Origin of the sequence: Rhizobium sp. RSm-3 (assembly GCF_001854685.1) — a bacterium.
Lineage (GTDB): Bacteria > Pseudomonadota > Alphaproteobacteria > Rhizobiales > Rhizobiaceae > Rhizobium > Rhizobium ecuadorense.
Genome location: NZ_MAWZ01000035.1, coordinates 339,622 through 394,006, shown reverse-complemented (window position 1 = coordinate 394,006; position 54,385 = coordinate 339,622). Strand labels below are relative to the sequence as shown.

At 60.2% G+C, this 54,385-nt stretch carries 63 protein-coding genes and 3 tRNA genes (2 of these 66 running past the window's edge); 14 read left to right on the top strand and 52 right to left on the bottom strand.

Annotated features, from left to right (window positions below; translation table 11 throughout):
* A protein-coding gene (locus BBJ66_RS24825) for a LacI family DNA-binding transcriptional regulator (protein WP_071090543.1) crosses the window boundary here: on the bottom strand, positions 1-475 show its 5' portion. Its footprint begins 599 nt before the window's first position; 475 of the gene's 1,074 nt are visible here — the first part of the coding sequence; the start codon lies at positions 473-475; the stop codon falls past the left edge of the window.
* A gap of 426 nt (positions 476-901) precedes the next feature.
* Here BBJ66_RS24825 and lepB point away from each other — a divergent pair, with 426 nt between their 5' ends.
* The 3 genes from lepB (at position 902) to BBJ66_RS24810 (ending at position 4,224) form a co-directional block, all read left to right on the top strand.
* Positions 902-1,762: a signal peptidase I gene (gene lepB / locus BBJ66_RS24820; RefSeq protein WP_083335615.1), complete on the top strand. Its 861-nt coding sequence runs from the start codon at positions 902-904 to the stop codon at positions 1,760-1,762.
* Positions 1,763-2,001: 239 nt separating this feature from the next.
* Positions 2,002-3,537: a sensor histidine kinase gene (locus tag BBJ66_RS24815; RefSeq protein ID WP_071090536.1), complete on the top strand. Its 1,536-nt coding sequence runs from the start codon at positions 2,002-2,004 to the stop codon at positions 3,535-3,537.
* 63 nt (positions 3,538-3,600) lie between these two features.
* A complete protein-coding gene (locus BBJ66_RS24810; protein WP_049734114.1) occupies positions 3,601-4,224 on the top strand; it encodes a carboxymuconolactone decarboxylase family protein in 624 nt (207 codons plus the stop codon).
* 25 nt (positions 4,225-4,249) lie between these two features.
* On the opposite strand, the gene BBJ66_RS24805 is transcribed toward BBJ66_RS24810, so the two are convergent.
* Positions 4,250-5,224 (bottom strand): alpha/beta hydrolase, encoded by a 975-nt coding sequence (locus BBJ66_RS24805; protein ID WP_190238014.1) that lies wholly within the window; start codon positions 5,222-5,224, stop codon positions 4,250-4,252.
* Positions 5,225-5,394: 170 nt separating this feature from the next.
* Positions 5,395-6,282, bottom strand: coding sequence for a LysR family transcriptional regulator (locus BBJ66_RS24800; RefSeq protein ID WP_049734112.1), 888 nt, complete (start codon positions 6,280-6,282; stop codon positions 5,395-5,397).
* Positions 6,283-6,415: 133 nt separating this feature from the next.
* Here BBJ66_RS24800 and BBJ66_RS24795 point away from each other — a divergent pair, with 133 nt between their 5' ends.
* The 3 genes from BBJ66_RS24795 to BBJ66_RS24785 all read left to right on the top strand — a co-directional run bounded on the left by BBJ66_RS24795 (position 6,416) and on the right by BBJ66_RS24785 (position 8,761).
* Positions 6,416-7,267: an oxidoreductase gene (locus BBJ66_RS24795; protein ID WP_071090530.1), complete on the top strand. Its 852-nt coding sequence runs from the start codon at positions 6,416-6,418 to the stop codon at positions 7,265-7,267.
* 274 nt (positions 7,268-7,541) lie between these two features.
* A complete protein-coding gene (locus tag BBJ66_RS24790; RefSeq protein ID WP_049734110.1) occupies positions 7,542-7,853 on the top strand; it encodes a DUF1883 domain-containing protein in 312 nt (103 codons plus the stop codon).
* Positions 7,854-8,086: 233 nt separating this feature from the next.
* Positions 8,087-8,761, top strand: a complete 675-nt coding sequence (locus tag BBJ66_RS24785) for a VIT1/CCC1 transporter family protein (RefSeq protein ID WP_049734109.1) — start codon at positions 8,087-8,089, stop codon at positions 8,759-8,761.
* 32 nt (positions 8,762-8,793) lie between these two features.
* On the opposite strand, the gene BBJ66_RS24780 is transcribed toward BBJ66_RS24785, so the two are convergent.
* Positions 8,794-10,110, bottom strand: coding sequence for a replication-associated recombination protein A (locus tag BBJ66_RS24780; RefSeq protein WP_049734108.1), 1,317 nt, complete (start codon positions 10,108-10,110; stop codon positions 8,794-8,796).
* Positions 10,107-11,510 (bottom strand): DegQ family serine endoprotease, encoded by a 1,404-nt coding sequence (locus tag BBJ66_RS24775; RefSeq protein WP_071090527.1) that lies wholly within the window; start codon positions 11,508-11,510, stop codon positions 10,107-10,109. Before BBJ66_RS24775 ends, BBJ66_RS24780 begins: the two co-directional genes overlap by 4 nt.
* 259 nt (positions 11,511-11,769) lie before the next feature.
* On the opposite strand from BBJ66_RS24775, the gene BBJ66_RS24770 reads away from it, so the two are divergent.
* Positions 11,770-12,150, top strand: coding sequence for a YkvA family protein (locus BBJ66_RS24770; protein WP_049734106.1), 381 nt, complete (start codon positions 11,770-11,772; stop codon positions 12,148-12,150).
* A gap of 23 nt (positions 12,151-12,173) precedes the next feature.
* A complete protein-coding gene (locus BBJ66_RS24765; protein WP_049734154.1) occupies positions 12,174-12,527 on the top strand; it encodes a lysozyme inhibitor LprI family protein in 354 nt (117 codons plus the stop codon).
* A gap of 55 nt (positions 12,528-12,582) precedes the next feature.
* Here BBJ66_RS24765 and ilvD read toward each other — a convergent pair whose 3' ends face one another.
* On the bottom strand, positions 12,583-14,421 hold the full coding sequence (gene ilvD, locus BBJ66_RS24760) for a dihydroxy-acid dehydratase (RefSeq protein WP_071090608.1): 1,839 nt from the start codon (positions 14,419-14,421) through the stop codon (positions 12,583-12,585).
* 440 nt (positions 14,422-14,861) lie between these two features.
* Between ilvD and msrP the strand changes: the two genes are divergently transcribed.
* Both msrP and msrQ read left to right on the top strand, forming a co-directional pair.
* Positions 14,862-15,809, top strand: coding sequence for a protein-methionine-sulfoxide reductase catalytic subunit MsrP (gene msrP / locus BBJ66_RS24755; protein ID WP_071090524.1), 948 nt, complete (start codon positions 14,862-14,864; stop codon positions 15,807-15,809).
* On the top strand, positions 15,809-16,465 hold the full coding sequence (gene msrQ / locus BBJ66_RS24750) for a protein-methionine-sulfoxide reductase heme-binding subunit MsrQ (protein WP_049734104.1): 657 nt from the start codon (positions 15,809-15,811) through the stop codon (positions 16,463-16,465). Before msrP ends, msrQ begins: the two co-directional genes overlap by 1 nt.
* Before the next feature lie 138 nt (positions 16,466-16,603).
* Here msrQ and BBJ66_RS24745 read toward each other — a convergent pair whose 3' ends face one another.
* The 32 genes from BBJ66_RS24745 to rpsL form a co-directional block, all read right to left on the bottom strand.
* Positions 16,604-17,026, bottom strand: a complete 423-nt coding sequence (locus BBJ66_RS24745) for a ribosomal maturation YjgA family protein (protein ID WP_049734103.1) — start codon at positions 17,024-17,026, stop codon at positions 16,604-16,606.
* Positions 17,027-17,197: 171 nt separating this feature from the next.
* Positions 17,198-17,620: a 50S ribosomal protein L17 gene (gene rplQ, locus BBJ66_RS24740; protein ID WP_003573769.1), complete on the bottom strand. Its 423-nt coding sequence runs from the start codon at positions 17,618-17,620 to the stop codon at positions 17,198-17,200.
* Between the two features lie 124 nt (positions 17,621-17,744).
* Positions 17,745-18,755: a DNA-directed RNA polymerase subunit alpha gene (locus BBJ66_RS24735; protein WP_003547579.1), complete on the bottom strand. Its 1,011-nt coding sequence runs from the start codon at positions 18,753-18,755 to the stop codon at positions 17,745-17,747.
* Positions 18,756-18,852: 97 nt separating this feature from the next.
* Positions 18,853-19,242, bottom strand: a complete 390-nt coding sequence (gene rpsK, locus BBJ66_RS24730) for a 30S ribosomal protein S11 (protein WP_003547577.1) — start codon at positions 19,240-19,242, stop codon at positions 18,853-18,855.
* Positions 19,243-19,375: 133 nt separating this feature from the next.
* Positions 19,376-19,744, bottom strand: coding sequence for a 30S ribosomal protein S13 (rpsM, locus tag BBJ66_RS24725; protein WP_003573772.1), 369 nt, complete (start codon positions 19,742-19,744; stop codon positions 19,376-19,378).
* A gap of 221 nt (positions 19,745-19,965) precedes the next feature.
* Complete coding sequence (locus BBJ66_RS24720; protein ID WP_071090521.1) at positions 19,966-20,616, bottom strand: adenylate kinase; 651 nt, start codon at positions 20,614-20,616, stop codon at positions 19,966-19,968.
* Positions 20,613-21,953, bottom strand: coding sequence for a preprotein translocase subunit SecY (secY, locus tag BBJ66_RS24715; RefSeq protein WP_049734101.1), 1,341 nt, complete (start codon positions 21,951-21,953; stop codon positions 20,613-20,615). Before secY ends, BBJ66_RS24720 begins: the two co-directional genes overlap by 4 nt.
* A gap of 232 nt (positions 21,954-22,185) precedes the next feature.
* Positions 22,186-22,662 (bottom strand): 50S ribosomal protein L15, encoded by a 477-nt coding sequence (gene rplO, locus BBJ66_RS24710; RefSeq protein WP_049734100.1) that lies wholly within the window; start codon positions 22,660-22,662, stop codon positions 22,186-22,188.
* Positions 22,663-22,678: 16 nt separating this feature from the next.
* Positions 22,679-22,888: a 50S ribosomal protein L30 gene (gene rpmD / locus BBJ66_RS24705; protein WP_003547566.1), complete on the bottom strand. Its 210-nt coding sequence runs from the start codon at positions 22,886-22,888 to the stop codon at positions 22,679-22,681.
* Between the two features lie 14 nt (positions 22,889-22,902).
* Positions 22,903-23,472: a 30S ribosomal protein S5 gene (gene rpsE / locus BBJ66_RS24700; RefSeq protein WP_003573784.1), complete on the bottom strand. Its 570-nt coding sequence runs from the start codon at positions 23,470-23,472 to the stop codon at positions 22,903-22,905.
* A gap of 131 nt (positions 23,473-23,603) precedes the next feature.
* Positions 23,604-23,966, bottom strand: coding sequence for a 50S ribosomal protein L18 (gene rplR / locus BBJ66_RS24695; RefSeq protein WP_003573785.1), 363 nt, complete (start codon positions 23,964-23,966; stop codon positions 23,604-23,606).
* Between the two features lie 12 nt (positions 23,967-23,978).
* Positions 23,979-24,512, bottom strand: a complete 534-nt coding sequence (gene rplF, locus BBJ66_RS24690; protein WP_003578670.1) for a 50S ribosomal protein L6 — start codon at positions 24,510-24,512, stop codon at positions 23,979-23,981.
* A gap of 42 nt (positions 24,513-24,554) precedes the next feature.
* Entirely contained in the window at positions 24,555-24,953 is a 399-nt protein-coding gene (rpsH, locus tag BBJ66_RS24685) for a 30S ribosomal protein S8 (protein ID WP_003547562.1), read from the bottom strand.
* 12 nt (positions 24,954-24,965) lie between these two features.
* Entirely contained in the window at positions 24,966-25,271 is a 306-nt protein-coding gene (rpsN, locus tag BBJ66_RS24680; RefSeq protein WP_003573787.1) for a 30S ribosomal protein S14, read from the bottom strand.
* Positions 25,272-25,303: 32 nt separating this feature from the next.
* Positions 25,304-25,861: a 50S ribosomal protein L5 gene (gene rplE, locus BBJ66_RS24675; protein ID WP_003573788.1), complete on the bottom strand. Its 558-nt coding sequence runs from the start codon at positions 25,859-25,861 to the stop codon at positions 25,304-25,306.
* The gene (rplX, locus tag BBJ66_RS24670; RefSeq protein ID WP_003547559.1) at positions 25,854-26,162 is read right to left on the bottom strand and encodes a 50S ribosomal protein L24; all 309 of its coding nucleotides are present in this window, start codon (positions 26,160-26,162) and stop codon (positions 25,854-25,856) included. The genes rplE and rplX overlap by 8 nt, the downstream gene beginning before the upstream one ends.
* A gap of 12 nt (positions 26,163-26,174) precedes the next feature.
* Complete coding sequence (gene rplN / locus BBJ66_RS24665; protein ID WP_003573790.1) at positions 26,175-26,543, bottom strand: 50S ribosomal protein L14; 369 nt, start codon at positions 26,541-26,543, stop codon at positions 26,175-26,177.
* 258 nt (positions 26,544-26,801) lie between these two features.
* Positions 26,802-27,041, bottom strand: a complete 240-nt coding sequence (gene rpsQ / locus BBJ66_RS24660; RefSeq protein WP_003573791.1) for a 30S ribosomal protein S17 — start codon at positions 27,039-27,041, stop codon at positions 26,802-26,804.
* A gap of 12 nt (positions 27,042-27,053) precedes the next feature.
* The gene (gene rpmC / locus BBJ66_RS24655) at positions 27,054-27,254 is read right to left on the bottom strand and encodes a 50S ribosomal protein L29 (RefSeq protein WP_003547556.1); all 201 of its coding nucleotides are present in this window, start codon (positions 27,252-27,254) and stop codon (positions 27,054-27,056) included.
* A 12-nt stretch (positions 27,255-27,266) separates the two neighbouring features.
* Complete coding sequence (gene rplP, locus BBJ66_RS24650; RefSeq protein ID WP_003573792.1) at positions 27,267-27,680, bottom strand: 50S ribosomal protein L16; 414 nt, start codon at positions 27,678-27,680, stop codon at positions 27,267-27,269.
* 36 nt (positions 27,681-27,716) lie between these two features.
* Positions 27,717-28,448: a 30S ribosomal protein S3 gene (gene rpsC / locus BBJ66_RS24645; RefSeq protein WP_003587196.1), complete on the bottom strand. Its 732-nt coding sequence runs from the start codon at positions 28,446-28,448 to the stop codon at positions 27,717-27,719.
* Positions 28,448-28,837 (bottom strand): 50S ribosomal protein L22, encoded by a 390-nt coding sequence (gene rplV, locus BBJ66_RS24640; RefSeq protein ID WP_003573794.1) that lies wholly within the window; start codon positions 28,835-28,837, stop codon positions 28,448-28,450. The genes rpsC and rplV overlap by 1 nt, the downstream gene beginning before the upstream one ends.
* Before the next feature lie 2 nt (positions 28,838-28,839).
* Positions 28,840-29,118 carry a 30S ribosomal protein S19 gene (gene rpsS, locus BBJ66_RS24635; protein ID WP_003573797.1) on the bottom strand — a complete coding sequence of 93 codons (279 nt, stop codon included), beginning with the start codon at positions 29,116-29,118 and terminating at the stop codon, positions 28,840-28,842.
* A gap of 15 nt (positions 29,119-29,133) precedes the next feature.
* Positions 29,134-29,970, bottom strand: a complete 837-nt coding sequence (rplB, locus tag BBJ66_RS24630) for a 50S ribosomal protein L2 (RefSeq protein WP_049734099.1) — start codon at positions 29,968-29,970, stop codon at positions 29,134-29,136.
* Positions 29,971-29,981: 11 nt separating this feature from the next.
* Positions 29,982-30,275: a 50S ribosomal protein L23 gene (locus BBJ66_RS24625; protein WP_003547550.1), complete on the bottom strand. Its 294-nt coding sequence runs from the start codon at positions 30,273-30,275 to the stop codon at positions 29,982-29,984.
* A complete protein-coding gene (gene rplD / locus BBJ66_RS24620; protein WP_003578669.1) occupies positions 30,272-30,892 on the bottom strand; it encodes a 50S ribosomal protein L4 in 621 nt (206 codons plus the stop codon). The genes BBJ66_RS24625 and rplD overlap by 4 nt, the downstream gene beginning before the upstream one ends.
* A 13-nt stretch (positions 30,893-30,905) precedes the next feature.
* The gene (rplC, locus tag BBJ66_RS24615; RefSeq protein ID WP_003587198.1) at positions 30,906-31,547 is read right to left on the bottom strand and encodes a 50S ribosomal protein L3; all 642 of its coding nucleotides are present in this window, start codon (positions 31,545-31,547) and stop codon (positions 30,906-30,908) included.
* A gap of 39 nt (positions 31,548-31,586) precedes the next feature.
* Complete coding sequence (gene rpsJ / locus BBJ66_RS24610) at positions 31,587-31,895, bottom strand: 30S ribosomal protein S10 (protein WP_003547547.1); 309 nt, start codon at positions 31,893-31,895, stop codon at positions 31,587-31,589.
* A 154-nt stretch (positions 31,896-32,049) separates the two neighbouring features.
* A complete protein-coding gene (tuf, locus tag BBJ66_RS24605; protein ID WP_003573803.1) occupies positions 32,050-33,225 on the bottom strand; it encodes an elongation factor Tu in 1,176 nt (391 codons plus the stop codon).
* A 68-nt stretch (positions 33,226-33,293) separates the two neighbouring features.
* The gene (fusA, locus tag BBJ66_RS24600; protein ID WP_049734098.1) at positions 33,294-35,393 is read right to left on the bottom strand and encodes an elongation factor G; all 2,100 of its coding nucleotides are present in this window, start codon (positions 35,391-35,393) and stop codon (positions 33,294-33,296) included.
* Positions 35,394-35,422: 29 nt separating this feature from the next.
* On the bottom strand, positions 35,423-35,893 hold the full coding sequence (gene rpsG / locus BBJ66_RS24595) for a 30S ribosomal protein S7 (RefSeq protein WP_003573807.1): 471 nt from the start codon (positions 35,891-35,893) through the stop codon (positions 35,423-35,425).
* A gap of 77 nt (positions 35,894-35,970) precedes the next feature.
* Positions 35,971-36,342, bottom strand: coding sequence for a 30S ribosomal protein S12 (gene rpsL / locus BBJ66_RS24590; protein ID WP_003547537.1), 372 nt, complete (start codon positions 36,340-36,342; stop codon positions 35,971-35,973).
* A 498-nt stretch (positions 36,343-36,840) separates the two neighbouring features.
* Between rpsL and BBJ66_RS24585 the strand changes: the two genes are divergently transcribed.
* Positions 36,841-37,134, top strand: coding sequence for a hypothetical protein (locus tag BBJ66_RS24585; RefSeq protein WP_049734097.1), 294 nt, complete (start codon positions 36,841-36,843; stop codon positions 37,132-37,134).
* 176 nt (positions 37,135-37,310) lie between these two features.
* Here BBJ66_RS24585 and rpoC read toward each other — a convergent pair whose 3' ends face one another.
* From rpoC to BBJ66_RS24520, 14 genes are all read right to left on the bottom strand, one after another.
* The gene (rpoC, locus tag BBJ66_RS24580) at positions 37,311-41,519 is read right to left on the bottom strand and encodes a DNA-directed RNA polymerase subunit beta' (RefSeq protein WP_049734096.1); all 4,209 of its coding nucleotides are present in this window, start codon (positions 41,517-41,519) and stop codon (positions 37,311-37,313) included.
* A gap of 190 nt (positions 41,520-41,709) precedes the next feature.
* Positions 41,710-45,849, bottom strand: a complete 4,140-nt coding sequence (gene rpoB, locus BBJ66_RS24575; RefSeq protein ID WP_049734095.1) for a DNA-directed RNA polymerase subunit beta — start codon at positions 45,847-45,849, stop codon at positions 41,710-41,712.
* 261 nt (positions 45,850-46,110) lie between these two features.
* Positions 46,111-46,488 (bottom strand): 50S ribosomal protein L7/L12, encoded by a 378-nt coding sequence (rplL, locus tag BBJ66_RS24570; protein ID WP_049734094.1) that lies wholly within the window; start codon positions 46,486-46,488, stop codon positions 46,111-46,113.
* A gap of 58 nt (positions 46,489-46,546) precedes the next feature.
* Positions 46,547-47,065, bottom strand: coding sequence for a 50S ribosomal protein L10 (gene rplJ / locus BBJ66_RS24565; protein WP_003587203.1), 519 nt, complete (start codon positions 47,063-47,065; stop codon positions 46,547-46,549).
* Positions 47,066-47,394: 329 nt separating this feature from the next.
* Positions 47,395-48,096: a 50S ribosomal protein L1 gene (rplA, locus tag BBJ66_RS24560; protein WP_049734093.1), complete on the bottom strand. Its 702-nt coding sequence runs from the start codon at positions 48,094-48,096 to the stop codon at positions 47,395-47,397.
* A gap of 4 nt (positions 48,097-48,100) precedes the next feature.
* Positions 48,101-48,532, bottom strand: a complete 432-nt coding sequence (gene rplK / locus BBJ66_RS24555) for a 50S ribosomal protein L11 (RefSeq protein WP_003547518.1) — start codon at positions 48,530-48,532, stop codon at positions 48,101-48,103.
* Between the two features lie 176 nt (positions 48,533-48,708).
* Entirely contained in the window at positions 48,709-49,239 is a 531-nt protein-coding gene (gene nusG, locus BBJ66_RS24550; RefSeq protein WP_003547516.1) for a transcription termination/antitermination protein NusG, read from the bottom strand.
* A 17-nt stretch (positions 49,240-49,256) separates the two neighbouring features.
* A complete protein-coding gene (secE, locus tag BBJ66_RS24545; protein ID WP_003573826.1) occupies positions 49,257-49,457 on the bottom strand; it encodes a preprotein translocase subunit SecE in 201 nt (66 codons plus the stop codon).
* Positions 49,458-49,650: 193 nt separating this feature from the next.
* Positions 49,651-49,726: transfer RNA gene (locus BBJ66_RS24540), tRNA-Trp, on the bottom strand.
* Between the two features lie 168 nt (positions 49,727-49,894).
* The gene (locus BBJ66_RS24535) at positions 49,895-50,788 is read right to left on the bottom strand and encodes an NAD-dependent epimerase/dehydratase family protein (protein ID WP_071090518.1); all 894 of its coding nucleotides are present in this window, start codon (positions 50,786-50,788) and stop codon (positions 49,895-49,897) included.
* Between the two features lie 168 nt (positions 50,789-50,956).
* Positions 50,957-51,091, bottom strand: coding sequence for a hypothetical protein (locus tag BBJ66_RS35690; RefSeq protein WP_003573829.1), 135 nt, complete (start codon positions 51,089-51,091; stop codon positions 50,957-50,959).
* Between the two features lie 204 nt (positions 51,092-51,295).
* Positions 51,296-52,471, bottom strand: a complete 1,176-nt coding sequence (gene tuf / locus BBJ66_RS24530; protein WP_003573803.1) for an elongation factor Tu — start codon at positions 52,469-52,471, stop codon at positions 51,296-51,298.
* A 346-nt stretch (positions 52,472-52,817) separates the two neighbouring features.
* A tRNA-Gly gene (locus BBJ66_RS24525) sits at positions 52,818-52,891 on the bottom strand.
* Between the two features lie 24 nt (positions 52,892-52,915).
* A tRNA-Tyr gene (locus BBJ66_RS24520) sits at positions 52,916-53,000 on the bottom strand.
* Between the two features lie 30 nt (positions 53,001-53,030).
* On the opposite strand from BBJ66_RS24520, the gene BBJ66_RS34795 reads away from it, so the two are divergent.
* The 3 genes in view from BBJ66_RS34795 to BBJ66_RS24510 are tightly spaced (at most 38 nt apart) and all read left to right on the top strand, a layout consistent with a single transcriptional unit that may run on beyond the window.
* Complete coding sequence (locus BBJ66_RS34795; RefSeq protein WP_010069471.1) at positions 53,031-53,207, top strand: hypothetical protein; 177 nt, start codon at positions 53,031-53,033, stop codon at positions 53,205-53,207.
* Positions 53,204-54,094: a 23S rRNA (guanosine(2251)-2'-O)-methyltransferase RlmB gene (gene rlmB / locus BBJ66_RS24515; RefSeq protein WP_071090515.1), complete on the top strand. Its 891-nt coding sequence runs from the start codon at positions 53,204-53,206 to the stop codon at positions 54,092-54,094. Before BBJ66_RS34795 ends, rlmB begins: the two co-directional genes overlap by 4 nt.
* Positions 54,095-54,132: 38 nt before the next feature.
* Positions 54,133-54,385, top strand: partial view of an AprI/Inh family metalloprotease inhibitor gene (locus tag BBJ66_RS24510; protein ID WP_071090512.1) — the 5' portion only. 440 nt of this gene lie beyond the right edge of the window; the window shows 253 of its 693 coding nt (coding positions 1-253); it begins with the start codon at positions 54,133-54,135; its stop codon lies beyond the right edge, outside the window.

Here is a 54,385-nt window from a genome sequence, read left to right as displayed (position 1 = left end):
TGGCGCCGGGCAGGTTTCGAACGACGACCACGACGGGAATCCCGGCGGCGACGAGCGGCTTGAAATCCGCGGCATCGGTGGCGCGGGCCGGCGAGACGATGAGGCCGGAAATGCCATGCTCACGCATCGATGCGACAACCTCACGCTGCCGGTCGATGCTCTCGCCGGTGTTCGACAGGAATTGCACGAAGCCGGCCGACTGGACGACCATATCGACGCCGACCGCCAACTCAGCAAAGAAGCTGTTGGTCAGGTCGTTGACGACAACTCCGACGATCCGCGATTTGGCGCCGGCTTGGCGAAGATTGGCTGCGCCGCGATTATAGACGTAACCGAGTTCGCGCATCACCGCATTGACCTTGGAGCGTGTGCCCTCATTGACCAGGGAGGAGCCCTGCAACACCAGCGACACCGTCGACTTGGAGACGCCGGCGGCCTTCGCGATATCAATGACGGTTACCCGCGCCTTTGTCATTTCCCTCTCCGACCATCACGTCGACTGCTGGATAAATATTTGGAACGTTCCAATTATGTCAAGGGAAATTTGCATAGACACCATTCTCTCTCACGGTTTTCGCGAATTTATTGGCCGCCCATGTGGCAATGAAGCGTTTACAAAATTGGAACGTTCTAAATTTTGGCCGAGACCAAGGGCCATCCGGTGATATTCTCGGGCACAAGAGAGCTACATTTTTCTACGATAGAACGCTGCCAATCTGGGGCTGGTATTTTTCAGGACATCGACTACAAGTCGAAATGAGGCGTCGGCCAAAGAACGATCGTGAGCTGAGTATATTCGCCAAACCTATTGAGATTTTTTATGCAAATTTTTAGAGCTTTTCGCGCTCGTCGTCCCATTTGCGCAGCGACGTTGGGACTTCTATTCGGTCCGGATGTGGTTATGGCCTACCTCGGACGTGGCTGGAATGCCATCGCCTACTTTATCGGCGGCATCATCATCTCGATCGCGCAACTCTGGTTGTTTGGCGTTCCTTCGGCTGCTGTTTTTGGGTATTTGCTGATCTTTGCCTGGCATCTGATCGGTCTGTTGCATGGCTATCGCACGGCAAAGAAGATGCCGGCAGAGACCATGTTTCCTTGGTACTCGCGGTGGTATAGTCTCTTTCTGATCTTTTTGATTGCAGCACTGGCCTTGGCGATGCTGGTTCGCAGTCTGCTCTTCCAGCCATTCACAATGCCGGCGAGTTCCATGCTGCCTAACTTGCAGAGCGGCGACTACATGTTCGCGCAAAAATATGTCTACGGATACAGCCGCTATTCGTTCCCGTACGGGCTTGGACCGCGGCATCGTATATTTGGATATGGGCCGGAGCGAGGAGACGTCGTCATATTCCGCCAGCCGATGGACCCGAGGATCGATTTCGTGAAACGCGTCGTCGGCCTGCCGGGTGACCGCATTCAGATGAAATCGGGTATTCTCTACTTGAACGGTACCGCAGTTGAGCGCGAACCGGCGGGTGATTTGACCTATCAATCAGAGACAGTGCATGCCTTTAAAGAGACGCTGCCATCTGGCCGCAGCTATATGATTGTTGAGCAAGTGGACAACTCTCGCGGCGACAACACCCGGGAATTCACTGTCCCCGACGGGCATTATTTCGTGCTGGGCGACAATCGCGACAACAGCCTGGATAGCCGCTTCGATATGGGCTTCGTCCCCGATGACAACATCTATGCGAAGGCAGCGATCGTGCTGTTCAATTCCGAGGATAAATCGCGGCAGACATCGTGGATCCAATAGGCTTGAGGCCGTCCATCCTCTGGCGTCAGCGCCATCGCTCGACATTCTCGATCGACAGAAAAGCGATCAAGATCCTCTGGAGAAAGGTGTCCTTGCCATCGGTGGTGGTTGCTTTGAACGATGTGACAGTGCCCTCTCTTCACGTCAGGAAGCCCGAATCGATAGCCATTAGCGAAACTTTATCGTTTCTCACCAATGCTACAGATACGTGCAACGTGCCAGATCTGAAGCAGGGCCGGATGATGCCACACTCGTTTGAATCCATTCTAGAGAACCTGCCGCAGGGCATCGTTCTCCTTGATCCTGCCGATAGGGTGACGGCTTTCAACTCCCGCATGCTGGATATTCTCGGCCTGCCCGATGGCGCCATCGGCAGAGGAATGACTATCGACGGATTGCCGGGCACCGCCGATTGCCGTGCAGCCGCATGCCGGCAGTCGACGACCGGCAGGCCGCATACGTCTCAGTTTGCGCTGTCCGACGGACGGATGGTCTCATTGACCTGCGCCCCCTCGAAGGAGGGAGGCTGGATCCTCAGCTATGAAGACATCTCTACCCTGATCCGCGTCGAAGACAGTCTCACCGAACAACATCGCCGCTTCGACGCGGCGCTCCGCAACATGCCGCATGGGCTGTGCATGTTCGATTCGACGAAGAAGCTGATCCTGTGCAACCCCTCCTACGCGCGGATGTACAATCTGCCGGATTCACTGACGCAGCCAGGGACGCCGCTTGTCGATATCCTGGCCTATCGCAGCCGCGAGGGAAATGGCCCGGCCGACACCGCGACCTATTTCGATGTGGTGTTCGAAGCGACGGTGCGTGGTGCGGTGGCCAGCCAGAATATCGTGCTCTCCGACGGCCGCGTCATCAAAATCACCCACAATCCGATGCAAAACGGTGGCTATGTGGCCACCCACGAAGACGTCACCAAGACAGTGCGGCTGACGGAAGAGCTGCGCCGGCATCACGATCAGCTCGAAACGACGGTGCAGAGCCGCACGGCCGAGGTCGAGCGTCAGGCGCGGGAACTCGAGCGAATGCTTGCGCAGGAACGCAACATCAACGAATTGCAGCGGCAGTTCGTGGCCATGGCGTCCCATGAATTCCGCACACCGCTCGCCATCATCGACGCTGCCGCCCAGCGGCTGCTGCGCAAAAGAGGAGCAGTCGAGCCCGAATTCTTGAGCGACAAGGTCGATCAGATCCGCGCATCGGTGAACCGGATCGTCGACCTCATGGAAAGCATCCTATCGGCCGGGCGCCTCGACACCGGCAAGATCGATATCAGCTACGACGCCTGCGCCTTGAGATCCTTGATAAGAAGCTGTTGCGAGCGGCAGTCGACGATCGCCAAGACGCACAGCTTTGTGTTGGATATCGACAGGCTGCCCGAGTTCATCGACGGCGATCCGCGTAGCTTGGCGCAGGTCTTTACCAACCTGCTGTCCAATGCCGTCAAATACGCGCCCGGAACACTCGAAATTCGCGTCACGGCATGGCAGGAGACCGGAAACGTCAAAGTGTCGATCAGCGACGACGGGGTGGGGATCGATCCCGAAGACGTGCCGCGGTTGTTCCAGCGCTATTTTCGTGCCGGGACGTCGACCGGAATTGCCGGAACGGGCATCGGCCTCAACCTGGTGAAGCAGATCGTCGAACTGCACGACGGCTCGATAGAGGTTCGAAGCGCACGAGGATGCGGATCGACATTCACCGTAACCCTTCCGATCAAGCGAACTGGTCACGCTTCTGAGAACAATGACGCTGCCTGATTTTTCAGGATTGCTGTCCCGCATATCTACCCTATCCTTCTCGCTATAGAGGAGGACCATGCCATGGCTTTCATTCACACCCCCAATGCATCCGCCAGCGAGAAGACAACGTCGATGTATGCGTCGGCCGAGGCGAATTATGGTTACCTGCCGAACATGTACCGTGCCTTCGGACACCGGCCGGAGGTGATGGAGAACTGGGCAGCGCTGCTTTCGAGCATTCGCGGACATATGAGCCTCAGGCGCTACGAGCTGGTGACGCTGGCAGCGGCCAAGGAGTTGAAATCCTCCTATTGCATGCTGGCGCACGGCTCGGTGCTGCTGCGCGAGGGGTTTACGAGCGACGGGCTGACGGCTGTCGTCAACGAGACGGAGAAAGCGCCGATCGATGCCGGCGAACGGGCAATCATGGCCTTTGCCGCCAAGGTGGCGCGCGACGCGACGTCGGTGACCCAACAGGATATAGACGGGCTGAAGAAACATGGGCTGAGTGACGCCGAAGTCTTCGACGTCACGGCCGCGGCAGCGGCTCGCTGTTTCTTCTCGAAAATGCTGGATGCGCTGGGCGCCGCACCCGATCACGCCTACATCGAGCGGCTGGAGCCGAATATCAGAAAGGCGCTCAGCGTCGGCAGGGAAGTCGAACGGCCTCTGGCGCCGTCACAGTCGCGTGGCACATCACAATGAAAGAGTAGCCCCTACCCTTGCTGGCTTATTCTTCCGGCTTGTCCTCAAAATGCCGGATCGCAAACTCGGCAATATTCTGACTCGACCGATCGGCATCGTCGAGCAGCGAGGGAAACAACTGCCACTGATGCGGCATGCCGGGCCAGATCTCGGTGGTGACGTCCACGCCCGCCTGGCGCGCCTTGTCGGCGAGCCGCAGCGTATCGTCGAGCAGGACTTCACCGGAACCGACCTGCAGCAGCAGCGGCGGAAAACCGGTCATATCGGCATAAAGCGGCGATGCCTGGGGATCGGTCGGCGAGCGGTTGCCGAGATAGGCTTTGCGCAAGGCCTCGATCGAGGCGCTTCCGACCAGCGGATCGTTGTCGGCATTTGATGTCATCGATCCGCCGGTCGCGGTGAGATCGGTGATCGGGCTGAGCGCAATCACAGCCGCCGGCAATGGCTTTGCCGCCTGCTTCTGCCGCAGCACCGTCTCGATCGCGATATTGCCGCCGGCGTCGTCGCCGGCGATGATAACGTTGTCGTTGCGATAGCCGTTGTCGAGAAGCCAGCGATAGGCCGTCAGCGCGTCGTTGATCTGGGCGGGATAGGTATATTCGGGCATAAGCCGATAATCGATCAGCAGCACGTCGCTGGATGCGGCCTTGGCGAGCGAGCCGGCAAGCAGGCTGTGCGTGCGGATGGAGCCGCCGGAGAAGCCGCCGCCATGAATATAGAGGATCACCCTGTGGCCGATCGGGTGATGCAGACGGGCCGGCCACATCAGCTCGGCATCAACGCCATCGGCATCGACCTGCCGGACCTGGATGCGGGTCGGCCCGGGCGTCGTTTCCATCAGCGTCCGGAAGGCTGTGCGCCGCTGCTGCAGGCTATCGGCATCGGCAAAATGATCCTTCCAGAGGCTGACAAGCTTTTCGACCTGCTCGCGCGAGGCCTGGCTTTGCGGTCCAATGTCCTTGCCGACCGCCGACGGGGCCAGCAGCATCAACGCGGCCAATGCCGGCAACAGACCGCCGAGCCGCTTTGATGCGCTTCGATTGACAGTTGGCAAGATCCGACCGTTCATCAGCCTCTCCCGATAATGCTGGCCATGGCGGCCATGGCAGCATCTTTGGCCAGTTCGAGCGCAGGAGTCAAAAGGCCGAGGGATGCGAATCCTCACCTTTTTTACTCGGCTCTCATCGCGTCGATGAACGCCCTGAAGCCCGCCGACATATGGCGGCGGCTCGGATAGTAGAGATAGAGCGGTTCCTCCGGCTGGCACCAGTCGTCGAGCACCTGGATCAGTTCGCCGCCGGCGATCGCCTTTTCCACGCGTGGCTCCCAGATATAGGCAAGACCGACGCCGCCGAGCGCTGCCTGCAGCATCAGTTCGTGATCGTCGAGCGACAGCGGTCCGGTCGGCTGGAAGCTCACCGTCTGGCCATCCTTCTCAAATTCCCAGGCATAACGTGCGCCTGACGGAAACATGTTCTGGATGCAGAGATGGCGCTTGAGCTCGTGCGGCGTCGTCGGCTTCGGCCGGACCTCGAAATAGGCTGGCGAACCGACCACGACCAGGCGGATGCGCGGTTTGATGCGCAGCGCGATCATGCCTTCGGTGACACGTTCGCCGAAGCGGATGCCGGCATCGAAGCCCTCCTCGACGATATCGACCAGCCTGTCGGTCGCGTTGATCTCCAGCTGCAGATTGGGATTGCTTTTCAGCAACGGGCCGATGATGCGACCGATGACGAAGGGGCCGATCGAATTCGGCACGTTGATCCTCACCTTGCCGAAGGGCGTGTCGCGGTAGCGGTTCAGCGCATCGAGCGCTGCCGCCATCTCCCCGAAGGCCGGGTCGAGATGCGAGATCAGCAGTTCGCCGGCCTCGGTCAGCGAGACGCTGCGCGTCGTGCGGTTGAGCAGGCGGATGCCGATCCGGTCTTCGAGGTTGAGCACGGCATGGCTGACCGCTGAGGCGGTGACACCCCTCTCCTCGCCGGCCTTGCGGAAGCTCTTATGCCGGGCAACGGCCGCAAAAGCCGCGAGTTCGGAAAGCTCGGTGGCGCGCATTACTGAATGACACTCATCGTAGTTTCAATAATAACAAATCTTATACAGCAACGGATTTTCGGTCAAATTCAACCCCGTCAGCACAGAGATGCGACGCCGAGACAGCCAAATCGACCTCGAAAGGAAAATCGTCATGAAAGTCTGGTTCATCACAGGTGCATCCCGCGGCTTCGGCGCGCTGATGACCAAGGAAGCCCTTGCATCAGGCGATGCCGTCATTGCCACCGCCCGCAACCCGAAGACCGTGGCCGAGCAGTTCGGCGATCATCCGAACCTTTTGGCCGTCGCGCTCGACGTCACCAACGAGGCGCAGGCGAAAGAAGCTGCGGCTGCCGGCATCGCCCGCTTCGGCCGCATCGACATTCTCGCCAACAATGCCGGCTACGGCCTGCTTGGCGCCGTCGAGGAAGCCACGGCCGAAGAGATCGAAAAGCTCTATGCCACGAATGTCTTCGGCCTCCTGAAGGTGACACGCGCCGTGCTGCCCTATATGCGCCGCCAGCGTTCCGGCCATGTCCTGAACTTCTCCTCGATCGGCGGTTACTTCGGCTATCCCGGCTGGGGCGTCTACGGCTCGACGAAATTCGCCGTCGAAGGCCTGTCGGAATCGATGGCCGCCGAACTCGAACCCTTCGGCATCAAGGTGACGATCGTCGAGCCCGGCTTCTTCCGCACCGACTTCCTCGCCGATACGTCACTGGCGGTCAGCCCGGCCTCCATCGCCGATTACGAAGGCACGCCGGCCGGCAACATGCGCAACTTCGCCGCCGACGCCAATCATGCCCAGCCCGGCAACCCCGCCAGGCTCGCCGCCGGCATCATGACGATGGTCAATTCGGCCAATCCGCCGCTGCGCATGCCGTTCGGCAGCGACACGGTGGCGATGATCGAAGCGCAGCATGCCAGCGTCGAAAAGGAGCTTGCCGCCTGGCGGGAACTTGCCCTCTCCACGGATTTTCCGAGCGAGGCAACAGCCTCGGCCTGAGAGCCAAGACCAGTACCGCCGCATTCCGGATTTCGGGATGCGGCGTGACAGCGAGAGGCAAAGGCAGCCGGAAGCCCCCGCTGCCGTCCCTTACTTCATCTTTGACATGTCCTTGCTCCGGTTTGAGTCGAACCGCAAGGACGGCGGCGGCCGGACTTTTCCGACACCGCGCTTCGAAATTTCTCCGATCGGGGTTTGCGACCGATTTCCAACTTTTCCTTAACCGGCATGCTGGTAAAATCTCGTCGCAGAGACTTCAGACACCACGAGACCGATGCCGAAACCGAATTTCCGCTTCACACATTACGATCTCAAGGAACAGCGCGCCGGAACGATCATCGAGGTGTCGTTGAATGCCGTGAACAATGTCCGGCTGATGACGGCGCCGAATTTCCAGCGCTTCACCGAAGTTCTCGATTTCAAATATATCGGTGGCGTGGCGCGCAAATCGCCGATCAAGATCGCCGTTCCGGAAAGCGGCCACTGGCATGTCGTCGTCGATATGGAAGGCCATCACGGGCTGGCGGACTCATCCGTCAAGGTGATCGCCGCGCCGCCAAACCAGAAAACGCCGCGCGCCTCCTGAGCTTTACAGCACCGCGCGTCTCGATGACGAAGCGTCGTGGTAGCGCCGACGCGCTCACGTCCAATCGTGCTGATCCTTGATCACGATCAATGAATCAGGCTGCTATGTCGATCACAATCCCCTTGCGAGCCGTAGCCGCCCGGAGCGCGAACCCATGCAAATCAGCTTAACTTCCATGACAGAGCGCGAGTGGAAACATCAGACCGTGGTCTTCATCACGTGGGAAGTGGTCCATGACTTCGAAACTGATCGGTCGTATCACCAATATCATTGATCCCGGCGATGCGCTCGGCGAAGTCCTTTTCGGATTGATTATGGCGCTGACGTGGACGGTCGGTTCGAGGCTGGTTTTTGAAAAGGAAGGGTTGAATGTCCACGATCTGATCGTCGCAACGATCGGCTGCAACGTCGCTTGGGGGATCATTGACGCCGTCTTGTTTTTCCTGGGTACGACGTTTAACAAAAGCAGGCGGCTGCGGCTTTTTCGACAGATCAAAACCGCCAGAAGCGAATCTGCGGCGCTGACGGTGCTTGCGAAGGAATTCCCGATAGCGGAGGCACCATTCTCTGCAAAGGGCGCTGACGCGGACGCACTCTATCGATCGCTCCTGACGCTCGCACGCCGGGCCGATCCTGTGAAGACGTCCCTCCCGAAACGGGATCTGTTGGCCGCAATCGCGGTCTTCGTTCTGGTCTCGGCCACCGCCGTTCCGGCGGTGATCCCTTTCCTTCTCATCGACAGTGCGCACCTTGCCCTGAGAACCAGCAATCTGTTTCTCATCATGCTGCTGTTTGTGACGGGCTATGCCTGGGCGAGGTTTTCAGGAGGCAGGCCTTTTTATGCCGGGATGACGATGACTTGTCTCGGCTTGCTTCTGGTTGCAATAGCGATCGCGCTTGGCGGCTGAGCCCCGTTCACCAACCGAACAGGCCAGACGCGTCAGCGCGGGTTGCGCTCCTTGCGAAGCTTGGCCCACCATTCCAGCCGCTTGCGGATGTCGCGCTCGAAACCACGCTCCGGCGGGTCATAGAAGGTCTGGCGGCCCATCTTCTCCGGGAAATAGTCCTGGCCGGAAAAGGCGTCCGGCTCGTCATGGTCGTAGCGGTAACCCTCGCCGTAACCTTCGCCCTTCATCAGCTTGGTCGGCGCATTGAGGATATGCTTCGGCGGCAGCAGCGAGCCGTTCTGCTTGGCGGCCTGGCTTGCGGCCTTGAAGGCGGTGTAGACGGCATTCGATTTCGGCGCGGTGGCGAGATAGACGCAGGCCTGGGCGAGCGCCAGTTCGCCCTCGGGGGAACCGAGATACTCATAGGCATCCTTGGCGGCGTTGCAGACCACCAGCGCCTGCGGATCGGCAAGGCCGATATCCTCCACTGCCATGCGCACCAGCCGCCGGCCGAGATAGAGCGGATCCTCGCCGGCATCGAACATGCGGGCGAGATAATAGAGGGCGGCGTCCGGGTCCGAGCCGCGCACGGATTTATGCAAGGCCGAGATCAGATTGTAGTGGCCATCCTGCGCCTTGTCATAGACCGGAGCGCGGCGCTGGACGATACGCGTCAGGCCTTCGGTATCGAAACTCTCGCCTTCGCGTGCGGCGCGCCAGACTTCTTCGGCAAGCGTCAGCACGGCGCGGCCGTCGCCGTCTGCCATGCGGATCAGACTGAGACGCGCTTCCTCCGTCAGCGGCAGCGGCTTCTGCTCGATCGCCTCGGCGCGCTTCAGCAATTCCTCCAGGCTCTCCTCATCATGCGATTTGAAGGTCAGCACGCGGGCGCGCGACAGCAGAGCGGCGTTGAGCTCGAAGGACGGGTTTTCGGTGGTGGCGCCGACGAGGATGACGGTGCCGTCCTCCATAACAGGCAGAAAGCTGTCCTGCTGGGCGCGGTTGAAACGGTGGATCTCGTCGACGAAGAGCAGCGTCTGGCGGCCGTCCATGCGGCGCAGGCGGGCAGTCTCGAACACTTTCTTCAGATCGGCGACGCCTGAGAAAATCGCCGAAATTTGCTCGAAGGCCAGCCCCGCCTCGCCCGACAGCAGCCGTGCCACCGTCGTCTTGCCGGTGCCTGGCGGGCCCCAGAAGATCATCGAGCCGAGCGAACCGCTTTCGATCATTCTTTTCAGCACGCCGTCTTCACCGGTCAGATGTTCCTGACCGGTGACATCGGCAAGCGTCTTCGGCCGCAGCCGGTCGGCAAGCGGCCGCCTGGCGGCTACCTCCTCCGGAACACGCGGCGCGAAGAGATCATTGCTCATCGGAAGAACTGCCGGATGCGCTGACCGTCGCGCTCGATCTCCACCCGCCAGAGGCCGGGGTCGCTATCGGCGATTTCGGACAGTTCGCTGGTGGTCTTCACATCGGTGCCGTTGATCGAGACGATGATATCCTTCGGCTCGAAACCGAGACGGGCGGCCGGCGAATCCTCCTTGACCTCGGAGACGACGACGCCTGCCGATTCCGGCGGCATGCGGAGTTCGTCGGCGACCCGCGGCGACAGGTTTTCGACAACGGCGCCGCTGAAGGGGGTGCGACCGCCGATCGTGCGCTGATCGCGCGGCGAGGTTTCCGGGGCACGATCGAGCGTCAGCGGCAATTGCTCCTCGCGGCCGTTCTCGACGACGGTGAGCTTGACCGACTTGCCGAGACCGGCCGTCGTCAGCCGGTAAAGCAGCGCATCCGGATGTTCGACCGAAATACCATCGACAGCGGTGACGATTTCGCCGGCCTTCAGTCCGGCCTTGGCGGCCGGGCCGCCTTCCGAAACCTTGACGACGAGCGCGCCGCGAACCTTGTTCAGCCCCAGTGCCTCAGCGACTTCAGAGGTCACGGCATCGAAGCTCGCGCCGACATAGGGCCGCTCGAAGGATTTGACGCCGGCGTCCGCCGAGGCGAGGAAGACCTTGACCAGATTGGCCGGAATGGCGAAGCCGATGCCGTTCGAGCCGCCGCCGCGCGAGAAGATCGCGGTGTTGATGCCGATCAGCTCGCCCTTCATGTTCATCAGCGCGCCGCCGGAATTGCCTGGATTGATCGAGGCATCGGTCTGGATGAAGAAACCGAACTCGTTCCTGACCACCTGGTTGCGCGCAAGTGCGGAGACGATACCGCTCGTCACCGTCTGGCCGACGCCGAAGGGGTTGCCGATCGCCAGCACGAGATCGCCGACCTCGACCGCATCGGAATTGCCGATGGGAAGCGTCGGGAAACTTTCCTTGGTGTCGATCTTCAGCACGGCAAGATCGACACGATCATCGCGCAGCACCACCTTGCAGGGGAATTCGCGTCCATCAGGCAGGGCAACCTTGATGTCGTCGGCGCCTTCGACGACGTGATTGTTGGTCACGACAGTGCCGTTCGCCTCGACGATGACGCCGGAACCGAGCGAGGACTGCTTCTCCGAGCGATTCGGCATCTGCTGGCCGAAGAACTGCTCGAAAAAGGGGTCGCCGGCAAAGGGCGACTGCCGCCGGACGGTCTTTTCCGCATAGACATTGACGACGGCGCCCGACGTCTGTTTGACGAGCGGCGCGAAGGAGAGCTGCATCTGCATCTGGCTCTCGGGCACTGTCTTTGCGGTCTGTGCGTAAGCGGCAGCCGGCAGGAGGAGCGTCAGAGCGAATAGCGAGACGGAGGCGCGCTTGAACAGGCCTTGCATGGGTATCCCTTTTGAATCTTCTTGAGCAACGTTTTAGAGCATGATGCCGAAAAGTGTGAGCGGTTTTCGGACGACATCATGCTCTAGCTATTCAATTGCAAACAGGATTCAGATTTTAGGCCGAACCGGCCTAAAATCATCCTGTTCTGCGGCCCGACGCTAGAAAGGAAAGAGGGCGGAAGCATGGAAGAATAAGGCAGAGATGACCCCACGAGACTGCGCTTGAAGCCTTTGCGAATTCGATTCAGGAAATTCGGCCATGCAACTGATATCAAAAGCCAAAAACTGGGCGAAGTCACTGAAGCGTGACATCATCGCCTTATGGCTTGCTGCCCGGGATCCACGGGTGCCCTGGCATGCGAAAGCGGTGGCGGGCGCGGTTGCGGCCTATGCGCTGTCCCCCATCGATCTCATCCCCGATTTCATTCCGGTGCTCGGCTATCTCGACGATCTCCTGATCGTGCCACTCGGCATTCTGCTGGCGACGCGGCTTATCCCGGCTGCAGTTATGAGCGCGCTGCGCGATGAAGCGGCAAAACGCATCGAGCGTCCTTCCGGCCGGGCCGGGCTGATCTTCATCCTTGCCGTCTGGCTTGCCTGCATCATCTTCCTGGCTCTGGCATTGCGCAAACTGGGCTGACCAGGAGCAAAAGGGACATGGGAATGATGACGGCAAGAGCGATGATGATGGGTTTTGGTTTTGCGATTTCCATCTTCGCATCGGATATGGCGCAGGCGGCAAGCTTCGACTGCGATGCGAAGGAATTGAAGCCTGATGAAAAGGCGATCTGCGACAACCGCGCGCTCAACGATGCCGACGTGAAGATGGTGACGACCTTCGAGCTGCTCTCCGGCCTGCTGGCGATGGGCTCGCGCGGGACATTGCAGGACGAGCAGACCGCCTGGCTGAAGAAACGACAGGAATGCGCTGCGGATACCGCCTGTATCAAGGCTGCCTATGACGAGCGCCTGAAGCAACTCGGCGAGACCTATAAAAACATCAACCGGCCGCTTTGAAAGCGGCCGGTCTTGAGCAGCTGACTCTCAATCAGCGGGTAATAGGTTCGACCAGTTAGCGGGCGTTCAGATCCCGCACGGCGCCGCGGTCGGCGCTGGTGGCGAAGGCGGCGTAAGCCTTCAGCGCCGTCGTGACGTTGCGCTTGCGCACTTCTGTGGGATGCCAGCCCTTGGCGTCCTGATCGGCGCGGCGGGCGGCAAGTTCGGCCTCGTCGACGCGCAGGCTGATCGTGCGGTTCGGGATGTCGATGTCTATCATGTCGCCTTCGCGCACCAGGCCGATCGTGCCGCCATTTGCCGCTTCCGGCGAGGCGTGGCCGATCGACAGACCCGAGGTGCCGCCGGAGAAGCGGCCGTCGGTGATGAGCGCACAGGCCTTGCCGAGGCCCTTCGACTTCAGATAGCTCGTCGGATAGAGCATTTCCTGCATGCCGGGGCCGCCCTTCGGACCTTCATAGCGGATGACGACGACATCGCCGGCCTTGACTTCATTGGCGAGGATCGCCTTGACCGATGCATCCTGGCTTTCAAAGACGCGGGCCGGGCCGGAGAATTTCAGGATCGATTCATCGACGCCTGCCGTCTTGACGATGCAGCCATCGACCGCGAGATTGCCCTTGAGCACGGCCAAGCCGCCGTCCTTGGAGAAAGGATGTTCGACCGAGCGGATGACGCCGTTCTGGCGGTCGGTGTCGAGTTCGTCCCAGCGGGCCTCCTGGCTGAAGGCGACCTGGGTCGGGATGCCGCCAGGGGCGGCGCGATAGAAGTTGCGGACAGTGTCGCTGTTGGTGCGGGTGATGTCCCAGCGGTCGATCGCATCGCCCAGCGTCTCGGCATGCACGGTCGGGCAATCGCGGTTCAGCAGACCGCCCTTGTCGAGCTCGCCGAGGATCGACATGATGCCGCCGGCGCGGTGCACGTCTTCCATATGAACATCGCTCTTGGCGGGTGCGACCTTCGACAGGCACGGCACCCGGCGCGACAGCGCGTCGATATCGGCCATGGTGAAATCGATCTCGCCTTCATGGGCGGCAGCAAGGATGTGGAGGACCGTGTTGGTCGAACCGCCCATGGCGATGTCGAGCGCCATGGCATTCTCGAAGGCCTGCTTGGAGGCGATGGTGCGCGGCAGCGCCTTGACGTCGTCCTGCTCGTAGTAGCGGCGGGCGAGATCGACGATCAGATGGCCGGCCTCGACGAAGAGGCGCTTGCGGTCGGCGTGGGTGGCGAGCGTCGAGCCGTTGCCGGGCAGCGACAGGCCGAGCGCCTCCGTCAGGCAGTTCATCGAATTGGCGGTGAACATGCCGGAGCAGGAGCCGCAGGTCGGACAGGCCGAGCGCTCGATGGTCTGCACATCCTCGTCGCTGATCTTTTCATCGGCTGCGGCGACCATGGCATCGACGAGGTCGAGTGCATGGGTCTTGCCGTGCAGCACGACCTTGCCCGCTTCCATCGGACCACCGGAGACGAAGACGGTCGGGATGTTGAGGCGCAACGACGCCATCAGCATGCCGGGCGTGATCTTGTCGCAGTTGGAGATGCAGACCATGGCATCGGCGCAATGGGCATTGACCATGTATTCGACGCTGTCGGCAATGAGTTCGCGCGAGGGCAGCGAATAAAGCATGCCGTCATGACCCATGGCGATGCCGTCGTCGACGGCGATCGTGTTGAACTCCTTGGCGACACCGCCGGCTGCCTCGATTTCACGGGCGACGAGCTGGCCGAGATCCTTCAGATGCACGTGGCCGGGCACGAACTGGGTGAAGGAATTCACCACCGCGATGATCGGCTTGCCGAAATCCGAATCCTTCATGCCCGTGGCGCGCCAAAGGCCGCGCGCGCCTGCCATGTTGCGGCCGTGGGTCGTGGTTCTGGAGCGGTAGGCTGGCATCGGTGTCTTCCTCGACGTGTCGGAGATCATCAGGCGAAGCGGGGCGGCATTGAGCCTGCGGCCGGGCAACGCTGCTTTTTGGAATTGTCCTAATCCAATCGGCGGGAGCTGTCACTACCGGCAAGGCCAAATCCGGTACGCTGCCGGGAGAAGCGCCTTGAGCGCCATTGGTGATATACGGTTCGGCGCGGGGTTTGGTTACAGCCTATTCCATCACAGCCGAACACAAAAAATTGGCTTCCCGTCGGTGATATTCAAGGCATAGACACTAAAGCGCGTCGCGATCTTTCAGATTCGCTCCCCGCGCTTTAGGCCTTAGTTTTTGCGCATGTCGTTATCGCAAAACCGCTACACACTTTTGCGCGACATGCTTTAATCCGAACATGCGGGCGGTTCGTTTAAGAACTATAGTCAAGAAATCCGCCCTGGAGGTTTTCGACATGCCAAGCTATCGCCCCCCGAAGATCGCGTCGTCGGAAATCACGCCGCGCCAGCTCTATCTGCGCCGCCGTGAATTCCTCGGCGCTGCGGCGCTCGGCGCCATGGCGCTCTACGGCGCCGGCAAGGCGAGCGCGGCCGCGCTTTCCGCCGTCGGGAGCAAGTACAAGGTCGACGAGAAGCCGACGCCGCTCAAGGACGTCACCACCTACAATAATTTCTATGAGTTCGGCCTCGACAAGGCCGATCCCGCAGCGAATTCCGGCGATTTCAAGCCGCTGCCCTGGACGGTCAAGGTCGACGGCATGGTCAACAAACCAGGCACCTTCGACCTCGAGGCGCTGATGAAGGAATTCCCGATCGAGGAGCGCACCTATCGCATGCGCTGCGTCGAAGCGTGGTCGATGGTCATTCCCTGGGACGGCTTTCCGCTGGCATCGCTGCTCGACAGGGTGGAGCCGCTCGGCAGCGCCAAATATGTCGCCTTCGAAACTGTCGTGCGGCCGGACGAAATGCCGGGGCAGAAGGGTTTCTTCCAGTCGCTCGACTGGCCCTATGTCGAGGGCTTGCGCCTCGACGAGGCGCGCCATCCGCTGACGCTGCTTGCCGTCGGGCTTTATGGCGAGACGCTGCCGAACCAGAACGGCGCGCCGATCCGCCTCGTCGTCCCGTGGAAATACGGCTTCAAGGGCATCAAGTCGATCGTCAGAATGACGCTCACCGACCAGCAGCCGAAAAACACCTGGCAGGTGACCAATCCGCAGGAATATGGCTTCTATGCCAACGTCAATCCTGCGGTCGACCACCCTCGTTGGAGCCAGGCGAGCGAGCGGCGCATCGGCGAAAGCGGCTTCTTCGGCGCGAGCCGCCACCCCACCCTGCCCTTCAACGGCTATGCCGACGAGGTGGCGGGGCTTTATGCAGGCATGGATCTGAAGGCGAATTTCTGATGGCGGAATTGTCGCTCGCCATCCCGAAGCGCTGGCAGCCCGCTTCCGTCTGGCTGCTTTATGTCGTGGGGCTGGTACCTGCGGCCTGGACCTTCTATCTCGGCGCAACCGATCAGCTCGGCGCCGATCCGGTCAAGACCTTCGAGCTCTTCCTCGGCATCTGGACGATCCGCTTCCTGATTCTGACACTTGCCGTCTCCCCTGCCCGCGAGTTGTTCGGCTGGAACTACCTGCGCTACCGCCGTGCGCTTGGACTGCTGACCTTCTACTACGCGCTGATGCATTTCACCGTCTACATGGTGCTCGACCAGGCGATGGATATCCAAGCGGTCGTCAACGATGTGCTGAAGCGCCCTTTCATCATGTTCGGCATGGCGGCCCTGGCGATGCTTATTCCGCTGGCGGTGACGTCCAATAACTTCTCGATCCGCCGCCTGGGTGCGAACTGGAACTGGCTGCACCGCCTCGTCTACATTATTGCCGCCTGCGGGGCGCTGCATTTCGCGCTCTCGACCAAGATCCTCGATCTCGAGCAATATATCTATGTCGGGCTGATCATCGCGCTCATCCTCTACCGCTCCTGGCGGCCGATCGCCCGCAGCCGGAAAAAAGGCCAGGGTCGGACGCGCAATCGCGCCATGGCGTCGGCTTCGTGAGACCTTAAAGCGCGTCGCGATCTTTCAGATTCGCTCCTCGCGCTTTAAGTCTTTGTTTCTACGCATGTCGTTGGGGCAAAAGCGCTTCGCACTTTGCCTGGGAAAACCGCTGCACACTTTTGCGCGACATGCTTTAGACTACCGGCGAGGACCAACCGCCGCCCGACGGGCGGGATCGCAGGCGCAGGCCGCTGCGATCCCGATCGCATAAGCCAGAATGTTCCAGAGCGAAAATATCCGGCCGATCAGCAGTGCGCCTGCGGTCGTCAGTCGAAATGCGTCGAGCCAGGGCGTGTGATAGAGCCGGAACAACTCCACCGAGATCGCAATGAACAGCGCCATGGCGGCAATGATTGCCGGCCGTGACCTTGCGACAAAGAGCGCCACGAGCAGATAGACCATCGCGCCCCACAGCGCCGAACCGCCATATTTGACGACGATGAAGGGCAAATCGGCCGCATAGCCGAAACGCCTGAGCGCCAGTCCGAGGACGATCACCACAAGCAGGGCTGCGAGGCGAAGGAGCTGCGCTTGAGAGCGAGGCTGAATGATTTCGTGCAATGGAATCTGTCCTGCAGAGATCAACCGCTGGAGTGTTGGGGCGGAGATATCGAATTACCCGGCGAGATGCTGCCTGTCGTCGCAGCTTCCACGTTCGTCCACGTCCCACGCACAAACAAAAACAGCCGGGCTTTGTGAGCCCGGCTGTTTGGTTTCCGACGGAGCGGAAGATTAAGCGGCGACGGCCTGCTCTTCGGCGGCGACGCGGGCCTTGTCGGCTGCGCCCTTGGCGAAGGTGTCGCGGTCAACGAATTCGACGACGGCCATGGCGGCATTGTCGCCCTGGCGGAAGCCTGCCTTCATGATGCGCAGATAGCCGCCGTTGCGGGTGGCGTAACGCGTTGCGATCGTGTCGAACAGCTTCGAGACGACAGCGGCATCGCGGATCTGCGAGATCGCCTGACGGCGAGCATGCAGGTCGCCGCGCTTGCCGAGCGTGACGAGCTTCTCGACGATCGGACGAATTTCCTTGGCCTTCGGCAGGGTCGTGACGATCTGCTCGTGGGTAATCAGCGAAGCCGCCATGTTGGCGAACATCGCCTTGCGGTGGCTTGCAGTTCTATTCAGCTTGCGGCCGGCTTTACCATGGCGCATTGCTATTCTCCTTTAATGCAGGCGCCCTTACGTTACGTGGGCCTGCCGTTTCCTGGCACATGCAGGCGATCGGCCTGCTGTTTGACGGGGAAAGGCAGTCGTAAAGAGCCTGCCTTTTTGGTTTTTAATACTGGTCTTCGTAACGCTTGGCGAGATCTTCGATGTTCTCGGGCGGCCATGCCGGCACTTCCATGCCGAGGTGCAGGCCCATGGAAGCGAGAACTTCCTTGATTTCGTTCAGCGACTTGCGACCAAAATTCGGGGTGCGGAGCATTTCTGCTTCGGTCTTCTGAATGAGGTCGCCGATGTAGACGATGTTGTCGTTCTTCAGGCAGTTTGCCGAACGGACCGACAGTTCGAGTTCGTCCACCTTCTTCAGGAGAGCCGGGTTGAAAGCGAGTTCGGTGACTGCTTCCTCTTCGGTTTCCTTCTGCGGCTCGTCGAAGTTGACGAAGACGCCAAGCTGATCCTGGAGGATGCGCGCCGCGAAAGCGACGGCGTCTTCGCCGGTGATCGAGCCATCGGTTTCGATGGTCATGTTCAGCTTGTCGTAGTCGAGAACCTGTCCTTCGCGGGTATTTTCAACCTTGTAGGACACCTTCTTGACCGGCGAATAAAGGCTGTCGACCGGGATGAGACCGATCGGAGCATCTTCCGCACGATTGCGCTCCGCCGGAACGTAGCCCTTGCCGTTGTTGACGGTGAACTCCATGCGAATCTCGGCGCCCTCATCGAGCGTGCAGATAACATGCTCGGGGTTGAGGATTTCGATATCGCCGACCGTCTGGATGTCGCCAGCCGTGACAACGCCCGGGCCCTGCTTGCGCACGACCATGCGCTTTGCATCGTCGCCATCCATCTTGATGGCGATTTCCTTGATGTTGAGCACGATGTCCGTCACGTCTTCGCGGACGCCCGGAATCGAGGAGAATTCATGCAGCACGCCATCGATCTGCACCGCCGTGACGGCAGCGCCGCGCAGCGAGGAGAGCAGAACGCGGCGAAGCGCATTGCCGAGGGTGAGGCCGAAGCCGCGCTCCAGCGGTTCGGCAACAAGCGTCGCCCTGGTGCGCGAGCTCGAGGAGAACTCCACCTTGTTCGGCTTGATCAGTTCCTGCCAGTTCTTCTGAATCATGAGTTTGCCTTCCGTTCGTTGCCACCATCCAATCGTGGCAACCGAGCTTGAAAACCACCGGGAGCGCCAAGGCGCTCACCAGTGACGAGAGCGATGATCAGACGCGGCGCTTCTTGCGCGGACGGCAGCCATTGTGCGGGATCGGGGTCACGTCGCGGATGGACGTGATCATGAAACCTGCAGCCTGGAGCGCGCGCAGAGCCGATTCACGACCCGAACCCGGACCGCAGACTTCGACCTCAAGCGACTTCATCCCGTGCTCCTGAGCCTTCTTGGCGCAGTCTTCGGCAGCGATCTGGGCAGCGAACGGGGTCGACTTGCGCGAGCCCTTGAAGCCCTTGGCGCCAGCCGACGACCAAGCGATCGCGTTGCCCTGGGCATCGGTGATGGTGATCATCGTGTTGTTGAAGGTCGAGTTGACGTGGGCGACACCCGACGAGATGTTCTTGCGCTCACGACGGCGAACGCGGACGGCTTCCTTAGCCATGGTATTCCTTTCGTTGATCTCTTCACCGCCGTAATGCCAGCGGCTACACCGGAACGGCGCCTATATGGTCCCGCTCCAAACTCAAAAGAGGCCGGCGCAGACCGCCAGCCTCCCCACCCCGGTTTCCCGGAAATTACTTCTTCTTACCAGCGATTGCCTTTGCCGGGCCCTTGCGGGTGCGGGCATTGGTATGCGTGCGCTGACCACGGACCGGAAGGCCGCGGCGATGACGCAGGCCGCGGTAGCAGCCGAGATCCATCAGGCGCTTGATGTTCATCGCGGTATCGCGACGAAGATCGCCTTCGACCTGATAGTCGCGGTCGATGGCTTCGCGGATCTGAAGGACTTCGGCGTCCGTCAGCTGATGCACACGACGTTCAGCCGGGATACCGACCTTCTCGACGATTTCCTGTGCGAATTTCGGACCGATCCCGTGAATGTAGGTCAGCGCGATAACAACGCGCTTTGCAGTCGGGATGTTGACGCCAGCGATACGTGCCACGCCTGTTCTCCTTGCATTCCAGTTGCCATCCGGCAAGTGGGCTTCGTTATGCGGTCTTTGGAACCGCTCGTTCAGATTTACGTCCGCAACATGTCAAAACGACCGCACCCGGACTTCCCTGGGAAATCCGCGCCGATCGCATGGAATGTCGCGAGTTGGCGCGGTGTTTAGCGGAATCACTGCTGAAAAGCAACCGTTCCGCCAAGTTTATTTTCAAAGCCTTAAAGCTTGGAAAGAATGCTTTCGACCTCGGCCGTCACCTGATCGATCTCTGCCATGCCGTCCACGGACCTGAGTTTGCCCTTGGCATGGTAGTAGCCGATCAGCGGCGAGGTTTCCTTGTAGTAGACCTGCAGCCGAGCGGTCATGGTCTCCGGATTGTCGTCGGGACGGCGCTTGAAGTGCGTCGAACCGCACTTGTCGCACACGCCTTCGGCAGCCGGAATCTTATCGGTATCGTGATAGACGCTGCCGCACTGTGCGCAGGAATAGCGACCGGCGACGCGACGGACCAGTTCGTCATCGTCGACACGGAATTCGATGACGACGGAAAGGCCGAGACCCTTTGCCCTCAGCATCGCTTCGGTGGCATCAGCCTGGACGAGCGTCCTCGGGAAACCGTCGAGAATGAAGCCGTTGGCGCAATCGGGTTGATCGATTCGCTCGGAGACGATGGCGATAACGATCTCGTCCGAGACGAGTTTGCCGGCGTCCATCACCGCCTTGGCGCGCTTGCCGACATCCGTGCCGGCATTCACCGCTGCGCGCAGCATGTCCCCCGTGGAAAGCTGCGGAATGCCGTGCTTTTCCACGATCCGCTGGGCCTGGGTTCCCTTACCCGCGCCCGGCGGCCCTAAAAGGATAAGTCTCATCGCCCCCTCTTTCCTCCACGCAACTTCGATTTCTTGATCAGGCCTTCGTATTGCTGCGCGATCAGGTGACCCTGGATCTGTGCAACCGTATCAAGAGTTACGCTAACCACGATCAAAAGCGAAGTCCCACCAAGGGATAATGGAATGCCGGTTTGCGACACCAGGATCTCCGGGAGAATGCAGACGAAGACGAGATAGATTGCGCCGATCACCGTGATTCGGGTCAGCACGTAGTCGATATATTCGGCGGTGCGCTCGCCCGGGCGGATGCCGGGAATGAAGCCGCCATGCTTCTTCAGATTGTCGGCCGTGTCCTTCGGATTGAAGACTATGGCCGTATAGAAGAAAGCAAAGAAGGCGATCAGCGCTGCATAGAGCACCATGTAGAGCGGCTGGCCATGGCCCAGCGCCGCGACGATCGATGTTGCCCAGGAAGGCATTGCCGTGGTGCTGGCGAAGCCTGCGACCGTTGCCGGCAACAGCAGCAGCGACGAGGCGAAGATCGCCGGGATGACGCCCGAAGTATTGAGCTTCAGCGGCAGGTGTGAGGTATCGCCCTGGAACATCCGGTTGCCGACCTGGCGCTTCGGATACTGGATCAGCAGCCGACGCTGCGCACGCTCGACGAAGACGATGACGGCGATGACCAGGATCGCGACAAGGATGACCAGCAGGATGAGCGGGGTCGACAGCGCGCCGGTGCGGCCGAGTTCGAGCGTGCCCGCAAGAGCTGTCGGAAGACCGGCGGCGATGCCGGCGAAGATGATCAGCGAGATGCCGTTGCCGATGCCGCGTGAGGTGATCTGCTCGCCGAGCCACATCAGGAACATCGTGCCGCCGAGCAGCGTCAGGACGGTGGAAACACGGAAGAACCAGCCCGGATCGACGACCAGGCCCTGGCCGCTCTCGAGGCCGGCGGCGATGCCGTAGGCCTGAAGCGCACCGAGAATGACCGTGCCGTAGCGGGTATACTGGTTGATGATCTTACGGCCCTGCTCGCCCTCCTTCTTGAGGTTTTCGAGCGCCGGCACGACCGATGTCATGAGCTGCACGATGATCGAAGCAGAGATATAAGGCATGATGCCGAGCGCGAAGATCGCCATACGCTGCACAGCGCCGCCCGAAAACATGTTGAAAAGGCCGAGAATGCCGCCTGACTGGCCGCGGAAAGCCTGGGCATAGGCTTCGGGATTGAGGCCCGGAAGCGGAATATGAGTGCCGAGCCTGTATACGAGGAGAGCTGCCAGTGTGAACCACAGGCGCTTCTTCAAATCCTCGGCTTTGGCAAAGGTCGAAAAATTGAGGTTGGATGCCAATTGTTCCGCTGCAGAAGCCATGCGTTTCTCCGCGCTACCAATTCCGGCGTCTCTGGGGGATAGGCCGGCCCGGAATCAGTATGAAAATTATTCAAAACCGGGTTCAGTACGGATTGCAGCGCAACCCCATGCCTCACCCTTGTTTTAGTCTTACCGGCATGACGCGGGCGCGCCAGCCAACATTTTGTGAGGCCCACATATGGGAGCAAAATCGCCCGGTGTGAAGCACCCCGGGCGATATATCATCAGATTATTATTCGGCTGCAACAGGAGCCGAAAGCAGCGTCACGGTGCCGCCGGCCTTTTCGATCTTCTCGACGGCAGGCTTGGAGGCGCCTGCAACGACGATGGTGATCTTGGCCTTCAGCTCGCCGTCGGCGAGAACGCGAACGCCGTCCTTGGTGCGGCGGATGACGCCGGCAGCCTTGAGGGCAGCTGCGTCAACGGTCGCCTTGGCATCGAGTTTGCCGGCGTCGATCGCCGTCTGGATGCGAGCGAGCGACACAACAACAAAATCGGAAGCGAAAATGTTGTTGAAGCCACGCTTCGGCAGGCGACGATAGATCGGCATCTGGCCGCCTTCGAAGCCGTTGATGGCGACGCCCGAACGGGACTTCTGACCCTTCACACCGCGGCCAGCCGTCTTGCCGGAACCCGAGCCGATACCGCGGCCGAGGCGCTTGCGGCTGTGGGTCGAGCCTTCGTTGTCTTTAATTTCATTGAGTTTCATGAGCGTTTCCTCCGTCTCACTTCTCGTCGACGACGCGAACGAGATGCTGGACAGCACGGATCATGCCGCGAACCGAAGGAGTATCCTCCAGCGTGCGGCGACGGTGCATCTTGTTCAGTCCGAGACCGATCAGCGTGCGCTGCTGAACATCCGGACGGCGAATCGGGCTGCCGATCTGTTCGATCGTGACAGTCTTCGCTTCAGCCTTCTTGGTAGCCTTGGCCATCTGTCAAACTCCTCTTATTCTTCAGAGGCGTTGCCGGAGGCGCTACGACGAGCCTGCAGCGTTGCATACTTGATGCCGCGCTGAGCTGCGATGTCCTTCGGGTGAACCTGGTGCTTCAGAGCGTCGAAAGTGGCGCGAACCATGTTGTAGGGGTTCGACGAACCAGTCGACTTGGCGACGACGTCGTGCATGCCGAGCGTTTCGAATACGGCGCGCATCGGACCGCCGGCGATGATGCCGGTACCGACCTTGGCCGAGCGCAGCAGAACCTTGCCGGCGCCGTGGCGGCCATGAACGTCGTGATGCAGCGTACGGCCGTCACGCAGCGGTACGAAGATCAGTTCGCGCTTGGCGGCTTCGGTTGCCTTGCGGATGGCTTCCGGCACTTCGCGTGCCTTGCCATGGCCGAAGCCGACGCGGCCCTTCTGGTCGCCGACGACGACGAGTGCTGCGAAACCGAAACGACGGCCGCCCTTGACGACCTTGGCGACGCGGTTGATCGCGACCAGCTTGTCGACGAATTCGCTATCGCGCTCTTCACGGCTCTGGCGGTCTTCCCGCTGCGGCCTTCTTTCCTGTGCCATTGTCCTCTTCCTTTTTCTTTTCCGGGTGCAATCGGCAAATAAATGTGGACCGCGTCAGCCTCCCCTTTCGGAGAGTGCCTGCGGTCCGGCGAAAATCCGGCCGGCGCCAAAAGCGTCCGGCCGGAAACTGATCAGAAGGTGAGACCGCCTTCGCGGGCTGCATCGGCGAGAGCCTTGATGCGGCCGTGATAGATGAAGGCGCCACGGTCGAACACGACCTCGGTGACTCCAGCCTTCGAAGCGCGCTCTGCAACGAGCTTGCCGACGAGGGCAGCTGCTGCGGTGTCGGCACCGGTCTTCAGAGAACCGCGCAGATCCTTGTCGAGGGTCGATGCAGCGGCAAGCGTCTTGCCGGCAACATCGTCGATAACCTGAGCGTAGATGTTCTTCGAGGAGCGATGAACCGACAGGCGCGGACGGCCATTGGCCACCGACTTGAGATGACGGCGCACGCGGTTGGCACGACGTGCAAGTGCTTCTTTCCTGCTAGCCATTTCGCGTGATCCTTACTTCTTCTTGCCTTCTTTGCGGACGATCCGCTCGTCAGCGTACTTGACGCCCTTGCCCTTGTAAGGCTCAGGACCGCGATATTCGCGGATTTCGGCGGCGACCTGACCGACCTGCTGCTTATTGATGCCGGAGACAACAATTTCAGTCGGCTTCGGAACGGCGATCGTGATGCCGACCGGCGGCTCATAGATCACGTCGTGGCTGAAGCCGAGGGCCAGCTGCAGGTTCTTGCCCTGCAGGGAGGCGCGGTAACCGACGCCGTTGATTTCAAGCTTGCGCTCGAAGCCGTCCTTGACGCCCTTGAAGATGCCTTCGATCATCGTGCGGGACATGCCCCACTTCGAACGTGCATCCTTGGTCTGGTTCACGGGCGTCACGACGACCGCGTTGTTTTCGAGCTTGAGGCTGATTTCGTCGTTAGCAACGAAAAACAGTTCGCCCTTCGGGCCCTTTGCAGTGACCTTCTGGCCATCGACCGTAGCCGTGATCCCAGCAGGCACCTGAACGGGCTTCTTACCGATACGAGACATGTTTCAATCCTGTCTGTTCGCTATGGAGATCTCTGCCCGATCTTAGAAGACCGAGCAAAGAACCTCGCCGCCAACGTTCTGTTCGCGAGCCTGGTGATCGGCCATCACGCCCTTCGGAGTCGAAAGGATGGTGATGCCGAGGCCGTTCGCGACCTGCGGAATGGACTTGACCGAGACATAAACCCGGCGGCCCGGCTTGGACACGCGGCCGATCTCACGGATCACCGATGCGCCTTCATAATATTTCAGCTCGATGCTGAGTTCCGACTTGCCATTGCCGAAATCGACAACGGAATAGCCACGGATGTAGCCTTCGGACTGCAGGACATCGAGAACACGTGCACGGAGCTTGGACGCAGGTGTCGAAACCGACGACTTGCGGCGGGAAGCGCCGTTACGGATACGGGTGAGCATATCGCCCAACGGATCAGTCATTGTCATGTAACCTGCTCCTTACCAGCTCGACTTGACGATGCCCGGCACCTTGCCGAGATTGCCCAGTTCACGCAGCGCAATACGCGACATGCGCAGTTTGCGGTAATATGCGCGCGGACGCCCCGAAACTTCGCAACGGTTGCGAATACGGGTCTTCGATCCATCACGCGGCAGGGATGCCAGCTTGATCGAGGCCTTGAACCGCTCTTCGATCGGAAGAGCCTGGTTCATGATGATCGCCTTCAACGCAGCCCGCTTAGCGGCCTGGTTGGCGACCGTAGTACGGCGGCGCTTGTTCTTTTCAACTGCGCTTGTCTTCGCCATGTCAGGTTCCTTTTCTACGCTCGTCGTTACGGTTATTGACGGAACGGGAAGCTGAACTCTTTCAGAAGAGCCCGTGCTTCGTCGTCGGTCGTCGCCGTCGTGCAAACGATGATGTCCATGCCCCACATCTGATCAACCTTGTCGTAGTTGATCTCAGGGAACACAATGTGCTCCTTGATGCCCATGGCGAAGTTGCCACGGCCGTCAAAGCTTTTCGGGTTCAGGCCGCGGAAGTCGCGAACGCGCGGAAGCGCGATGTTGACCAGGCGATCCAGGAACTCGTACATGCGGGCGCCGCGCAGGGTAACCTTCGCGCCGATCGGCATCTGTTCGCGGACCTTGAAGCCTGCGATGGAGTTGCGCGCGCGGGTGATGACCGGCTTCTGGCCGGCGATCGCTGCGAGGTCGGCGGCAGCTACCGTCGGCTTCTTCGAGTCAGCGGTCGCTTCGCCGACACCCATGTTGATCACGATCTTGTCGAGCTTCGGGATCATCATCTCGTTGGCGTAGGAGAACTGCTCCTGCATCGCCTTGCGGATGCGCTCGACATATTCCTTCTTGAGCCGCGGCTCGTATTTTGCCTCAGCCATCGATCACTTCTCCAGAACGCTTGGCCACACGGACCTTCTTGCCGTCAACAACCTTGAAACCGACGCGGGTCGGCTTGCCGTCCTTGTCGATGATTGCAACGTTGGACAGGTGAACCGGGGCTTCCTTGTTGATGATGCCGGCTTCCTGGGTCTGCGTCTGGCGCTGGTGGCGCTTGACGACGTTGACGCCACGAACAACGGCACGATCTTCCTTCGGCATGACCTGGACAACTTCGCCGGTACGGCCCTTGTCCTTGCCAGCGAGCATGACGACCTTGTCGCCCTTACGAATCTTCTGCATCGCTTCCGCTCCTTACAGTACTTCGGGAGCCAGCGAGATGATCTTCATGTGGTTCTTGGCGCGAAGTTCGCGCGGAACCGGTCCGAAGATACGGGTGCCGATCGGCTCTTTCTTGTTGTCGATGAGGACTGCTGCGTTGGTGTCGAAGCGGATGACAGAGCCATCCGGACGACGGATGTCCTTGGCGGTGCGAACGACAACCGCCTTCATCACGTCACCCTTCTTCACACGGCCGCGCGGGATCGCTTCCTTGATCGAAACGACGATGACGTCGCCGATCGAGGCATACTTGCGCTTCGAGCCGCCCAGCACCTTGATGCACATGACACGACGTGCGCCGGAATTATCCGCGACGTCGAGGTTTGTTTGCATCTGAATCATATCAGGTCGCCTTCTTGGTTTACCGGAATGGTTGGGCTAGCCCCCTACTCCGGCTTATGAAAATTTTCGCCGGCCGAACCGCCGTAACGGCAGCACAGACGCGGCAATAGCTGAATAGCGCGGGATCGATCGTGCCAGGGTGGTTTCCCGAAGGACCTTCCGTGCGCTCAAAGCAAAAGAACGCCCGGCATTCGAGCGTTCTGACGCTGCTTCATACAGATATTTCGGCGAGACGCAAGGCCTCGCACGAAATTCTGTTTACTGACCCTGGGCGGAAATTACCGTCCAGCGCTTGTCCTTGGAGATCGGCGCGCATTCCTCGATGGATACGGTATCGCCAATCTTGTACTGGTTGTTCTCGTCGTGGGCCTTGTACTTCTTGGAACGACGAACGGTCTTCTGGAGCAGCGGGTGAGCGAAACGACGCTCGACGCGAACCACTACCGTCTTCTCGTTCTTGTCGCCAACGACGACGCCCTGCAGGATGCGCTTCGGCATATTTTTCTTCCTTTAGGCCTTAACTTCTGCCGCCTTCTGGCGGGCAATGGTTTTCACGCGGGCGATGTCCTTGCGGACTTCGTTGATGCGCGAGGACTTTTCGAGCTGGCCGGTCGCCTTCTGGAAGCGCAGGTTGAACTGCTCCTTCTTCAGCTTGGCAAGCTCGTCCTTGAGTTGGTCGGCGGTGAACCCGCGAACATCTGAGGCTTTCATGAGCTCAATCCCTTACTCTGCAATGCGCTGAACGAAGCGCGTCTTGACCGAGAGCTTGGCAGAGCCGAGACGAAGCGCCTCACGGGCGATTTCTTCGCTGACACCGTCGATCTCGAACATCATACGGCCGGGCTTGACCTTGCATGCCCAGTATTCAACGGAGCCCTTACCCTTACCCATGCGGACTTCGGTCGGCTTTGCGGTTACCGGAACGTCCGGGAACACGCGGATCCATACACGGCCGGCGCGCTTCATATAACGCGTGATCGCGCGGCGGGCCGCTTCGATCTCGCGCGCGTTGACGCGGTTGGGTTCCTGTGCCTTCAGGCCGAATTCGCCGAATGCCAGGTCAGAACCGCCCTTGGCGACGCCCTTGATGCGGCCCTTGAATTGCTTGCGGTACTTGGTACGCTTTGGCTGCAACATTTTCTTATTCTCCGAACTTCTCTGCCACGCGCGCTATCAAGCGTTGTCGCGGCGACGGTCTCTGTCGCGGTCACGATCACGGCTTGCCGGACCCTGGGCGTCACCTTCCATCGCACGGCGCTCGGAAGCCATCGGATCATGCTCAAGGATTTCGCCCTTGAAGATCCAGACCTTGATGCCGCAGATGCCGAACGCGGTTTCTGCTTCAGCCGTGCCGTAGTCGATGTCGGCGCGCAGCGTGTGCAGCGGCACACGACCTTCGCGGTACCATTCCGTACGGGCGATTTCAGCGCCACCGAGACGGCCGGCGCAGGTGATCTTGATGCCTTCGGCGCCAAGACGCATCGCGGACTGAACGGCGCGCTTCATGGCGCGGCGGAAAGCCACGCGGCGCTCGAGCTGCTGGGCGATCGACTGAGCGACCAGCGTCGCATCGACTTCGGGCTTGCGCACTTCGACGATGTTGAGGTGCGTTTCCGAGTTGGTCATATCAGACAGCTTCTTGCGGAGCTTGTCGATATCGGCGCCCTTGCGGCCGATGATCAGACCCGGACGTGCCGAGTGGATCGTGACGCGGCACTTCTTGTGCGGACGCTCGATAACCACCTTGGAGATCCCTGCCTGCTTCAGTTCGCTCATGACGAACTTGCGCATCTTCAGGTCTTCGTGCAGCAGCTGACCGTACTCGGCATTGTCCGCGAACCAGCGGCTATCCCAGGTACGGTTGATGCCGAGGCGGAAACCGATTGGATTGATTTTCTGACCCATTATGCGGCCTCCTCTACTGCCTGCACTTCACGAACGACGATCGTCAGGTGCGCGAAAGGCTTCTCGATGCGCGACGCACGACCGCGACCACGAGCGTGGAAACGCTTCATGACGATCGACTTGCCGACATAGGCTTCGGCGACGACGAGAGCGTCGACGTCGAGATCGTGGTTGTTCTCGGCGTTGGCGATCGCGGATTCGAGCGTCTTCTTGACGGCACCTGCGATACGCTTGCGGGAGAACTCCAGCTCAGCGAGTGCGCGCTCGACCTTCTTGCCGCGGATGGCCGCAGCAACCAGATTGAGCTTCTGAGGGCTGACACGGAGCGTGCGGGCGACTGCTTGCGCCTCGTTGTCCTTCAGCCGGCGTTCGGCTTTTGCCTTGCCCATTATTACTTCCTCTTCGCCTTCTTGTCCGCGCCGTGACCGTAGTAGGTGCGGGTCGGAGAGAATTCACCGAATTTGTGGCCGACCATGTCTTCATTGACGCTGACCGGGATATGCTTGCTGCCGTTGTAGACGCCGAAGGTAAGACCGACGAACTGCGGCAGGATCGTGGAGCGACGGCTCCAGATCTTGATCACTTCTGCACGTCCGCCTTCACGAACCTTCTCAGCCTTCTTGAGAAGATAGCCGTCAACGAACGGACCTTTCCATACTGAACGAGCCATTGGAGACTTCCTCTCTTACTTCTTACGCTGATGACGCGAGCGCATGATCATCTTGTCGGTCGACTTGTTCGACCGGGTGCGCTTGCCCTTGGTCGGCTTGCCCCACGGTGTCACCGGATGGCGACCACCGGAGGTGCGGCCTTCACCACCGCCGTGCGGATGGTCGACCGGGTTCATGACGACACCGCGGTTATGCGGACGCTTGCCGCGCCAAACGGTACGACCGGCCTTGCCGTCGTTGATGTTGGCGTGGTCAGGGTTGGAGACGGCGCCGATCGAAGCAAGGCAGGAGCCATGAACGAGACGCTGTTCACCGGAGTTCAGGCGAAGGATCGCCATGCCCTGGTCGCGGCCGACGAGCTGTGCGTAGCCACCGGCGGAGCGAGCGATCTGACCGCCCTTGCCCGGCTTCATTTCCACGTTGTGGATAATGGAGCCGACCGGGATGAACTGCAGCGGCATGGTGTTGCCGGGCTTGACGTCGACAGCCTTCTCGGAAGCGATGACCTTGTCACCCGCAGCGAGACGCTGAGGAGCGAGGATATAGGCCTTCTCGCCGTCAGCATAGACCACCAGCGCGATGAAAGCCGTGCGGTTCGGGTCGTATTCGATACGCTCGACCGTGCCTTCGACGTCGAACTTGCGACGCTTGAAGTCGATCAGACGATAGGTACGCTTGTGACCGCCGCCGATGAAGCGGGCGGTGATGCGACCGAGGTTGTTACGACCGCCGCTCTTGGTCAGGCCTTCCGTCAGCGCCTTGACCGGCTTGCCCTTGTAGAGGGCCGAACGGTCGACGATGACCAGCTGGCGCTGGCTCGGGGTGATCGGATTGAATGTTTTCAATGCCATTTTCTTATACCTCAGAGACCGGTGGAGACGTCGATCGTCTGGCCTTCAGCCAGGGTCACAACAGCCTTCTTCACGTCCTTCTGCTTGCCGACGAAACCGCGGAACCGCTTGGTCTTGCCCTTGCGCAGCAGAGTGTTGACGGCCGTAACCTTGACGCCGAACAGCGCCTCGACAGCAGCCTTGATTTCCGGCTTCGTCGCCTGCTTGGCGACATTGAAAACAACCTGGTTGTTTTCGGATACCAGCGTGGACTTTTCGGTGATCGCCGGAGAGACGATCACATCGTAGTGGCGAAGATCGGTCACTTGAATCGCTCCTCTAGCGCTTCAACCGCAGCCTTGGAAAGCACGAGCTTGCCGCGGCGCACGATGTCATAAACGTTGATGCCCTGGATCGGCAGAACATCGATGTTCGGGATGTTCTGAGCTGCGAGCTTGAAGTTGCCGTCAAGTTCTGCGCCGCCGATGAAGAGGGCGTTGGTCAGGCCGAGCGTCTCGAATACAGACGCGAGAGCCTTGGTCTTGGCTTCAGCGGCAACCAGGTTGTCGATGACGATGACGTCATCGGCCTTGATCTTGGCCGAAAGAGCGTGGCGCAGGCCGAGTGCACGAACCTTCTTCGGAAGGTCATGCTCGTGGCTGCGGACGACCGGGCCGTGGGCCTTGCCGCCGCCGCGGAACTGCGGAGCGCGAGCCGAATGGTGGCGGGCGCGGCCCGTACCCTTCTGCTTGTACATCTTGGCGCCGGTGCGCGAAACTTCAGCGCGGCCCTTTGCCTTGTGGGTGCCCTGCTGCTTCTTGGCAAGCTGCCAGCGGATGACGCGGGCGAGAATGTCTTCGCGGGGCTCGAGGCCGAAAATCGCGTCCGAAAGGGAAACCTTCCCGGCGTCTTTTCCCTCGAGGGTCTTGACGTTGAATTCCATTGATCTGGCTCCCTTACTTCGCGGCCGACTTGACGGCGTCGCGCACGATGATCCAGGCACCCTTGGAACCGGGAACAGCACCCTTGATCAGGATCAGACCACGATCTTCGTCGGTCGAAACCACTTCCAGGTTCTGCGTCGTGACGCGCGTCTGGCCCATGTGACCAGCCATCTTCTTGTTCTTGAAAACCTTGCCCGGATCCTGGCGCGAGCCGGTCGAACCGTGCGAGCGGTGCGAAACCGACACACCGTGCGTGGCGCGAAGACCGCCGAAACCGTGGCGCTTCATGGCGCCGGCAAAACCCTTACCGATCGTCGTGCCCGTCACGTCGACGAGCTGACCGGCGGCGAAGTGACCTGCCTTGATCTCCGTGCCGATTTCCAGCAGCTGGTCTTCCGACACGCGGAATTCAGCGACCTTGGCCTTCGGCTCGACGTTGGCAACGGCAAAGTTGCCGCGCATCGCCTTGGAGGTGTTCTTCACCTTCGCCTGGCCGGCACCGAGCTGAACTGCGGTATAGCCATTCTTTTCGACAGTGCGCGTGGCAACGACCTGGCAGCCGTCCATACGCAGTACCGTTACCGGGACATGCTCACCGGCGTCGTTATAGACGCGGGTCATTCCCACCTTCTGTGCAATCACACCTGAACGCATCGGTTCAATCCTTCTCACTCAGCCCGAAGACCCGAGGTCTCAGAGCTTGATCTCAACATCGACACCGGCGGCGAGATCGAGCTTCATCAGCGCGTCTACCGTCTGCGGGGTCGGGTCAACGATATCGAGAAGGCGCTTGTGCGTGCGCATCTCGAACTGTTCACGGCTCTTCTTGTCGATGTGCGGGGACCGGTTGACCGTAAACTTCTCGATGCGGGTCGGAAGCGGAACGGGGCCCCGGACGCTTGCACCGGTGCGCTTAGCCGTCGATACGATCTCGCGCGTGGAGGCATCGAGAATCCGGTGATCGAACGCCTTCAGGCGGATGCGGATATTCTGGCCGTTCATTCGACTTTATCCTTGTGTCTGTTATCCGCGTGTCACCATTCAGGGACACGACTTACCTTCAGTTACGTTAGCGGGCCACCGGTTTCAAAGATCGAGAGGGACACCGAGATCGGCGTCCCTATCCTTTCCTTGGGCCTGGTGGCCCAGCCGCTAATTACTCGACGATCGAAGCGACGATGCCGGCGCCGACGGTGCGGCCGCCTTCGCGGATGGCGAAGCGCAGCTTTTCTTCCATCGCGATCGGAACGATCAGCTCGACGGCAACCGTGACGTTGTCGCCCGGCATGACCATCTCCGTGCCCTCGGGCAGCGTGACGATGCCGGTCACGTCCGTCGTGCGGAAGTAGAACTGCGGACGGTAGTTGGTGAAGAACGGCGTATGACGGCCACCCTCTTCCTTCGTCAGGATGTAGGCTTCTGCCATGAACTTCTTGTGCGGCTTGACAGAGCCCGGCTTGCACAGGATCTGGCCACGCTCGACGCCGTCACGGTTCACACCGCGAACCAGTGCGCCGATGTTGTCGCCAGCCTGGCCCTGATCGAGCAGCTTGCGGAACATTTCAACGCCGGTCACCGTCGTCTTCGAGGTCGCGCGGATGCCGACGATCTCGACTTCTTCGCCAACCTTGACGATGCCACGCTCGACGCGGCCGGTCACAACCGTGCCGCGGCCCGAGATCGAGAACACGTCTTCGATCGGCATCAGGAACGGCTGGTCGATCGGACGCTCAGGCGTCGGGATGTAGGCGTCAACAGCAGCCATCAGCTCGCGGATCGCGTCTTCGCCGATCTTCTTGTCGCTATCTTCGAGAGCGGCCAGCGCCGAACCCTTGACAACCGGGATATCGTCGCCCGGGAAGTCGTAGGACGACAGCAGTTCACGAACTTCGAGCTCGACCAGTTCGAGAAGCTCGGCGTCGTCAACCTGGTCGACCTTGTTCAGGAACACCACGATCGCCGGAACGCCGACCTGGCGGGCCAGCAGGATGTGTTCGCGCGTCTGCGGCATCGGGCCGTCAGCGGCCGAGCACACCAGGATCGCGCCGTCCATCTGGGCAGCACCGGTGATCATGTTCTTGACGTAGTCGGCGTGGCCGGGGCAGTCGACGTGCGCGTAGTGGCGGGCCGGCGTCTCATATTCGACGTGCGCCGTCGAAATGGTGATGCCACGGGCCTTTTCTTCCGGAGCAGCGTCGATCTGGTCGTACGCCTTGAACTCACCGAAGTACTTCGTGATCGCTGCCGTCAGAGACGTCTTGCCGTGGTCAACGTGGCCGATCGTGCCGATGTTGACGTGCGGCTTGTTGCGCTCAAACTTACTCTTTGCCATTTTCGGCTCTCCGTTTTGCTAGTCCCCGAGGGGATCTAATTCTTGTTATCGGTCAATTGGTATTCCGGTCACTTCTGACCGGAATACTTTGCCTGGATTTCTGTTGCGACATTCGACGGGACCGGCGAATAGTGATCGAAGGTCATCGTGTACTGAGCGCGGCCCTGAGACATGGAGCGCAGGTTGTCGACGTACTTGAACATGTTCGCGAGCGGGACGTTCGCGTTGATGACGACGGCGATACCACGGCTTTCCTGGCCCTGGATCTGACCGCGACGGGAGTTCAGGTCGCCGATGACATCGCCGACATAATCTTCCGGGGTCACGACTTCGACCTTCATCATCGGCTCGAGCAGCTGAGCGCCGGCCTTCTTGGCTGCTTCACGGAAGCAGGCACGCGATGCGATTTCGAAGGCGAGAACCGAGGAGTCGACGTCGTGGAAGGCGCCGTCAATGAGGGTCGCCTTGACGCCGAGCATCGGGAAGCCAGCGAGCGGACCCGAAGACAGGACGCTTTCGATGCCCTTCTGGACGCCGGGGATGTATTCCTTCGGAACGGAACCGCCGACGATCTTCGATTCGAACTTGAATTCGTCGCCTTCCGGGTTCGGTTCGAAGACGATCTTGACGCGCGCGAACTGACCGGTACCACCGGACTGCTTCTTGTGCGTGTAGTCTTCTTCGTGCTGGCGCGTGATGGTTTCGCGGTAGGCAACCTGCGGCGCGCCGACGGTTGCTTCGACCTTGAATTCCCGACGCATGCGGTCGACGATGATGTCGAGATGCAGTTCGCCCATGCCGGCGATGATGGTCTGGCCGGATTCCTGGTCGGTCTTGACGCGGAAGGACGGATCTTCGGCAGCCAGGCGGTTGAGCGCGAGGCCCATCTTTTCCTGGTCACCCTTGGTCTTCGGCTCGATGGCGATCTGGATGACCGGCTCAGGGAATTCCATGCGCTCGAGGATAACCGGCTTCAGCGGATCGCAGAGCGTATCACCCGTCGTGGTTTCCTTGAGGCCGGCGAGAGCGACGATGTCGCCTGCGAAGGCTTCTTCGATGTCTTCACGCGAGTTGGAGTGCATCTGCAGCATGCGGCCGACACGCTCGCGCTTGTCCTTGACCGTGTTCATGACCGACGCGCCCTTTTCGAGCTTGCCGGAGTAGATGCGGGCGAAGGTCAGCGAACCGACGAAGGGGTCGTTCATGATCTTGAAGGCGAGCATGGAGAGCGGCTCGTTGTCATCGGCATGACGCTCGATGTCAGCTTCCGTCTTGAAGTCGATGCCCTTGATCGCCGGGATGTCCATCGGCGACGGCAGGTAGTCGACGACGGCGTCGAGCAGCGGCTGCACGCCCTTGTTCTTGAAGGCGGTGCCGCAGAACATCGGGTGGAACTTGACGTCGATCGTGCCGCGGCGAACGAGCGCACGGATCTGATCGTTATCGGGCAGAATGCCTTCGAGATAGGCTTCCATCGCAGCTTCGTCGATGTCGACGACCGTTTCGATCAGCTTTTCGCGATATTCTTCAGCCTTGGCCTTCATGTCCTCGGGGATCTCGACGACATCCCACTGGGCGCCGAGCGACTCGTCGCGCCAGATGAGAGCGTTCATCTCGATCAGGTCGATGACACCCTTGAATTCGGTTTCGGCACCGATCGGCAGCTGCATGACGACAGCCGTTGCGCCGAGACGGGTCTTGATCATCTCGACCGAGCGGTAGAAGTCGGCGCCGGTCTTGTCCATCTTGTTGCAGAAGATCATCCGCGGGACATTGTACTTCTCGGCCTGGCGCCAGACGGTTTCCGTCTGCGGCTCAACGCCGGCGTTGGCGTCGAGCAGCGCGATGGCGCCGTCGAGAACGCGCAGCGAACGCTCGACTTCGATGGTGAAGTCGACGTGGCCGGGGGTGTCGATGATGTTGAAGCGGCGCATCTTGCCGTCACGGCCCTTCCAGAAGGTCGTGGTGGCAGCAGAGGTGATCGTGATGCCACGCTCCTGCTCCTGCTCCATCCAGTCCATGGTGGCTGCGCCGTCATGGACTTCGCCGATCTTGTGCGACTTGCCGGTGTAATAAAGAATACGCTCGGTGGTCGTGGTCTTGCCGGCGTCGATATGCGCCATGATACCGAAATTGCGGTAGTCTTCGATTTTATATTCGCGAGCCATTGTGGACTGCCTTTCGATACCGTTCGGAATTACCAGCGATAGTGCGAGAATGCACGGTTGGCGTCAGCCATCTTGTGCGTGTCTTCGCGCTTCTTGACGGCGGAGCCGCGGTTGTTGGACGCATCGAGCAGTTCACCGGACAGGCGATCGATCATGGTGGTTTCATTGCGCTTGCGGGCGGCAGCAATCAGCCAGCGAATGGCGAGAGCCTGGCGGCGCTCCGGACGAACATCGACCGGCACCTGATAGGTCGCACCGCCAACGCGGCGCGAGCGGACTTCAACGTGCGGGGCAATGTTGTCGAGCGCAGAATGGAATACCGTGAGCGGCTCCTGCTTGGACTTGCCCTGGACGACGTCGAACGCGCCATAGACAATGTTTTCAGCAACGGACTTCTTGCCGTCGAGCATGATGGCATTCATGAACTTGGTGACGACCAGATCGCCGAACTTCGGGTCCGGATTGATCTCGCGCTTTTCTGCTTTATGACGTCTGGACATACTTTTCGTCTCTTCAACCGTTAAGGCGCTTCATCACGCGGAGGACCTCGCGCAGCGCCGGATTATTCAAAACCGAATTACTTCGGACGCTTCGCACCGTACTTGGAGCGGCGCTGCTTGCGGTTCTTGACACCCTGGGTATCGAGAACGCCGCGGATGATGTGATAACGGACACCCGGAAGGTCCTTGACGCGGCCGCCACGGATCATGACGACAGAGTGTTCCTGAAGGTTGTGACCTTCGCCGGGGATGTAACCAATGACTTCGAAGCCGTTGGTCAGGCGGATCTTTGCGACCTTACGCAGAGCCGAGTTCGGCTTCTTCGGCGTCGTCGTATAGACGCGCGTGCAAACGCCGCGCTTCTGCGGGTTCTCCTGGAGTGCGGGAACCTTGTTACGCTTTACGTTCGCCTGGCGAGGCTTGCGGATCAGCTGGTTTACGGTAGGCATTCAACCATCCCTTACGTTTTATCTCAGTACCCTTGCGGGCTTGAACTCGCGCCGTCTCCGGCAGTGACGCACGCTTTCCGTCAATGCGCAAAATATGGCCCAATCCGCTTCCGCAGATGGACCACAAGGAGCAGAGGACGCATAAAATATGCGTCGTGCGTGCAGCATCATGACTTCAACGTGCGTTTAGAACCTTGTTTGAGGTGAACTTCAGGGCGCGTCGCCCCGAACAGCCAAGCCTCACATGGGATCTGATGGCCGGGGTACTACTGGTTTCCACCCCTCTCGTCAAGGCCGGTTAAGAAATAAACTCGCCGTATCGCCTTGATCTGCGGGCCTAACGCCCTGATTTCATCCTTCTAGACGAAATCACGGCCGTGCACCAAGATAAAAACTTGGGCATCGCGGCAAAAGCAGTTAAGGAATCAGCAATTGCGGCGTGCGGCCCTCACAGCAGGATTCGAGCGACCGAATCGTCAAAGAGCCGAAGGACAGGCGATGATTACGACACCTGATAACGACAATAATTTCGACGGGCCGATGATCTTCATCATCATCGGCAAAGGCTACGAGTCCGACGACAGCGACGGCATCGACCTGCACATCATGCTGAAGGCACCCGACGACGATACCGCGGTACGCGAGGCCTTGAACGCCCTTGCCGAGGAAGGCTTCATCGAGGCCGATCTCGACCAGATCGGCATGCTGACCGAAGTGCCCGCCGAAGAGCCGCACGCCTCCGCCTACCAGGGCGCCGTCGATGGCGAGGTCGCGATCATCCGCTTCAACTGAAGGGAGCCACCGCTGACGCTGCGGGGTCGCCCAAAGGCAGCATAAGCGGGAGCAGCGCCCTCCCCCAGACTGGCCCCAAGACTGGCCAATCCAGACCAAAAAACGAAAAACCGCCCGGATCGCTCCGGGCGGTTTTTCAATTCGTATGCCACCATGTGGTGGGCAACGGCCGCGGATTATTCCGCAGCCGGAGCCTTTTCGGCCATGTCCTGCAGCATCGGCGTGGCAACGGCAGCACCCGTGCCCTTGCGGCGCTCTTCGAGGATCAGCTCGTCGCGCGAGGTGGCGATACGGCGGATCTGGGTCATGGTGCCGCCGGTGCCGGCCGGGATGAGGCGGCCGACGATGACGTTTTCCTTCAGACCCTGCAGGCCGTCGGTCTTGCCGGCGATCGCGGCTTCCGTCAGCACCTTGGTCGTTTCCTGGAAGGATGCGGCCGAGATGAAGGACGGGGTCTGCAGCGACGCCTTGGTGATGCCGAGAAGAACCGGATCGCCGTAGGCGGGCTTCTTGCCCTGCTCGATCAGGTGATCGTTGACGTCTTCGAGCTCGATCCGGTCGACATTGTCGCCGACGATATAGGTCGAGTCGCCTGCATCGGTGATCTCCACCTTCTGCAGCATCTGACGGACGATCACCTCGATGTGCTTGTCGTTGATGACAACGCCCTGCAAGCGGTAAACTTCCTGGATCTCGTTGACGAGGTAGGAGGCCAGAGCCTCCACGCCCTTGATTGCCAGGATGTCGTGCGGAGCCGGGTTACCGTCGAGGATGTAGTCACCCTTTTCGATATAGTCGCCTTCCTGAAGGTGGAAGGGCTTGCCCTTCGGGATCAGGTATTCGACAGGCTCGACACCGTCTTCCGCCGGCTCGATGATGACGCGGCGCTTGTTCTTGTAGTCGCGGCCGAGGCGGATCGTACCATCGATCTCTGCGATGATGGCATGGTCCTTCGGACGGCGGGCTTCGAAGAGCTCGGCAACACGCGGCAGACCGCCGGTGATGTCCTTGGTCTTGGCGCTTTCCAGCGGCGAACGCGCAAGAACGTCACCCTGGGAGACCTTGGTGCCCGGCTCGACCGACAGGATGGCGTCGACCGAGAGCATGAAGCGGGCGTCACCACCACGCGACAGCTTCATGATGTTGCCGCTGGCATCCTTGATGACGATCGCCGGCTTGAGGTCCGAACCGCGCGGGGTCGAACGCCAGTCGATGACCTGACGCTTGGTGATGCCGGTGGATTCGTCGGTGGCTTCCAGAACCGAGAGACCATCGACCAGGTCTTCGAACTGAACGGTACCAGCCACTTCGGTCATCATCGGACGGGTGTAAGGATCCCACTCCGCCAGACGCTGGCCGCGCTTGACCTTGTCGCCTTCGTCGACATGCAACTTCGAACCGTAGGCCACACGCTGCGAAGACCGCTCGACGCCACGCTCGTCCAAGATCTGGACGGTCATGTTGCGGCCCATGGCAACGAGGTTACCATCGGAGTTGCGCAGGATGTTGCGGTTCTTGATCTGCACCGTACCTTCGTACGAGGCTTCCAGGAACGACTGGTCGACCACGGTTGCCGTACCGCCAAGGTGGAAGGTACGCATGGTGAGCTGGGTGCCCGGCTCACCGATCGACTGAGCAGCGATAACGCCGACGGCTTCACCCATGTTGACAGGCGTACCACGGGCCAGGTCGCGGCCGTAGCAGACTGCGCAGACGCCCGTCTGGATTTCGCAGGTCAGTGCCGAGCGGATGCGGATCGACTGGATACCGGCCTTCTCGATTTCGATGACGTCGGGCTCGAGGATCATCTTGCCGGCATCGACGAGGCGCTCACCCGTGATCGGATGATCGATGTCATCAAGTGCCGTGCGGCCGAGGATGCGGACGCCGAGCGAGGCGACGACCTGGCCGGCATCGACGATGGCGGTCATGGTGAGGCCGGTTTCGGTGCCGCAATCGACGTGCGTGACGATGCAATCCTGCGCGACGTCGACGAGACGGCGAGTCAGGTAACCGGAGTTGGCGGTCTTCAAGGCGGTGTCTGCCAGACCCTTGCGGGCGCCGTGGGTCGAGTTGAAGTACTCGTTGACGGTCAGGCCTTCCTTGAAGTTCGAGATGATCGGCGTCTCGATGATTTCACCCGACGGCTTGGCCATCAGGCCGCGCATGCCGCCCAACTGACGCATCTGGTTCGGAGAACCGCGGGCGCCGGAATGGCTCATCATGTAGATCGAGTTCATCGGCTTCTGACGGCCGGTGTTCTCGTCGAATTCGACCGCCTTGATGCGGGCCATCATCTCTTCGGCGACCTTTTCGGTGGCCTTGCCCCAGGCGTCGACAACCTTGTTGTACTTTTCGCCCTGGGTGATCAGGCCGTCATTGTACTGCTGCTCGTATTCCTTCACCAGGCTTTCGGTGTCGGCAACGATCTTGGCCTTGGCATCCGGAATGACCATGTCGTCCTTGCCGAACGAAATGCCGGCGCGGCAGGCATGGGAGAAGCCGAGCTGCATGATGCGGTCGCAGAAGATGACCGTGTCCTTCTGGCCGCAGTGGCGGTAGACCGTGTCGATCATCTTGGAGATGTTCTTCTTGGTCATTTCCTGGTTGCAGATGTCGAAAGGCACCTTGCCGTTCTTCGGCAGCAGTTCGCCGATGAGCAGACGGCCAGGCGTCGTCTCATAGATCTTCGAGTAGGGCTTGCCATCCTCGTCGACCGACTTAAAGCGGCCGCGGATCTTGGTGTGCAGCGTCACGACCTTGGTTTCGAGGGCGTGATGCAGCTCGCCGAGATCGGAGAAGGCCATGCCTTCGCCCGGCTCGTTCTGGTTCAGGATCGACAGGTAATAGAGGCCGAGAACCATGTCCTGCGAGGGAACGATGATCGGCGCGCCGTTGGCCGGATGCAGGATGTTGTTGGTCGACATCATCAGCACGCGGGCTTCGAGCTGGGCTTCGAGCGACAGCGGCACGTGAACGGCCATCTGGTCGCCGTCGAAGTCGGCGTTGAAGGCCGTGCAGACGAGCGGGTGCAGCTGGATCGCCTTGCCTTCGACCAGGGTGGGTTCGAAGGCCTGGATGCCCAGGCGGTGCAGCGTCGGCGCGCGGTTCAGAAGAACCGGATGCTCGCGGATGACCTCGTCGAGGATATCCCAGACCTCAGGCTTTTCCTTTTCGACCAGCTTCTTGGCCTGCTTGACGGTCGAGGAGTAACCCTTGGCGTCGAGGCGGGCATAGATGAACGGCTTGAAGAGCTCGAGCGCCATCTTCTTCGGCAGGCCGCACTGGTGCAGCTTCAGTTCCGGACCGGTGACGATGACCGAACGGCCGGAATAGTCGACGCGCTTGCCGAGCAGGTTCTGGCGGAAGCGGCCCTGCTTGCCCTTCAGCATGTCGGAGAGCGACTTCAGCGGACGCTTGTTGGCGCCGGTGATGACGCGGCCGCGGCGGCCGTTGTCGAACAGCGCGTCAACCGATTCCTGCAGCATGCGCTTTTCGTTGCGGATGATGATGCCGGGCGCACGAAGCTCGATGAGGCGCTTCAGACGGTTGTTACGGTTGATGACGCGGCGGTAGAGATCGTTCAGGTCCGACGTCGCGAAACGGCCGCCGTCGAGCGGAACCAGCGGACGCAGATCCGGCGGAATGACCGGAACGACCTTCATGATCATCCATTCCGGACGATTGCCCGACTCCATGAAGTTCTCGACGATCTTCAGGCGCTTCATCAGCTTCTTCTGCTTGAGATCCGACGTGGTGTCGGCAAGCTCGGAGCGCAGGTCGCCGGCGATCTTTTCGAGATTCATCGAGGCCAGCATCTCGTAGATCGCCTCAGCGCCGATCATCGCGGTGAACTGGTCTTCGCCGTATTCGTCAACGGCGAGCATGTACTCTTCTTCCGAGAGGAGCTGATGCTCCTTCAGGGCCGTCAGGCCCGGCTCGGTGACGATATAGTTTTCGAAATAGAGGACGCGCTCGACATCCTTCAGCGTCATGTCGAGCAGCGTCGAGATGCGCGACGGCAGCGACTTCAGGAACCAGATGTGGGCAACGGGAGCGGCGAGCTCGATATGGCCCATGCGCTCACGGCGAACGCGCGACAGCGTCACTTCGACCCCGCACTTTTCGCAGATGATGCCCTTGTACTTCATGCGCTTGTACTTGCCGCACAGGCATTCGTAGTCCTTGATCGGCCCGAAGATGCGCGCGCAGAACAGACCGTCGCGTTCCGGCTTGAACGTACGGTAGTTGATGGTTTCCGGCTTCTTGATCTCACCGTAGGACCAGGAGAGGATCTTCTCCGGAGACGCGATCGAAATCCGAATGGAATCGAAATTCTGTGCAGGCACCTGCGGATTGAAAAGATTCATGACCTCTTGGTTCATGCCTGTCTCCTTCATGGGCTAAAGCGCCCTCAAAATGCGATGGCCGGCGGCAAATTCCCGGGAGCCGCCTCCCTCGCTTAAACGAGAATAACCGCAAGTTGCGGCGAAACTTCCCTGCAGGGCCGATACGGATACGGCGCCCGGCGGGACCGGCGTGCGCCGCATTGGCAGCGCACGCCCTATCAGGTGCTTACTCGGCAGCGTCGGGCAGTTGCGCTGCCTGCGCCTCGTCAAGCTTGGTGTTTTCGAGCTCGACGCTGAGGCCCAGCGAGCGCATTTCCTTGACGAGAACGTTGAAGCTTTCCGGAATACCGGCTTCGAACGTGTCGTCTCCGCGGACGATGGCTTCGTAGACCTTGGTGCGGCCGGCGACGTCGTCCGACTTCACCGTCAGCATTTCCTGCAGCGTGTAGGCCGCGCCGTATGCTTCGAGCGCCCAGACTTCCATTTCGCCGAAGCGCTGTCCGCCGAACTGCGCCTTGCCGCCCAGCGGCTGCTGGGTCACGAGCGAGTAAGGTCCGATCGAACGGGCATGGATCTTGTCGTCGACCAGGTGGTTGAGCTTCAGCATGTAGATGTAGCCCACGGTTACCTGGCGGTCGAACTGCTCGCCGGTACGGCCGTCATAGAGCGTCGACTGGCCGGTGTCCTTGAGACCTGCCAGACGCAGCATGTCGTTGACGTCGCCTTCGTTCGCACCGTCGAAAACAGGCGTCGCAATCGAAACACCGCGCTTCCACTGGTCGGCGAGACGCAGAACGGATTCGTCGTCGAACTCCTGGACCTGTTCGGCCTTCGGACCGTCACCGACGACATCGCCGATGGTCTTGCGCAGCGGCTCGATGTTGCCATTGGCCTTGTACGCTTCGATCAGTTCGCCGATCTGGCGACCCATGCCGGCGCAAGCCCAGCCCAGGTGCGTTTCCAGGATCTGGCCGACATTCATGCGCGAGGGAACGCCGAGCGGGTTGAGAACGACGTCGACATGCGTGCCGTCTTCAAGGAACGGCATGTCCTCGACAGGCACAATGCGTGAAACGACGCCCTTATTCCCGTGACGACCGGCCATCTTGTCGCCCGGCTGGATCTTGCGCTTCACGGCGACGAAGACCTTGACCATCTTCATGACGCCAGGGGGCATTTCATCGCCGCGCTGGACCTTCTCGACCTTGTCCATGAAGCGCTGTTCAAGGCGCGACTTGGATTCGTCGTACTGGCCGCGGAGCGCTTCGAGCTCGCTCTGAACCTTCTCGTCCTCGACCGCGAACATCCACCACTGCGAGCGGGGATATTCGGAGACGACGGCGTTCGAAAGCTCGGTGCCCTTCTTGAAGCCCTTCGGACCGGCGATGGAAGCCTGGCCGCGCAGCATTTCGATCAGACGGCCGTAGACGTTACGGTCGAGGATCGCCTGCTCGTCGTCGCGGTCCTTTGCCAGACGCTCGATCTCTTCGCGCTCGATCGCCATCGCGCGCTCGTCCTTTTCAACGCCGTGGCGGTTGAAGACGCGCACTTCGACGATCGTGCCGTAGGTGCCGGGCGGCATGCGCATGGAGGTATCGCGCACGTCGGAGGCCTTTTCGCCGAAGATGGCGCGCAGAAGCTTTTCCTCAGGCGTCATCGGGCTTTCGCCCTTCGGGGTGATCTTGCCGACGAGGATATCGCCCGGCTGAACTTCGGCGCCGATGTAGACGATGCCGGCTTCGTCGAGGTTCTTCAGCGCTTCTTCCGAAACGTTCGGAATGTCGCGGGTGATTTCCTCAGGACCAAGCTTGGTGTCGCGCGCCATCACTTCGAATTCCTCGATGTGAATGGAGGTGAACACGTCGTCGGCAACGATGCGCTCGGAGAGCAGGATCGAGTCTTCGTAGTTGTAGCCGTTCCAGGGCATGAACGCGACGAGCGCGTTGCGGCCGAGCGCCAGGTCGCCGAGATCGGTCGACGGGCCGTCGGCGAGGATGTCGCCGCGGTTGACCTCGTCACCGACGGTGACCAGCGGGCGCTGGTTGACGCAGGTGTTCTGGTTCGAACGCTGGAACTTCTGCAGGCGGTAGATATCGACGCCGGACTTTCCGGCTTCGAGGTCTTCGGTGGCGCGGATAACGATACGCGTCGCGTCGACCTGGTCGACCACGCCGCCGCGGCGCGCGCCGATGGCGGCACCGGAGTCACGGGCAACGACCGGCTCCATGCCGGTCCCGACGAACGGGGCTTCGGCACGCAGCAACGGCACGGCCTGACGCTGCATGTTCGAGCCCATGAGGGCGCGGTTGGCGTCGTCGTTTTCCAGGAACGGGATGAGCGCGGCTGCGACCGAAACGACCTGCTTCGGCGAAACGTCCATCAGGTTCATGCTGTCGCGGGGCGCCAGCATAACTTCGCCGGCATGACGGCAGACGACGAACTCGTCGACGAAGGAACCGTCGGCGTTCATTTCGGCGTTGGCCTGGGCGACGTAGTACTTCGCCTCTTCCATGGCGGAGAGGTAGAGCACGTCGCTCGTCACCTTGCCGTCGACGATGCGGCGGTACGGGCTTTCGATGAAGCCGTACTTGTTGACGCGGGCAAAGGTCGCAAGCGAGTTGATCAGACCGATGTTCGGGCCCTCAGGCGTTTCGATCGGGCAAATGCGGCCGTAGTGGGTCGGATGCACGTCGCGGACTTCGAAGCCGGCGCGCTCACGGGTCAGACCGCCCGGGCCAAGCGCCGACAGACGGCGTTTGTGGGTGATTTCCGAGAGCGGGTTGACCTGGTCCATGAACTGCGAGAGCTGCGAGGAACCGAAGAATTCGCGGACGGCTGCGGCAGCCGGCTTGGCGTTGATCAGATCCTGCGGCATGACCGTGTCGATCTCGATCGAGGACATGCGTTCCTTGATCGCGCGCTCCATGCGGAGCAGGCCGAGACGGTACTGGTTTTCCATCAGCTCGCCGACCGAACGGACGCGGCGGTTGCCGAGGTTGTCGATGTCGTCGATCTCGCCCTTGCCGTCGCGCAGTTCGACCAGCATCCTGACCACGGCCAGGATGTCGTCCTTGCGCAGGATGCGGACGGTGTCTTCGACCGTCAGGTCGAGACGCATGTTCATCTTGACGCGGCCGACGGCGGAGAGGTCGTAACGCTCCGCATCGAAGAACAGCGAGTTGAACATGGCTTCGGCCGATTCCATGGTCGGCGGTTCACCCGGACGCATGACGCGGTAGATGTCGAACAGAGCGTCCTGACGGTTCTCGTTCTTGTCGGCAGTCAGCGTGTTGCGGATATAGGCGCCGACATTGATGTGGTCGATGCCGAGCACCGGGATCTCGTCGAAACCGTTCGCCAGGATGATACCGAGCGTCTTCTCGTCGATTTCGTCGCCGGCTTCGAGATAGATCTCACCGGTGGAGTAGTTGACGATGTCACCAGCGAGATAGTTGCCATAGAGATCGTCGTCGCCGGCCTTCAGCGCCTTCAGGCCCTTGTCGGACAGCTGGCGCAGCAGGCGCGGGGTCAGCTTCTTGCCGGCTTCCACGACGACTTCGCCGGTATCGGCGTCGACCATCTCGGTGATCGCCTTGGCACCCTTCAGCGTTTCCGGCTTGAAGGGAATGCGCCAGCCTTCGCCGTCGCGCTTGTAGAGCGACTTCGTGTAGAAAGTGTCGAGGATTTCCTCGCCATCCATGCCGAGCGCCATCAGCAGCGACGTGACAGGGATCTTACGGCGACGGTCGATACGGGCGTAGACGATGTCCTTGGCGTCGAATTCGATATCGAGCCAGGAACCGCGATAGGGGATGACGCGGGCAGCAAAAAGCAGCTTGCCGGAAGAATGGCTCTTGCCCTTGTCGTGGTCGAAGAAGACACCAGGCGAACGGTGCATCTGGGAAACGATGACGCGCTCGGTGCCGTTGACGATAAACGTGCCGTTGTTGGTCATGAGCGGCATGTCGCCCATGTAAACGGACTGTTCCTTGATGTCCTTGATCGACTTCGCGCCGGTATCCTCGTCGATATCGAACACGATCAGGCGCAGCGTCACCTTCAGCGGCGCAGCATAAGTCAGGTCGCGCTGACGGCATTCGTCAACGTCGAACTTCGGCGGCTCGAATTCGTAGGACACGAATTCCAGCATGGAAGCGCCGGAGAAATCGGTGATCGGGAAAACCGACTTGAAAACGGCCTGAAGGCCCTCGTCGGGCCGGCCGCCTTTCGGCTCTTCAACCATCAGAAACTGGTCGTAGGACGCCTTCTGAACCTCGATGAGGTTCGGCATTTCTGCGACTTCGGGGATCTTACCAAAAAACTTGCGTACGCGCCTGCGACCGTTGAACGAAAGGGTCTGAGCCATCGTCGCTCCTTCAAAATCTTGCACCCGGGCCTGCAACGGACGGGAACCGATGGCCAGTCGATCCCGTCTATCAATGAGTAGTTCAATCTCGTCCGACACCCGAAAACGCTCAGCTCGGATTGCTGTGCTGCCCTCGGTGCGAGACTATCCTTTTGAAGAACCCATTACCCAAAAGCCGGTTTGACGCGGCTTTTGGGTAATTCGTTCAGAAAAACGGCAAATGGGAGGCAGCAGAGACTGCCTCCCAAAAGCGTTTCAAGATTACTTGACGTCGGCCTTGGCGCCAGCGTCTTCAAGCTTCTTCTTGATGTCAGCGGCTTCAGCCTTGGAAACGCCTTCCTTGACAGCCTTCGGAGCGGCCTCGACGAGGTCCTTGGCTTCCTTGAGGCCGAGACCGGTGATGGCGCGGACTTCCTTGATGACGTTGATCTTGTTGGCGCCGGCATCCGCGAGGATGACGTCGAACTCGGTCTTTTCTTCTTCCACGGCAGCAGGGCCAGCAGGACCACCGACGGCAGCAACAGCTACCGGAGCAGCGGCGGAAACGCCCCACTTTTCTTCGAGAAGCTTCGACAGTTCTGCAGCTTCCAGAACGGTCAGCGAGGAGAGGTCGTCAACGATCTTTGCGAGATCAGCCATTTTACTAGTTCCTTTTGTTCGGTTCGAACCGGTTGATTATAAACAGCGAAAAACCGCCTTAAGCGGCTTCGTCCTTCTTGGCGTAGGCCGCAAACACGCGGGCAAGCTGGCTTGCCGGTGCTGCAACAACCCCAGCGATGCGGGTAGCCGGTGTCTGGATCATGCCCAGCAGCTTCGCACGCAGCTCATCGAGCGAAGGCAGGGTCGCAAGCGACTTGACTGCATCGGCGTTGAGCGTGGTTGTTCCCATGGCGCCGCCCAGAACAACGATCTTGTCGTTGGTCTTGGCGAAATCCATGACGACCTTCGGAGCGGTGATCGGATCGGTGCTGTATGCAATCAGCGTCTGACCCTTGAAGAGATCGGTGATCCCTTCCGCTTCCGTACCCTGAAGGGCAATTTTGGCCAGGCGGTTCTTCGCGACTTTGACGGTACCGCCAGCTGCACGCATCTTCGAACGAAAATCGTTCATCTGCGCGACTGTGGCACCAGCATAGTGGGCCACGACAACCGAGCCCGAAGCCTTGAAGACTTCGTTCAGTTCCGTGACGAATTCGCGTTTTTCCGCTCTTTCCACTGCCTATCTCCAGTTGGCGGGACCGAAAACGGGCCCGCCGGGTTGCCTTTTGCCTCCCGGGATCATGCGAGATCCCAAGCGACGCTTGAGGATCCTGTCCCCCCGCGCTCCCGCGCCAATGAAGGCTGGAGAGGCACAAGGCATCCAAGGCTCGAACCGATTTCCTATGAAGCGAACTTCAAGCAATTCGGGTCTTACCCGTCTCATGCAGGCGAAGTGATTAAGGGAAAACCACCTGCAATCTCGGACAGGATTCCGGATTTCTCCGGAATATTCCGGCCCCTTGCGAGGCCGGAATTCAGTGACCGGACCGAGGTCCGGCAATCAACTTATGCAGTCGGAGCTGCGGTGACCGAGCCGACTTCGATCTTGACGCCTGGGCCCATGGTCGAAGAAATCGCCACGCGCTTGACGTAGTTGCCCTTGGCGCCAGCCGGCTTCGCCTTGATGACGGCGTCGGCGAAGGCGCGGATGTTTTCTTCCAGAGCCTTGGCGTCGAAAGAGGCCTTGCCGATGCCGGCATGGACGATGCCAGCCTTCTCGACGCGGAACTCCACAGCGCCGCCCTTGGAAGCCTTGACGGCTCCGGCGACATCCATGGTGACGGTGCCGACCTTCGGGTTCGGCATCATGCCGCGGGGGCCGAGAACCTTACCGAGACGGCCGACCAGCGGCATCATGTCGGGGGTGGCGATGCAGCGATCGAATTCGATCTTGCCGCCCTGGACGATTTCGACGAGGTCTTCAGCACCGACGATATCGGCACCGGCAGCCTTGGCTTCATCGGCCTTGACGCCACGAGCGAAGACGGCAACGCGAACCGTACGGCCGGTGCCGTTCGGCAGGTTGACGACGCCGCGAACCATCTGGTCCGCATGGCGCGGATCAACGCCGAGGTTCATCGAGACTTCGATGGTTTCGTCGAACTTGGCGACAGCCCGTTCCTTGACCATGCCGATAGCCAGGGAGAGAGCATAGAGCTTGGTGGGATCAACACCTTCGTTGATCTTCTGCGTGCGCTTACCAGCCATGATCTTAACCCACCACTTCCAGGCCCATGGCGCGGGCAGAGCCCTCGATCATCGCCATTGCACCTTCGATATCCGCTGCGTTCAGATCCTTCATCTTGGCTTCTGCGATCGACTTGATCTGAGCCTTGGTGAGGGAGCCGGCCTTGGCGCCCTTGCCGGGCGTCTTGGAACCGGACGTGATCTTCGCTTCCTTCTTCAGCCAGTAGCTGACCGGAGGCTGCTTCATCGCGAAGGTGAAGGACTTGTCCTGGTAATAGGTGATGACGACCGGGATCGGCATACCCTTTTCCATTTCCTGCGTGGCGGCATTGAACGCCTTGCAGAATTCCATGATGTTAATGCCACGCTGACCAAGCGCCGGACCAATCGGCGGGGACGGGTTTGCCGATCCTGCCTTGACCTGAAGCTTGAGCTGGCCTGCAACTTTCTTAGCCATATCTCTCTGCCTTTCATGAGCGGCCGGTCGCCCGGCCCGTGATGCCGGATCTCTCCGGCGGCTGCGGTTGCGTGGTGCGGATCATTAGGGTCCGGCTAAGACCCCTCACCTTCCACGCGGGTGCGGACCAGGTCCGCAGGAAACCGGCCGCAAGGCCTGCTTCCAATCTCTTACAATCAGACCTTCTCGACCTGAGCGTATTCCAGTTCGACCGGCGTTGCGCGGCCGAAGATCGACACTTCAACCTTCAGGCGCGAACGCTCTTCGTCCACATCCTGAACCGTGCCGTTGAACGACGCGAACGGACCATCGGAAACGCGGACCTGCTCGCCGATCTCGAAGGTGATGGAGGCCTTCGGCCGCTCGACACCTTCCTGGACCTGGCCGAGAATGCGCTCGGCTTCATAATCCGGAATCGGAACGGGCTTATTGTCGGAGCCGAGGAAACCTGTGACCTTCGGCGTATTCTTGATCAGGTGGTAGGCTTCATCCGTCAGGTTGGCGCGAACCATGACATAGCCCGGGAAGAACTTGCGCTCGCTATCGACCTTACGGCCGCGACGCACTTCCACCACCTTTTCGGTCGGCACGAGGATCTTCTCGAACAGATGCTCAAGCCCCTTCTGGCGAGCCTTGTTCTCGATGTCCTCAGCGACCTTCTTTTCAAAATTTGAATATGCGTGGACGATGTACCAACGTGCCGCCATTTTCATCTCCACCCGTATCAGTTGCCGGTATTCAGCACGAAGCTCAGAACCCAGCCGATCAGCTGGTCAGCGGCAAAGAAAAACAGCGCAGCGAAAACCACCATCACAAGCACCATAACCGTCGAGATCATCGTCTCGCGGCGCGACGGCCATGTAACTTTGGACGTCTCGGAGCGAACCTGCTGCAGAAACGCAAACGGATTGGATTTGGATGCCATCGACTGCCCACGCAATTACGGCGCGTAAAGCTGAAACTATCAGCCCCACGCACCGCGTGTCTGTTGAACCCTAAATAAACACCGATTTCCGAATACACAAGAGGGAAACCGAAGTTTAACGAAATTAGTCTTACCCATCAATCCCCGGCCGGAATGCCGCGAGCATGTCCGCGCTGTCCCGCTTGGAGGAAAATGGCAGGGGCAGTAAGGCTCGAACTTACGACCTGCGGTTTTGGAGACCGCCGCTCTACCAACTGAGCTATACCCCTTCATACCGATCAATCAGCGTATGGACCAAGGTCCGCAAATCGCTGCTGAAAAGCATGGCGCTCCCTTTAAGACGACGGCAGCGGATTGGCAAGCACGATTTTCGTTTTTCATAGCCATTCTGCGGATATGCGAACGATCGGCTCGCTCATCGCCCCACCAGGATCCGTTCAGACGTTCACATATTTGCGCCAATCGTGCTCCTCCTTGAACCCCAGCACCTCGCGAATCTTGCGGTTGGAGAGCAGGCCTTCATATTCGCCGATCTCGCGCGTGAAGGGCACGTTCGGATAGAATCGCTTCGCAAGCTCCTTCGACGGCGTGTTGGCCGAGACCGTGTCGTTGGCTGCGTTGAAGACCTGGTAGCCGAGACCGTCCTTTTCGATGCAGAGATGGCAGATCTGCCCGAGATCACGGGCGTCGATATAGCTCCAGGCGATGCGCTTGCGCATCTCGGGATTGGCGAAATAGGTGGGGAAACGCTCATATTCGTGCGGCTCGATGACGTTGCCGATTCGCAGCGCATAGATGTCGAAACCCGACCGTTCGGCAAAGGCGCGGGCGGTCTTTTCGTTGACCACCTTGGAAAGCCCGTAGGAATCCATCGGATTGACGTCGTAGTCTTCCTCCAGCGGGAACTGGTGGAAATCGCGATGGCCTTCGGCGAAGCAGACGCCGTAGGTCGTTTCGCTCGATGCGACGATAATCTTCCTGATGCCGAGCTTCGCCGCCGCCTCGATGACATTATAAGTACCCATCGTGTTGATGCGGAAAGTCTCATTGTCCGGTTTGATCAGGATGCGAGGGATGGCGGCGAAATGCACGACGGCATCAAAGGGCTGCACGCCCCTGCCCGCATCGAGATCGGGAAAATCGCGGTGCATCGACAGCGCGTTGAAAACCTGACCGCTGTCGGTGATATCGGCAATGAGATTGGTGACGCCGGGACTGTCCAGCGGCACGAGATCGAGATTGTGAACCTCGTAACCGGCATTGATGAGCCATGGCACGGTATGGCGACCGGCCTTGCCCGAACCGCCCGTGAACAGAATTCGCTTCTTCATGGAATGTCCTCCGCGTCATCAAATCGGAGGCATAGTTAGACGCTTCCGCGCGAAGAGCAAGCGAGCGTCCTGCAAGGGTTCACCCTCGCGTCGCCAGGAGCACCCTATCAGGGCACATGGCCGATCATTTCCGATCACCGCAGAAGCCTGCGGCAAACTGCTAAATCGTTACTTAACGACGCTCACGTCGCCGATCTGCACGCCGGCTGCCTGAACAACCTCCTGCGGGATGGCTGCAATGAAAAACATCGTGAAAACATACATTGCGAATATCGTCGCAACGAACGTGGCCTTTGGAATCATCCGGGCTCTCCTCTTTGCATGAAGGAGTCTGGACTAAAATGAACCAATCACAACCGGTTTCTGAATGTGAGATGAACAAAATACTGTGACGGGCGAATTTAACGATATTTTTACAACACCTGTTAAACCCTCAAACAGGCATCAAAACGAAAAAACCCCGCCGTTTCCAGCGGGGTTTTTCCTGAATTTCGGGTAATCCCAGGATTACTCGACGATCGAAGCGACGATGCCGGCGCCGACGGTGCGGCCGCCTTCGCGGATGGCGAAGCGCAGCTTTTCTTCCATCGCGATCGGAACGATCAGCTCGACGGCAACCGTGACGTTGTCGCCCGGCATGACCATCTCCGTGCCCTCGGGCAGCGTGACGATGCCGGTCACGTCCGTCGTGCGGAAGTAGAACTGCGGACGGTAGTTGGTGAAGAACGGCGTATGACGGCCACCCTCTTCCTTCGTCAGGATGTAGGCTTCTGCCATGAACTTCTTGTGCGGCTTGACAGAGCCCGGCTTGCACAGGATCTGGCCACGCTCGACGCCGTCACGGTTCACACCGCGAACCAGTGCGCCGATGTTGTCGCCAGCCTGGCCCTGATCGAGCAGCTTGCGGAACATTTCAACGCCGGTCACCGTCGTCTTCGAGGTCGCGCGGATGCCGACGATCTCGACTTCTTCGCCAACCTTGACGATGCCACGCTCGACGCGGCCGGTCACAACCGTGCCGCGGCCCGAGATCGAGAACACGTCTTCGATCGGCATCAGGAACGGCTGGTCGATCGGACGCTCAGGCGTCGGGATGTAGGCGTCAACAGCAGCCATCAGCTCGCGGATCGCGTCTTCGCCGATCTTCTTGTCGCTATCTTCGAGAGCGGCCAGCGCCGAACCCTTGACAACCGGGATATCGTCGCCCGGGAAGTCGTAGGACGACAGCAGTTCACGAACTTCGAGCTCGACCAGTTCGAGAAGCTCGGCGTCGTCAACCTGGTCGACCTTGTTCAGGAACACCACGATCGCCGGAACGCCGACCTGGCGGGCCAGCAGGATGTGTTCGCGCGTCTGCGGCATCGGGCCGTCAGCGGCCGAGCACACCAGGATCGCGCCGTCCATCTGGGCAGCACCGGTGATCATGTTCTTGACGTAGTCGGCGTGGCCGGGGCAGTCGACGTGCGCGTAGTGGCGGGCCGGCGTCTCATATTCGACGTGCGCCGTCGAAATGGTGATGCCACGGGCCTTTTCTTCCGGAGCAGCGTCGATCTGGTCGTACGCCTTGAACTCACCGAAGTACTTCGTGATCGCTGCCGTCAGAGACGTCTTGCCGTGGTCAACGTGGCCGATCGTGCCGATGTTGACGTGCGGCTTGTTGCGCTCAAACTTACTCTTTGCCATTTGAATGCTTCCTGTGAACGAAATGGTGGGCCCCGGCGAACCGGTTTAGTGCCGCCGTTTAAGGCTTTCGGCGAAATTGCGCAAGACTTAATTGCAGACGCCATTCTTGGTGTGACAGCGCATATGGGGGACAATTCGCCGCCTGCAAGGTGATTCGCCGAAGCCCCCTCGAAAATCACTGAAATGCTTAGAGAAAATCGCGTGCGCTGGCGGAGATGAGGCACCGCGCCCGGCGCCGAGCGCCCTCGCCTGCCGATTGATACGCGCTATCGCCAGCGTCTTCGGAAACATCCGCGTGGCGAATGATCGCCGCTGTGCCGGTCACTTGAATTGGGCTTGGAAGAACTGGAGCGGGTAGCGGGAATCGAACCCGCGTATTCAGCTTGGAAGGCTGCTGCTCTACCATTGAGCTATACCCGCGGGGTGGTCCGATCCGATGACGAATGGTGGAGAGAGTTGGATTTGAACCAACGTAGGCTGAGCCAACGGATTTACAGTCCGTCCCCTTTAACCACTCGGGCATCTCTCCAGTTTTTCGTCCGGATCTAGAAGACCAAGTTTGTCAGACTTCGAAGCGTTGCCGCCCGTCGTCTGCGCCGCGTATATGACCGGAGCATTTCAGTCTGTCAACACGATGACTACGGAAAAAACACGAAAAATTTCATTCGCCGCCGAAAGCCGGCATATGAAAGAAAGCCTATGCGGCGGCGAGCGCCATGGCTATAAAGCCGCATGAGCAAAGACAAAAAACCCGGCGGCACGGCCGCGACAGACCCATCGGCCAAGGATACGCATTACGCCACGCTGCGGCGCGCCCACCGTGACGCCAAGCGCGAACGCGGCGAGATCCCGACCCCTCAGCCGCAGAAGCGCAAGCGCGGCGGCGACGATTGGAAGCCGCCGGCGCTGGCGCCAGACCAGGTGCATCTTTACGGCCTGCATACAGTGCGCGCCGCCCTCGACAATCCCGAGCGCAAGAAGATCAAGCTCTTCGTGACCCAGAACGCGCTGGCGCGGCTCGAAGTCGACGCCGAAACGCTCGGCATTCCCTTCGAGATCGTCTCGCCGCAGGATATCGACAAGGTGCTCGGCCCCGAGGCGATCCATCAGGGCGTCATGCTGGAAACGCGGCCGCTGCCGGTCCGCCGGCTCGAAGCCCTGAAGGACAGCCCGCTCCTGCTCGTCCTCGACCAGGTCACCGATCCCCACAATGTCGGCGCGATCATGCGCTCGGCCGTCGCCTTCAATGCCGGCGCCATTATCACCACTCAGAGACATAGCCCGACCGAGTCAGGCGTGCTCGCCAAATCCGCCTCCGGCGCGCTGGAACTGATACCTTATATACAGGTGACCAATCTCGCCGATGCACTCGGTGAACTGCACAAGCTCGGCTTCTCCACCATCGGCCTCGATTCGGAAGGGCCGGCGCCGCTCGAGGGCACATTTTCGGGTGAGAAGGTGGCGCTGGTACTCGGCTCCGAGGGCAAGGGGCTCAGGCAGAAGACGCGCGAGACCGTTACCGCGCTTGCCCGTCTCGACATGCCGGGCGCGATCAAATCGCTGAACGTTTCGAATGCTGCGGCAATCGCGCTTTATGCGGCGCGGCTCTTTTTGAAAGCATAGGCCGGTCCGCGGCGGGCCTGCGACAAAGAGGAACTGTCATGACCCGTTTCGTCCTTCGGCTCGCGGCTCCGGTAGCGGCGTTGCTTTTTTGCGGCATGGCCCATGGACAGGATATCGATGCCGATATTCTCAAGGCGCAGGCAGGAACCTATCTCGTCGCGCCGGAAGACGGGCGCGCGGGATGCCGGATGACGCTCGAAACCGACATGGCGATCGGCGGTCACTCGCTGTCCGGCCAGGACGCCTGTACCAAGCCGCTGCCGGCTCTTGCCGAAGCCGCTGCCTGGAATT

What these genes read in the sequence shown, in the direction of transcription:
- rpmD (WP_003547566.1), bottom strand. Translation starts at nt 22,888, where the DNA reads ATGGCCAAGGCTACCAAGAAGGCTGAAGCGAAGACTGTCACGATCGAA.
- rplB (WP_049734099.1), bottom strand. Translation starts at nt 29,970, where the DNA reads ATGGCATTGAAAACATTCAATCCGATCACCCCGAGCCAGCGCCAGCTG.
- rpoC (WP_049734096.1), bottom strand. Translation starts at nt 41,519, where the DNA reads ATGAACCAAGAGGTCATGAATCTTTTCAATCCGCAGGTGCCTGCACAG.
- BBJ66_RS24780 (WP_049734108.1), bottom strand. Translation starts at nt 10,110, where the DNA reads ATGAGCAATGATCTCTTCGCGCCGCGTGTTCCGGAGGAGGTAGCCGCC.
- BBJ66_RS24790 (WP_049734110.1), top strand. Translation starts at nt 7,542, where the DNA reads ATGCCGAAACCGAATTTCCGCTTCACACATTACGATCTCAAGGAACAG.
- rplN (WP_003573790.1), bottom strand. Translation starts at nt 26,543, where the DNA reads ATGATTCAGATGCAAACAAACCTCGACGTCGCGGATAATTCCGGCGCA.
- fusA (WP_049734098.1), bottom strand. Translation starts at nt 35,393, where the DNA reads ATGGCTCGCGAATATAAAATCGAAGACTACCGCAATTTCGGTATCATG.
- rpsQ (WP_003573791.1), bottom strand. Translation starts at nt 27,041, where the DNA reads ATGCCGAAGCGCATCCTGCAGGGCGTCGTCGTTGGCGACAAGAACGAG.
- BBJ66_RS24720 (WP_071090521.1), bottom strand. Translation starts at nt 20,616, where the DNA reads ATGAGACTTATCCTTTTAGGGCCGCCGGGCGCGGGTAAGGGAACCCAG.
- secY (WP_049734101.1), bottom strand. Translation starts at nt 21,953, where the DNA reads ATGGCTTCTGCAGCGGAACAATTGGCATCCAACCTCAATTTTTCGACC.
- rplR (WP_003573785.1), bottom strand. Translation starts at nt 23,966, where the DNA reads ATGGCTAGCAGGAAAGAAGCACTTGCACGTCGTGCCAACCGCGTGCGC.
- rlmB (WP_071090515.1), top strand. Translation starts at nt 53,204, where the DNA reads ATGAGCAAAGACAAAAAACCCGGCGGCACGGCCGCGACAGACCCATCG.
- secE (WP_003573826.1), bottom strand. Translation starts at nt 49,457, where the DNA reads ATGGCATCCAAATCCAATCCGTTTGCGTTTCTGCAGCAGGTTCGCTCC.
- BBJ66_RS35690 (WP_003573829.1), bottom strand. Translation starts at nt 51,091, where the DNA reads ATGATTCCAAAGGCCACGTTCGTTGCGACGATATTCGCAATGTATGTT.
- rpsC (WP_003587196.1), bottom strand. Translation starts at nt 28,448, where the DNA reads ATGGGTCAGAAAATCAATCCAATCGGTTTCCGCCTCGGCATCAACCGT.
- rpsE (WP_003573784.1), bottom strand. Translation starts at nt 23,472, where the DNA reads ATGGCACAGGAAAGAAGGCCGCAGCGGGAAGACCGCCAGAGCCGTGAA.
- BBJ66_RS24775 (WP_071090527.1), bottom strand. Translation starts at nt 11,510, where the DNA reads ATGCAAGGCCTGTTCAAGCGCGCCTCCGTCTCGCTATTCGCTCTGACG.
- rpsJ (WP_003547547.1), bottom strand. Translation starts at nt 31,895, where the DNA reads ATGAACGGCCAGAATATCCGCATCCGCCTGAAGGCGTTCGATCACCGG.
- rpsK (WP_003547577.1), bottom strand. Translation starts at nt 19,242, where the DNA reads ATGGCTAAGGAAGCCGTCCGCGTTCGCCGTCGTGAGCGCAAGAACATC.
- BBJ66_RS24810 (WP_049734114.1), top strand. Translation starts at nt 3,601, where the DNA reads ATGGCTTTCATTCACACCCCCAATGCATCCGCCAGCGAGAAGACAACG.
- BBJ66_RS24815 (WP_071090536.1), top strand. Translation starts at nt 2,002, where the DNA reads ATGATGCCACACTCGTTTGAATCCATTCTAGAGAACCTGCCGCAGGGC.
- tuf (WP_003573803.1), bottom strand. Translation starts at nt 52,471, where the DNA reads ATGGCAAAGAGTAAGTTTGAGCGCAACAAGCCGCACGTCAACATCGGC.
- tuf (WP_003573803.1), bottom strand. Translation starts at nt 33,225, where the DNA reads ATGGCAAAGAGTAAGTTTGAGCGCAACAAGCCGCACGTCAACATCGGC.
- rplO (WP_049734100.1), bottom strand. Translation starts at nt 22,662, where the DNA reads ATGAAACTCAATGAAATTAAAGACAACGAAGGCTCGACCCACAGCCGC.
- rplF (WP_003578670.1), bottom strand. Translation starts at nt 24,512, where the DNA reads ATGTCTCGTATCGGTAAGAAGCCCGTTCAGGTGCCTGCTGGGATCACG.
- rpsS (WP_003573797.1), bottom strand. Translation starts at nt 29,118, where the DNA reads ATGGCTCGTTCAGTATGGAAAGGTCCGTTCGTTGACGGCTATCTTCTC.
- msrQ (WP_049734104.1), top strand. Translation starts at nt 15,809, where the DNA reads ATGGCGGAATTGTCGCTCGCCATCCCGAAGCGCTGGCAGCCCGCTTCC.
- BBJ66_RS24785 (WP_049734109.1), top strand. Translation starts at nt 8,087, where the DNA reads ATGACTTCGAAACTGATCGGTCGTATCACCAATATCATTGATCCCGGC.
- rpsL (WP_003547537.1), bottom strand. Translation starts at nt 36,342, where the DNA reads ATGCCTACCGTAAACCAGCTGATCCGCAAGCCTCGCCAGGCGAACGTA.
- BBJ66_RS24585 (WP_049734097.1), top strand. Translation starts at nt 36,841, where the DNA reads ATGATTACGACACCTGATAACGACAATAATTTCGACGGGCCGATGATC.
- rplC (WP_003587198.1), bottom strand. Translation starts at nt 31,547, where the DNA reads ATGCGTTCAGGTGTGATTGCACAGAAGGTGGGAATGACCCGCGTCTAT.
- BBJ66_RS24800 (WP_049734112.1), bottom strand. Translation starts at nt 6,282, where the DNA reads ATGCGCGCCACCGAGCTTTCCGAACTCGCGGCTTTTGCGGCCGTTGCC.
- BBJ66_RS24765 (WP_049734154.1), top strand. Translation starts at nt 12,174, where the DNA reads ATGATGACGGCAAGAGCGATGATGATGGGTTTTGGTTTTGCGATTTCC.
- rpoB (WP_049734095.1), bottom strand. Translation starts at nt 45,849, where the DNA reads ATGGCTCAGACCCTTTCGTTCAACGGTCGCAGGCGCGTACGCAAGTTT.
- BBJ66_RS24735 (WP_003547579.1), bottom strand. Translation starts at nt 18,755, where the DNA reads ATGATTCAGAAGAACTGGCAGGAACTGATCAAGCCGAACAAGGTGGAG.
- ilvD (WP_071090608.1), bottom strand. Translation starts at nt 14,421, where the DNA reads ATGCCAGCCTACCGCTCCAGAACCACGACCCACGGCCGCAACATGGCA.
- rpsN (WP_003573787.1), bottom strand. Translation starts at nt 25,271, where the DNA reads ATGGCGAAGACAAGCGCAGTTGAAAAGAACAAGCGCCGCCGTACTACG.
- rplD (WP_003578669.1), bottom strand. Translation starts at nt 30,892, where the DNA reads ATGGAATTCAACGTCAAGACCCTCGAGGGAAAAGACGCCGGGAAGGTT.
- rplE (WP_003573788.1), bottom strand. Translation starts at nt 25,861, where the DNA reads ATGGCTGAGGCAAAATACGAGCCGCGGCTCAAGAAGGAATATGTCGAG.
- rplX (WP_003547559.1), bottom strand. Translation starts at nt 26,162, where the DNA reads ATGCAGAAGATTCGTAAGGGCGACAAGGTCGTCATGCTCGCTGGCAAG.
- rplV (WP_003573794.1), bottom strand. Translation starts at nt 28,837, where the DNA reads ATGGGCAAGGCAAAAGCCGAACGCCGGCTGAAGGACAACGAGGCGCAA.
- rplQ (WP_003573769.1), bottom strand. Translation starts at nt 17,620, where the DNA reads ATGCGCCATGGTAAAGCCGGCCGCAAGCTGAATAGAACTGCAAGCCAC.
- nusG (WP_003547516.1), bottom strand. Translation starts at nt 49,239, where the DNA reads ATGGCGGCACGTTGGTACATCGTCCACGCATATTCAAATTTTGAAAAG.
- rpsG (WP_003573807.1), bottom strand. Translation starts at nt 35,893, where the DNA reads ATGTCCAGACGTCATAAAGCAGAAAAGCGCGAGATCAATCCGGACCCG.
- msrP (WP_071090524.1), top strand. Translation starts at nt 14,862, where the DNA reads ATGCCAAGCTATCGCCCCCCGAAGATCGCGTCGTCGGAAATCACGCCG.
- rpmC (WP_003547556.1), bottom strand. Translation starts at nt 27,254, where the DNA reads ATGAAAGCCTCAGATGTTCGCGGGTTCACCGCCGACCAACTCAAGGAC.
- rplP (WP_003573792.1), bottom strand. Translation starts at nt 27,680, where the DNA reads ATGTTGCAGCCAAAGCGTACCAAGTACCGCAAGCAATTCAAGGGCCGC.
- rpsH (WP_003547562.1), bottom strand. Translation starts at nt 24,953, where the DNA reads ATGACAATGACTGATCCGTTGGGCGATATGCTCACCCGTATCCGTAAC.
- rplK (WP_003547518.1), bottom strand. Translation starts at nt 48,532, where the DNA reads ATGGCTAAGAAAGTTGCAGGCCAGCTCAAGCTTCAGGTCAAGGCAGGA.
- BBJ66_RS24535 (WP_071090518.1), bottom strand. Translation starts at nt 50,788, where the DNA reads ATGAAGAAGCGAATTCTGTTCACGGGCGGTTCGGGCAAGGCCGGTCGC.
- BBJ66_RS24770 (WP_049734106.1), top strand. Translation starts at nt 11,770, where the DNA reads ATGCAACTGATATCAAAAGCCAAAAACTGGGCGAAGTCACTGAAGCGT.
- lepB (WP_083335615.1), top strand. Translation starts at nt 902, where the DNA reads ATGGCCTACCTCGGACGTGGCTGGAATGCCATCGCCTACTTTATCGGC.
- rplA (WP_049734093.1), bottom strand. Translation starts at nt 48,096, where the DNA reads ATGGCTGGTAAGCGCACGCAGAAGATCAACGAAGGTGTTGATCCCACC.
- BBJ66_RS24795 (WP_071090530.1), top strand. Translation starts at nt 6,416, where the DNA reads ATGAAAGTCTGGTTCATCACAGGTGCATCCCGCGGCTTCGGCGCGCTG.
- rplL (WP_049734094.1), bottom strand. Translation starts at nt 46,488, where the DNA reads ATGGCTGATCTCGCAAAGATCGTTGACGACCTCTCCTCGCTGACCGTT.